The sequence below is a fragment of the Salmonella bongori NCTC 12419 genome (assembly GCF_000252995.1).
In the GTDB taxonomy this organism is placed as follows: domain Bacteria; phylum Pseudomonadota; class Gammaproteobacteria; order Enterobacterales; family Enterobacteriaceae; genus Salmonella; species Salmonella bongori.
In genome coordinates, this window is the sequence record NC_015761.1 from 4,319,343 (window position 1) to 4,377,013 (window position 57,671).

Below are 57,671 nucleotides of genomic sequence, written 5' to 3' on the forward strand. Positions count from 1 at the left end.
GCCTTGTCGTTGTAGCAATTGTAGTCGATAAATACAATATATTGGGTCGGCGTGCATTTTAAGTTCTATATGTAGTGATTTGCATCAAGGATGTTTGCGTTTTTATTGATGTAGCGCAAAGTAAAAATCAGAGCGTACAGATGACGGGCACTGTAGCGTTTGTAAAGGTTTACGGGAAAATTCTGATTAAATATTCAACAGAAACAGTCACTAAGTTAAGCCAACGCCGTCAGCGCCACCAGGGCTGCGGCGTTGAGCCGTATAGGGGCGTCGCGCTAGCGCTGTAACCACCAGATGGTTTCAAATGGACGAAGTGTCATTGTGGCTGGCTGGCTGGCCGCCTCGCCATAATTGTGCATTAGCGCCTGCCACTGTCCTTTGGTATGCGGCGGATGCCACTCCTGACATGTTTTGCTCAGGTTTGCCACCACCAGCAGGGTTTGACCCTGCCATTGGCGGCGATAGCACCACAGATACGGGCTCTCCGGGAGAAAATCATGATAATCGCCCCAGATCAGTACGGGGTACGTTTTACGCAGCGCGATCAGCTTTTGATAGGTGTAAAACACGGAGTTTTTATCGCTTAATGCCGCTTCAACGTTTACCTCCGCATAGTTGTCGCACAGGTTTATCCACGGCACGCCGTGGGTGAACCCCGCGTTGTCACTGCTGTCCCACTGCATCGGCGTGCGGCTGTTATCGCGAGATTTACTGGCCAGAATGGCCAATAGCTCGTCGGCTTCGCGTCCGGCGGTGCGTAGTGCGGCAAACATATTATGGCTTTCCACGTCGCGGTAATCGGTAATGCGGCGAAAATGCGGATTAGTCATGCCGATCTCTTCACCCTGATAGATATAAGGCGTGCCCTGCATACCATGTAGCACCATCGCCAGCATTTTGGCCGCCAGCACCCGATATTGCCCCTCGTCGCCAAAACGCGAGACGATGCGTGGCTGATCGTGGTTACACCAGAACAGCGCATTCCAGGCGACGTTATGCATCCCCTGTTGCCAGTGGCGGAACAGCGCTTTCAGCGCCACATAATCAGGTTTTGCCAGCGTCCACTTTTCACCGCCGGGGTAATCTACTTTCAGGTGATGAAAGTTGAAGGTCATCGATAGCTCGTCGCCGTTAAGCGCAGCATATTGCTGGCAGTTTTCCAGCGTGGTAGAGGACATTTCACCTACCGTCATCAGATTACGCGGTGTGAAAACGTCACGGTTCATTTCGCGCAAAAATTCATGCGCGCGCGGTCCGTCAGTATAAAAGCGGCGTCCGTCGCCCAGCGGATCGTCAGGAAAATCCTGTTGTTTGGAGATCAGATTCACTACGTCCAGACGCAGGCCATCTACGCCACGATCCGCCCAGAATTCGCAGACCTTTTTCAATTCTGCGCGCACCGCGGGATTTTCCCAGTTCAGATCGGCCTGCTCAGGCGCGAAAAGGTGTAAATAGTACTGTTCGCTCTGGCTATGCCAGCGCCAGGCGCTACCGCCAAATTTGGATTGCCAGTTATTTGGGCAGACATTCGGGGTACCATCGCGCCAGATGTAAAACTGGCGGTATGGGCTCTCTTTATTCAGCGCGTCGCGAAACCAGGCGTGCTGGGTGGAAGTATGGTTAAACACCATATCCAGAATAATGCGAATACCACGCGCTTTCGCCTGTGTGACCAGTTCGTCAAAATCATCCAGCGTGCCATAGGTTGGGTCGATAGCCGTATAGTTTGCGACGTCATAACCGTTATCCACTTGCGGCGAGATATAAAACGGCGTGAGCCAGATGGCATCTACGCCGAGTCGCTGTAGATAGTCAAGGCGCTGTGTGACGCCACGTAAATCGCCAGTGCCGCTACCCGTCGTGTCCTGAAAACTTTTTGGGTAAATCTGATAAATAACGCCGTTTTGCCACCAGTGGGGAATATTCATACCTGTTTCCTGCAAGCGCGTTGGGGCGCAACTGCGCCCCGAAGAAGAATTAGACAATTTGTAATGTGCCCTGACGATGCTTACGCTGATAGATAAAGGTCGTCAGGATCAGGGGGATAACGATCGCGATAGCCATCGCCATGCCGTACACCTGCCAGTAGCGCGGCGGTATCGACAGGATGCCAGGCAGACCGCCCACGCCGATACCGTTGGCGATGACGCCGTTCAGACCACAGAGCAACCCTGCCAACCCGGAGCCGATCATCGCGCAGAGCATCGGGAAACGATATTTCAGGTTGATACCGTACATCGCTGGTTCGGTGACGCCCAGATAAGCGGAAATGGCGGCAGGAACGGAGATCTCGCGTTCATTGTGTTTACGGCTGGAGATGATGATGCCCACCACGGCGGAGGCCTGCGCGATATTCGATAGCGCAATCAGCGGCCAGACTGGCGTCCCCCCCATGCTCTGGACCATCTGCATATCGATAGCAAGCGTTGTCTGGTGTACGCCAGTAATGACCAGCGGGGCATAGAGGAAGCCGAACAGCGCCGCGCCTATCGGGGCGAAACTGCCGGTCATCAGATAACGTACCGCAAAGGCCACGCCGTCGCCGATCATACGACCAAAAGGGCCGATAAAGGCGTGAGCGAGAAAGACGGCCAGAATCAACGAACAGACCGGAACGACCACCAGGTAGAGATAATCCGGCACGATGCGCTTTAACCGCGTCTCAATAAACCCAAGCGCCAGTCCCGCCAGTAACGCCGGGATAACCTGTGCCTGGTAGCCTACCTTTTCGATACTAAACAGGCCGAAATTCCAGACATCCGGCGTTTGCTGGCCCAGCAGATAGGCATTCATTAACTGTGGGGATACCAGCGTGATGCCCAGCACGATGCCGAGAATCGGCGTGCCGCCCATTTTTTTCACCGCCGACCAGCAGATCCCCACCGGCAGATAGAAGAAGATCGCCTCACCGATCAACCATAAAAAATCGTAAAGCGTTTTTAGCGCCGGATGCATCTGCGCCAGCGTTTGGCCATTGCTCAGTGGCACATCGCCGATCACGTTGCGAAAGCCTAAGATCAGGCCGCCGCTAATCAACGCCGGCAACAGCGGAAAAAAGATCTCCGCAAAGTGGGAAATTAACTGCTCATGCCATTTCATGTTCTGGCGAGCGGCTTTTTTCGCCTGCTCTTTATCGGCATACGCTTTGCCGGTGGTCTCCAGCAGCGCGTTATAGTAATCGCCGACGTCGGTACCAATTACCACCTGAAACTGACCGGCATTGGTGAAGCAGCCTTTGACCATCGGCAACTGTTCGATCTCTTTTGGCCTGGCGTTCGCGGGCTGGTGGAGGACAAAGCGCAGGCGAGTAATACAGTGGCTCACTGTCGCGATGTTGTCGCGCCCGCCGACCAGGTCGATCAGCCGGTCGATATCGGCTTGTTTTACTTTGCTCATCGTAAAGCCTCATGGCAGAGGAGGTATGTTATTGGTTGGCGCAAGAGTATCTCTTCAACCGTGGTTTAAAAATGGGAACGTTCCCGAAATACAGCAACGATCACAAATTACCTGTGATATTCGGTTTAACCAGCCACTCAGGCGAGGGTTGATGGAATGACGATCCGGCGCGGATCGCAGCGGCCATTGATCTGTTCGATCAGCTGCGAAGCTGCCTGCCGTCCGGCTTCAGCATAGCCTGGATCGACAGTAACGATCTCCGGGTGCAGGAATTTCATCAGCGGCGTATTACCTACGCTTGCCAGTTGCAGTGTCTCAATACGCTGCTCCTGCAAATACTTACTGGCGCCCAGCGCCAGCGTATCGGTGGCGCAGACTAACGCCGTGGTATCCGGCATGATAACGCTCGCCGTGTGCTCATAACCCTGCTTCATGGCCAGGCCGGGCAGGGAGGCGACGGGATGAAGTTTGTGTTTTTTACAAAACGCCAGGTATGCGTCATGCCGACGTTTGCCGGTCGTGACGTCGCTATGGGGAACCCCCAGGAAACTAATGTTGCGGTGGCCCTGCTCATACAGTCGCTGCATAAGGAGATGAATCGCGCCCTCGTCGTCGTAACAGACGGAGGCAAAACCTGCCGAATCCCTTGCCAGCAGTACCAACGAAGCTTGCCAGGGGGCGATCAGCTCTTCTGTGATGCCGGTAAAGCCAAACAGCACCACGCCATCGATGTTGCGTCGCTTGAGCATTCCCAGATGCTCGGCGACCAGCGTCGGTGAGAACTGACTTTCCATCATAATAGGGTCGTAGCCCTGCTCATAAAACGCAGGCAGCATGGTCTGAACCGCGAGGTTTTCAGACAACGAATCAAGGCGAGTGACGATAATAGCAACGACTTTATCGCTTTGTCCCCGCATCGCGCGGGCGGAGCGGGAAGGGGAGAAACCATGTTGATTCATCACCGCTTCGACACGTTCGCGGGTACGCTCGCTGACGCCGCTTTCATTATTCAGTACGCGGGAAACCGTTGATTTTCCTACGCCGCTCAGGCGGGCGATGTCTTTAATAGTGAGCCGATTTTGCATCCTGTATTCCCGTGGCGCGAAGCTGGTGATGACAAAAAGAGTAACTTTACTCAAGCGAAGGGCAATGGGCAAAGTCTGGTTTATCGTTGGTTTAGTTATGTAACAGTATGATACCGCCATAATTGCCACAAAACTTATGGATTTATGCGTATAATCCGCGGCGCAAATTATTCACTTACCGGAGGCGATATGGACCCTGAACCCACCCCTCTCCCGTGTTGGAGAATGTTCCTTTTCCGGTAAGCCTGCCTTTGCTGTCTTACCGGGAGTAAGACAGTGACACGTAACGTCCCTGTTTTTATCTAGAAATTGTTCATTGGGCAAGGCGTTGCCGTGCCTGAAGAATTTTCTGCGCCAGATGTCGGCGCGGAGGGATTACCTATGCTAAAAACCATTACCCGCCAGCTTTTTATCCGGCTCAATCGTCATCTGCCTTACCGCCTGGTTCATCGCGATCCGCTGCCCGGCGCACAGACGGCGGCAAACGCTGCTATCCCGCCTTCGCTGAGCGAACGTTGCCTGAACGTCGCCACAATGGAACAGGAGACGCTCTGGCGCGTTTTTGATTCGCATCCGGAGGGATTAAACGCCGCCGGGGTGATGCGCGCGCGTGAACAGTATGGTGAAAATCGCCTTCCCGCCCAGAAACCGTCGCCGTGGTGGGTGCATCTGTGGGTATGCTATCGCAATCCGTTCAACATTTTATTGACGATCCTTGGCGGCATTTCTTATGCCACAGAGGATCTGTTTGCTGCAGGCGTTATCGCCCTGATGGTCTGTATTTCAACGCTATTGAACTTTGTGCAGGAAGCGCGTTCGACAAAAGCGGCGGATGCGCTAAAAGCAATGGTCAGTAATACCGCCACCGTATTGCGGGTCATTAATGAAAATGGCGAAAACGGCTGGCTGGAATTGCCCATCGATCAACTGGTGCCTGGCGATATTATTAAGCTGGCGGCAGGAGATATGATCCCGGCGGATTTACGGATTATCCAGGCGCGCGATCTGTTTGTCGCCCAGGCGTCGCTGACCGGGGAATCTTTGCCGGTCGAGAAAGTAGCGACGACCCGCGAGCCGCGGCAAAATAACCCGCTTGAGTGTGACACATTGTGCTTTATGGGAACGAATGTGGTCAGCGGGACGGCACAGGCAATGGTGATGGCGACGGGTGCCGACACCTGGTTTGGTCAATTAGCAGGACGTGTCTCGGAACAAGATAACGAGCAGAACGCTTTCCAGAAAGGAATTAGCCGCGTCAGTATGTTGCTGATCCGCTTTATGCTGGTCATGGCGCCGGTAGTTCTGATTATTAATGGTTATACCAAAGGTGACTGGTGGGAAGCGGCGCTATTTGCGCTCTCGGTCGCGGTAGGGCTCACCCCGGAAATGCTGCCGATGATTGTTACCTCCACGCTGGCACGCGGCGCGGTGAAGCTGTCAAAACAGAAGGTTATTGTTAAACATCTTGACGCGATTCAGAACTTCGGCGCGATGGATATTCTGTGTACCGACAAAACCGGCACGCTGACACAGGATAAAATTGTGCTGGAGAATCATACAGATATCTCTGGTAAACCCAGCGAACATGTACTGCATTGCGCCTGGCTGAACAGCCACTATCAGACTGGCCTAAAAAATTTGCTGGATACGGCGGTCCTGGAGGGAGTAGACGAAACCGCCGCGCGCCAGCTCTCCGGGCGCTGGCAGAAAATCGATGAGATCCCTTTTGATTTTGAGCGTCGCCGGATGTCGGTGGTGGTGGCCGAAGATTCGAACGTGCATCAACTGGTCTGTAAAGGCGCGTTACAGGAGATCCTGAACGTGTGTACTCAGGTGCGCCACAACGGCGATATTGTGCCGCTGGACGACAATATGCTGCGTCGGGTAAAACGCGTGACCGATACGCTGAACCGCCAGGGGCTACGTGTGGTCGCCGTTGCCACCAAATATCTGCCTGCGCGTGAGGGCGATTACCAGCGTATTGATGAGTCCGACCTGATCCTGGAAGGGTATATCGCTTTTCTTGATCCGCCGAAAGAGACCACCGCGCCGGCGTTGAAAGCGCTGAAGGCGAGCGGGATTACGGTGAAAATTCTCACCGGCGACAGCGAGCTGGTAGCGGCGAAAGTCTGTCATGAAGTCGGGCTGGATGCGGGCGACGTCGTCATCGGCAGTGATATTGAAGGGTTAAGCGATGACGCGCTGGCGGCGCTGGCCGCGCGTACCACGTTGTTTGCGCGTCTGACGCCAATGCATAAAGAGCGCATCGTTACCCTGCTCAAACGTGAGGGTCATGTGGTCGGTTTTATGGGCGACGGGATTAACGATGCCCCGGCATTGCGGGCGGCGGATATTGGTATCTCGGTAGATGGCGCGGTGGACATTGCCCGTGAAGCTGCCGATATTATCCTGCTGGAAAAGAGCCTGATGGTGCTGGAAGAAGGTGTTATTGAAGGTCGTCGTACTTTTTCTAATATGTTGAAATATATCAAGATGACCGCCAGCTCAAACTTCGGTAACGTGTTTAGCGTGCTGGTGGCGAGCGCCTTTTTGCCGTTCCTGCCGATGCTGCCGCTGCATTTGCTGATTCAAAACCTGCTGTACGATGTATCCCAGGTGGCGATTCCGTTTGATAATGTCGACGAAGAACAAATTCAAAAGCCGCAGCGCTGGAATCCGGCGGATTTGGGACGCTTTATGATCTTCTTCGGTCCGATCAGCTCGATTTTCGACATTCTGACGTTTTGTCTGATGTGGTGGGTCTTTCATGCGAATACGCCAGAAGCGCAAACCTTGTTCCAGTCCGGCTGGTTTGTGGTGGGATTACTGTCGCAAACGCTGGTTGTGCATATGATCCGTACCCGTCGCCTGCCGTTTATTCAAAGTCGTGCCGCCTGGCCGCTGATGGCGATGACGCTGTTGGTGATGGTGGTAGGGATTTCGTTGCCATTCTCGCCGCTGGCGTCTTACCTGCAATTGCAGGCGCTGCCGCTGAGCTATTTCCCGTGGCTGATTGCGATTCTGGCAGGCTATATGACGTTAACCCAACTGGTGAAAGGCTTTTATAGCCGGCGTTATGGCTGGCAGTAACCTCGATTGTAGGCCTGATAAGCGAAGCGCCATCAGGCAGAATGGCGCAGGTTGCCGGATGGCGGCTTCGCCTTATCCGGCCTACAGGGGGGATGTTGAAAACGCCACAGCCAAACAAAAAAGGCAGCCACTGGCTGCCTTTCTTCATACTGCATCGAAATTAGCGACGAACCGCGATCGCTTCGATCTCAATTTTGACATCTTTTGGCAGACGTGCGACTTCCACGCAGGAACGCGCCGGGAAGGTGGCGTTGTGCTCGGTAAAGAAGGCTTCGTAGGTGGCGTTAACAGTCGCAAAGTCGTTCAGATCTTTTACGAATACGGTCGTTTTCACGATGTCGCCTACTTTCAGGCCGGCAGCTTCCACAATAGCTTTAACGTTATCCAGCGACTGACGCGCCTGAGCGGACACGTCTTCCGGTACGCTGCCGGTTTTCGGATCAACCGGGATCTGACCGGAAGTGATGATCATGCTGCCCAGATCTACGCCCTGAACGTATGGACCGATAGCTGCGGGTGCATTTTCCGTCGCGATAGTTTTGCTCATGATTTCTCCTGAATTACAGCGGTAAGTATGGCTGCATCATGTGATTAAGGGACGCAGCCTGATGTCCCGTCATTATAGGGAGCCAGAAATTGTTAACCAACCCCAATTAGTTGGCCAGCACCACATTATGCGAAAACTCTTTTTCACAGTATTTGCATTTGAGTGCGATATCATTGGCGCGCTTTTTCACTGTAAAGCTGGAGGAGACCGGTTCTGCGTGGCTGATGCAGTTGCTGTTCGGGCAAACCAGCACATTATTGATGCGTTCCGGCAGGCTGGGGCGCGATTTGCCCACCACGTCATAGTTGTCGATGCGGTTAACGGTGGCCTGCGGCGCGTATAGAGCAAGTTGATTAACCTGCTCATCGGTGAGAAAGGTGTTTTCTATTTTGATTAAGTCTTTACGCCCCATCTCGCCAGACGGTAGATTCAGGCCGATAGTGATTCGCTGATCGGTCTCGGTCAGCTTAAACAGACTCAGTAATTTAAAGCCTACCTGCGCAGGGATATGGTCAATTACGGTGCCGCATTTAATGGCTTCTACCTGCAGTTTATTATCGTGTGTCATCTTTTTCCCCTTACAGACTCAGTTCGCGATTCAGTACCAGCGCCAGTAACGCCTGACGCGCGAAAATACCGTTGCCCGCCTGCTGGAAGTACCAGGCATGTGGCGTTTTATCCACATCTGTAGCAATTTCATCAATACGCGGCAGTGGATGCAGTACTTTCATATTTTCACGCGCGCCGTTCAGGTCGCTGGCGCGCAGAACAAACTGCGCCTTCACATTGGCGTATTCTGACGGATCGAGACGCTCTTTTTGTACGCGGGTCATATAGAGGATGTCGACCTCGGCCATCACCTCTTCAATGGAACCATGCAGGCTCCAGGCCATTCCTTTGTCATCAAGCATATCCAGAATGTACTGCGGCATCGCCAGCGCGTCCGGTGCGATAAAATAAAAACGGTTGCCGCTAAATTTCGCCAGCGCCTGGGTTAGCGAATGCACGGTGCGACCATATTTCAGATCACCAACCATGGCGATATGCAGATTGTCCAGACGCCCTTGCGTTTCCTGGATGGTAAACAGGTCCAGCAGCGTTTGCGTTGGATGCTGATTTGAACCGTCGCCAGCATTGAGTACCGGCACCTTGCCCGAGAACTCGGTCGCCAGACGTGCAGCGCCTTCTTGTGGATGACGCATCACAATGGCATCCACGTAAGTGCTAATCACTGAGATTGTGTCGGCCAGCGTTTCTCCTTTTTTTCCCAGCGACGTGTTGGCGCTGTCGGAAAACCCCACTACGCTGGCGCCCAGGCGATGCATCGACGTTTCAAACGACAGGCGAGTGCGCGTAGAGGCTTCGAAAAAGCAACTGGCGATCACTTTATGTTTCAATAACTCCGGCTGAGGGTTGGCTTTTAATTTCGCCGCCGTCGCCAGCACCAGATTAAGATCGTCGCGGCTGAGGTCGTTTATGGAAATGATATGTTTTTGATAGAGCGGGTTAGCCATGTTTATCTCCTGACGCCTGGGCAAAAAAAAGCCCCTCAATTGAGGGGCTTGATATCGACTTTCAACGGAAAGAAAAACGGCAGGCCTGCGTCCTTTTTCAGACGCGGTAAGACAGAATGTCGTACACACTGAACCATGTTTCCTCCCGGCAAATTGTCCGCGATTATACTCAGCTCCGTTTTGGGATCAAGCGATTAATGCATGTTTTATCCATCGCAAACGGTTCTTATGAATGTAAATTCATTTTAAGTAAATAATTAATTTGTTTGTGCACCAGCGCCGTCCGTTGCACAACACGCGGTGCAACCCAGACAATACTGCTACCGGCAACGACACCGAGAATTTCCGGCAACGCGTGGTAATCCAGAATCCTTGCGACGGCGCGGCCATAGCCTGCTGCCGTATGGATAAGGATAAATTCGCTATTATGTTCGACGCTGACCACCATTTCGGCTATCGAACGTCCGGCATCCGGCGACGGACGCCGCTGAGGATTTACGGAATAAATCTTTTGTCCCTTCGTATTTCTTATTTTTATTGCGCCAAGCAGCTTCAGCAGACGCGAAACCGTCGACTGGCTAATACCTTCAAAACCCTCATTGTGCAGATCGCGGCGTATTTCCTCCTGGGACAGGTAGCTTTTTTCGCTAATCAGGCGCTGACAAACCGCCAGTTGCTGTTGTTCTTTGGCGGAGTAATCATCGTATTCCTTCATAAATGCACCTTAACTTTATTATTGATATCAATCGACTGGCGAAATTCATCACATTTGTCATATGGATTACGGATCAATCGGGCGGTTTTGCAGGAAACTGAGAAGTCGATCAAAAAAGGTAATGACGTTCCTGAGGGCGCTGCGCTTATCAGCCCTGGCGAGAAGCCATGATCCGGATAAAGCGCGTCGCCATCCGGCAGGCGTTACATCATTGCCCCGATGCTCAGTACCGCCATATTCAGTACCGTCAGAATCAATAACAGCGGCGCGACCCATTTCAGATACCGGACATAGGGAACACGCGCGATTGCCAGGCCGCCCATCACCACAGCTGAGGTGGGAGTAATCAGGTTTACAATTCCGGAGGCCGACTGATACGCCGTTACGACTAAATCTCGCTGTACGTGGGCAAAATCCGCCAATGGCGCCATAATCGGCATCGTCAATACCGCAAGTCCGGAAGACGAAGGCACCAGGAAGGAGAGCAAGACTTCCAGCCAGTAGGTCACGTTAATGAAAATGGTGGTGGAGAGGCCGGAAACCAGATTTTCCGCGCTGTGCAAAATGGTATGGGTAATCATCCCGTTATCCATCACCACCACAATGCCGCGAGCGATACCAATAATCAGCGCCACGCCGAGCAAATCCCGGGCGCCGTCGATAAAAGTTCTGGTGAACGCCTCCTCACCCATCCTTGTCATCACGCCGACAATGATTGCTGCTGCCAGAAAGACGCCGGAGATCTCTGCCATCCACCAGCCGAGCACCGCTACACCGTAAATCATCACCGCGAAAGAGGCCGCGAAGATCAGCAGTACCCATTTTCGGGTTGCCGTGAATTCCAGTAGCGTACTGGAGCGGTTACCGAGAAAATGGGCGCGGTTCTCCTCCATTTTATCCGCCACGATGGACAACTCAGGATGAGCGCGTACTTTACGCGCATAGCGCATCACCCAAACGACGCACAGCACGTAGCCTATGATGAGTAACAAAACGCGCATCAGCATTCCCTGGGTGAAAGGGATGCCAGCGGCGTTGGCGGCAATCACCGTGGCGAAAGGGTTGATGGTCGAACCGAGCGTACCTATCCCCGCGCCGAGCAGTACGGTCGCCGCCGCCACCAGTGGATCAAAGCGGGCCGCCATCATCACCGGCACCAGCAGCGTATAAAAGGGTAGCGACTCCTCCGCCATCCCATAAATAGTGCCGCCTGCGGCGAACAGCGCCATTAGAATAGGGATCATCCACTCCTCTTTGCCGTTGAGCCTGACCGTTACCCGCTCAATACCGGCATCAATCGCTCCTGTTTTATTCACCACGCCCAGAAAGCCACCGATAATTAAGACGAACAGCGCGACATCAATGGCGCCGGCGGTATAGGTTTCGTGGTTATACAGACCGTCAATTGGCGCCAGCAACACGGCAGTAATCCCCTGCGGGTGCGCGGTAACGGGCGCATAGGTTCCCGCCACCGGGACCTCTTTTCCCAGCGTGGCGTTCATCGCCATTTGGTATTTTCCCGCTGGCACAATCCAGGTCATCACCGCGACCAGGGCAATAAGAATAAACAGGATGGTATAAGCGGTGGGAAATTTAAATTTACCCATGATGTTTTCTCCTGATATCACGGATAAGCGCCGCGAGGGCGCCTATCCTGTGGGATTAGTCGCCGAGCGTCGCCACCATGACCGCTTTGATGGTGTGCATCCGGTTTTCCGCTTCATCGAAGACTACCGAGCCTGCGGACTCGAACACCTCTTCCGTGACTTCCAGCCCTTTCAGGCCGTAAGCCATTTCGATTTCGCGTCCCACTTTGGTGTGTTCGTTATGGAAGGCGGGCAGGCAATGCATAAACTTCACGTCAGGATTACCGGTAGCCTCTACTACCTGCTGGTTAACCTGGTATGGCGTCATCAGACTGACGCGATCCGCCCAGGCTTCTTTGGGCTCTCCCATTGAGACCCAGACGTCGGTATAGAGAAAATCCACGCCGTGAACGCCGTCTTCTACGCTCTCCGTTAAGGTGATGCGAGCCCCGGTAACGCTGGCGATTTCTCTGCACTGCGCCACCAGTGAGGCGTCTGGCCAAAAGGACTTCGGCGCGATCAGGCGAATATCCATGCCCATCTTCGCCGCGCCTACCATCAGCGAATTGCCCATGTTATTGCGTGCATCGCCCAGATAGGCGAAGCTTATCTCGGGCAGTGTTTTACCCGACGCATGCTCTAACATGGTCATTAAATCTGCCAGAATTTGCGTCGGGTGAAATTCATCCGTCAGGCCGTTCCACACAGGCACGCCAGCGTATTGCCCCAGTTCTTCTACAATCTGCTGACCGAAGCCCCGGTATTCGATACCGTCATACATGCGTCCCAGTACGCGCGCGGTGTCTTTCATGGATTCCTTATGGCCAATTTGCGATCCGCCTGGTCCGAGATAGGTCACCTGTGCCCCCTGGTCGAAGGCGGCGACTTCAAACGCGCAGCGGGTGCGGGTAGATGTTTTTTCAAAAATCAGCGCGATGTTTTTGCCAGTCAGTGTTTGTTTTTCACGTCCCGCTTTTTTAGCGGCTTTTAGCTCGATCGCCAGATCGATCAGGTACTGGATTTCCGCTGGGGTGTAGTCAAGAAGCTTCAGAAAGTTGCGATTTTTTAAGTTAACAGTCATGAGAATGTCCTTTATGTAGGCCGGATAAGGCGAAGCCGCCATCCGGCAAAAAAAGCCCTAAGCGTTAGCGTCGGCGGTTTCGGGGCGGATGAGGGTGCCTTTCTCACCGGCAAGGATGGCCTGGCCATCTGCCAGCGAGCCGATGCCGGCAATGCCACGACAGTGGCTGACAAACCCGGCGCAGGCGGTCACTTTCGGGCCCATTGATCCGGCGTCGAATTGCATTTCACGAAGAAGTTCCGGCGTAACCTGCGCCAGCGGGCGCTGGGTAGGTTTGCCCCAGTCGAGATACACCGCGTCGGCATCGGTCAGAATGAGCAGCGCGTCGGCGTGAATTTGGCTGGCAAGCAGGGCGGCAGAAAGGTCTTTGTCGATCACCGCTTCGATACCGTGGTAGCCATCGGCCTTTTCCACGACCGGTACGCCGCCGCCGCCGTTGCAGATCACCAGATGATCGCGGCTAATCAGCGTGCGGATCGCATCGTTTTCCACAATACGTTTAGGCTGTGGGGACGGCACAACGCGGCGCAAAGCATTACCATCAGCCTTAAATTCCCAGCCTTTTTCCGCCTGTAGCACGCGAGCCTGCGGTTCGTCGTAAATCGGTCCGATGTATTTGGTGGGATTCCGGAATGCCGGGTCGTTGGCATCAACTTCGACCTGGGTGAGCAGGACGCTGATTTCACGTTCCGGCAACTGATTTTTCAGCGCCTGTTGCAGCATATAGCCAATCATTCCCTGGCTTTCCGCGCCGAGGATATCGAGCGGATAGGGCATCACACTGGCGTAGGCGCTGTTTTGTAGCGCCAGCAGTCCCACCTGCGGGCCGTTACCGTGTACTAACACCACGCGCCATTGCTGGGTCAGTTGGGCGATAGTTTTCGCCGCCAGTTCGATATTTTTACGCTGGATATCCGCTTCCAACGGCTCGCCGCGTTTAAGTAGCGCATTGCCGCCCAGGGCGACGACCAGTGTGCGTTTGTTTTCCATAACGTCTCCTTTAAATACCATCGCGTTCCAGTGGGCAGCTCATGCAGCGTGCGCCCCCGCGCCCGCGGCCCAGTTCATCGCCGGGAATGGGAAGGACGGTAATGCCGGCTTTATCGTATTTTTCGTTGGTCCAGATGTTGCGCTCGTAACCCACGACCACGCCGGGACGCAGGGTGAGCACGTTGTTGGCGTCGTTCCACTGTTCACGCTCGGCTTCAAACGCGTCACCGCCCGTCGTGATTAAGCGCACTTGATCGATGCCGAGCGCTTTTTCAATGGCGTGAACCAGAGTGCTTTCCTGAGTTCGCTTCAAACCGCCGCGTCCGTCCGGCGTCAGGGTCCAGCACTGAACGTCCGGGCGAACCACTTCCGGGTAGACGGAGAAGGTGTCGATATCGATGTGGGTCATCACGGTGTCGAGGTGCATACAGGAGCGATGTTTTGGCAGTTCAACGGCAATCACCCGTTCCGCCTGACGATGTTTAAATAATGCTTGCGCAAGAAATTCGATGCCCTGCGGCGTCGTGCGTTCAGACATGCCAATCAGTACCGCGCCACGACCAATGACCAGCACATCACCGCCCTCTAAGGTGGCGTGGTCGTAATTAATGTTTTCGTCACCAAAATATTTAATAAAATCACCGTCCGAGAATTGTGGATGCCAGCGATAAATAGCGCGTAAATTATTGGTCTCACGCTGGCGAGCAGGTTTTGCCATTGGGTTAATTGAGACGCCGTTATATATCCAGCAGGATGTGTCGCGGGTAAACAGGTGGTTCGGTAATGGCTTCATAATAAAGTCATTAATATCGTGAGTATCGACTACCATATTTTTTATGGAAGCGGGTATTTCGCCATAGGTCAAACCGCCGCTTAAATGACGAGCCAGTTCACGGTGCGGCATATCGGCCAGCCAGGCGCGAATATCTGCGGCGAATGTCGGCCCAAGACGGTAATCGGAAATTTGCGTATCCAGCAGCCAGGTTTTGGCGTCAGCCACATCCAGCGTTTGGGTGAGCAGGTCGGTTAACAGCAACACTTCAACACCTTGCTGGCGCAGCGTGTTGGCAAAAATATCATGCTCTTCGCCGGCGCGCTCTACGGATAATACATCGTCAAAAAGCAATTCCTGACAATTTGAAGGGGTAAGCCTTTTCAGGCTGAGATTGGGACGATGCAGCATTACGCTGCGTAATTGACCGATTTCAGAACCGACAAAATGCTTTTCCATCATTATACCTTTTACATAATTTCAAGAATAAAGAAGGAGTGGCTGCAAATATTTAGCGTGCTTGCAGTCGCGGCGTTTCAGTTAATTTCGGGAGCAATCATTGAATTTTATTTGAACTGTTAATGTGATGAGATTCACATCAATTAAGGGATGTTATTTTTGTTATTTAATATATGAGTTAGCTCAGAGAAATTGAAAAAATAATAAAGTATTAAATGAATCACTACGCAACAATACGTTTTGTTATTTTTTATTGTTAATTATTTGTTTATTTTATAAAATATCATATTAATCCTAAACTATTGAAAAATAATAAATAATTTTCAAGAAATGCATAGCTATGCGTGAGAGCGCTTTTATTATCCGAAACGTGTCGAGTATTTAAAAATAACTATGGAAATAAAAGCGAATTATGCAGGGATCATGAATTGTGATCAATAAAACGTTTTTATGTTAAATGTTTTAATATCAAGAGGTTATTAGCAATGGTAATCCGGAGTCGCCCAACTTTATGCATAGGTGCTGCATAAAATTGGGTAGACTATTAACAAAATATAAACACTGCTGGCGATAAACATGCGCTGACGCAAAGTCGATGAGAGTAAGGATAGTATGGCAGCCATTTTTCTCGTATAAATAGAAAACTAAAACGGTGTTTTAACTAAGGGGAAAGGATGATTGTTGGTAATATTGAATACCTGGGGTACGGGCTGCCGGCGGTGCTGCGCCAGGCCATTGAGCATATCAAAACGCATGTCGTGGCAACGACCGCGCCAGGTAAGTATGAGATTGACGGTGACCGGCTGTTTTATATGATTTCTGAAAATATGACGGAACCGGGCGAATCGCGTAGCGCAGAGTACCACGCTCGTTATCTTGATATTCAGATCGTACTACAGGGTCAGGAAGGGATGACATTCAGTACCCAGCCTGCCGGGACGCCGCATACCGACTGGCTGGCGGACAAAGATATCGCGTTTTTACCCGCGAGCATTGGGGAGAAAACCGTCATTCTGAACAAAGGCGACTTCGTCGTGTTTTACCCCGGTGAAGTGCATAAGCCGCTATGCGCGGTGGGAGAACCGGCGCGGGTGCGTAAAGCCGTCGTGAAAATGCTGATGGCGTAATTTTGTGTGCGGGATGGGGGTTGGTCTGCGCGTTGCTATTTTGTAAGCCGGATAAGACGCACAAGTGTCATCATCCGGCATCATAAGGTTATTATTCTTTAGACAATGTCGCGACCATCACCGCTTTGATGGTATGCATTCGGTTTTCCGCTTCATCAAACACAATACTGGCCGCAGACTCAAAGACTTCATCGGTCACCTCCATCCCGCCGTGTAAACCATACTCTTCGGCCATTTTTTTGCCGAGCGTGGTTTCGTCATCATGGAATGCAGGCAGGCAATGCAGGAACTTAACCTGCGGATTGCCGGTTAGCGCCATCATCTGGCTGTTTACCTGATAGTCACGCAGCAGGGCAATACGCTCCGCCCATTTCTCTTTGGGTTCGCCCATTGAAACCCACACATCAGTGTAGATAAAATCCGCACCTTTTACGCCTGCCGCGATGTTTTCAGTCAACGTGACGGCGCCGCCGTTTTTTTCCGCCATGGCACGGCATTCCGCAACTAAAGCGGCATCTGGCCAACAGGCTTTCGGCGCGACCAGACGGAGATCCAGCCCGGTTAACGCGGCGGCTTCCAGCATGGAGTTACCCATGTTATTGCGCGCATCACCGGCGTAAACCAGCGTCATTTCATTAAAGGCTTTACCCGGCAAATGTTCCTGCATCGTGAGCAGGTCTGCCAGTAACTGCGTCGGATGAAACTCATCGGTTAAACCATTCCACACCGGCACGCCGGAATATTCCGCCAACGTTTCAACGATCTCCTGGCCATACCCACGATACTGAATACCGTCAAACATGCGGCCCAGGACGCGGGCGGTATCTTTGATAGACTCTTTATGGCCGATTTGGCTGCCGCTGGAACCCAGATAGGTCACGCGCGCACCCTGATCGTAGGCGGCAACTTCGAAAGAGCATCGTGTCCGGGTAGAGTCTTTTTCGAAGATGAGCGCAATATTTTTGCCAGTCAGTTTTTGTTCTTCTTGACCGTTTTTTTTATCAGCTTTCAGTTTAGCGGCGAGTTGCAGCAGCGTGGTGAGTTCGCTGGCGGTAAAGTCCAGTAATTTTAAGAAAGGTTTCTGATAGAGCGTAGACATACTTCCCTCACATGGCTTAGGCCTCTTGTTGAATTAAAATTCACTTTATATGGATGATTATTCATTTGCAACTCTGTTTGATAAAACTTTTCCACAAAGGTGGAGGCAACGTCGGCGGTGTGTGACAATAAGAGTATCGGCAGGACATCTATGAGGAATGAGCTATGGCAAACCCGGAATTACTGGAAGAGCAGCGTGAAGAAACGCGGTTAATTATTGAGGAGTTACTCGAGGACGGCAGCGATCCGGACGCACTGTACACTATCGAGCATCACCTTTCCGCCGACGATTTCGAAACGCTGGAAAAAGCAGCGGTAGAGGCCTTTAAACTCGGCTATGAAGTGACGGAGCCGGAAGAGCTGGAAGTGGAGGAGGGCGATACGGTTATTTGTTGCGACATTCTCAGCGAGTGCGCGTTGAACGCCGAACTCATCGACGCTCAGGTTGAGCAACTGATGAACCTGGCGGAAAAATATGAGGTGGAATACGACGGCTGGGGAACCTATTTCGAAGACCCTAACGGCGAAGAGGGCGATGACGACGACTATGTCGATGAAGACGACGACGGCGTGCGCCACTAAAGCCATGTAGTATTACGGTACGGCAGCATTTGCTGTCGTATTTTTTCAACAGGTTACGTATGGATTACCCGCAAATACTTTCCCCGGTGCTTAACTTCCTGCACTGCCAAACGCCGCAGGCGTGGATCGTGCAAGCCCGCGATCCGCAAAATCTCCCGCTGCTGCTTACCGATCATTTAATCTGCGAGCTGAAAGCTGCGCAAACCGCGCTGCTGTTAGTGCGTAAATATGTCGCCGATAAACCGGGCGCCGATGCGCTGCTCGCCTGGCTGAAACCTTACGAAGCGTTTGCCTTTTGTCAGGGGCCGGAGCCGGATTTTGTTACATTGCATAAGCAGATCGGCAAAAGCGTAATGCCGCAAACTGACGATCCCTGGGGACGCCAGCTCGTCGACCGCATGGTGTTACTGATTAAAGAAGAGCTGCACCATTTCTGGCAGGTTCGCGAGGTGATGCAGGCCAGAAATATTCCTTATGTGAAAATCACCGCCAGCCGTTACGCGAAAGGTATGCTGAAAGCGGTACGGACGCATGAACCGTTCACGTTAATTGATAAACTGATTTGCGGGGCGTATATCGAAGCTCGCTCCTGCGAACGTTTTGCCGCGCTGGCGCCCTGGCTGGATGACGATTTACAGACATTTTATCTCTCGCTCCTGCGCTCTGAAGCGCGCCACTACCAGGACTATCTGGCGCTGGCGCAACAGGTTTCCAGCGAGGATATTTCCGCTCGCGTGCGCTATTTTGGCGACGTGGAGGCTGATCTTATCACGTCGACAGACCGTGAGTTCCGTTTTCATAGCGGCGTGCCGATTTAAGATTTCTTGTTCGGCATAAAAATAAATATACTATCCATCTATCAAGATATTTATTGATGGATGGTATTTGTTTGGCTGGAATTATAAATTAAGTGAATTTCATAATGTTAATAAACAGAAAATCAGGATGGTTAGTTTGTGCGGTTATTTTTATTGGCGCTATAGTGTGGCTAAATGAACAGGATACGCCTGAAAACCATGTGTCAGGTGAATTAAAAAGCATGAAGACGATGGCGCTAATGAAAAAGTATGATCCTCAGAGTTGGCAAAAGATTTATGACGAACTCCTTTTGATTGAAAAAAATAATAAAGATCCTCATAAAGTAGCCGCTTTGCTTATTCCTGTCACAGAAAACTTTGTTTTGGCTCGTTTGCCATTTTCCGCAGACAAGGACGTTATTGCTTATGGGAAAAGCAGCGTCGAACGTTTAACGATTATTGCGAAAAATAGCAAAGAGGATTGCTTGCGAGCAATAGATCCCTCTATTGATGGGCCCGTTAACGGCGCTACCCTACTTAAAATCTTCCCCTGGGAAATGCGTGAACGCTTTGATAAAGCGAGTTCTGATATGATCATTTCTTCTTATAGCCCTGACAAACATCAGGTGAGTGAAAGCGAAACGCAGCAGGCGACTAACGATATCGGAGCCATAATAAAAAATCTGCGAGAGCGCTTTGGTTCAGACTTTGATTATTGGCAGGAATCTACAGCAGACCTCAGTAAAAGCAGCGTGGTCTGTGATATCGAATTGGCCTTTTGGCAACAGGTCTTATCTACGCCGGCCCCAAGAGCGGCAGCGATAATTCGCAAACTTAATATGAAAGCGGAGTAGCAATTCCACTCCGCTGTTTATCACAGTGATTTTAACATCCGCACTTCGCAATCGACATGCCCGGTGCAACCGAGTGATTCACTAATATGTTCAAACCCTAAACGTTCGTATAGCGCGATCGCCTCGCGTAAAAAAGCCGTTGTTTCCAGATAGCAGCGTTTAAAACCCTGTTCACGGGCGTGTTCCAGTGCCATCAGCGCCAGCTTTTTCGCCAGGCCCTGGCCACGAATCACCGGTAAAAAATACATTTTTTGTAGTTCGCAAATGTCCGGTTCGCTACAGGATAACGGCGCAACGCCGCCGCCGCCCACCACGCGACCGTCTTGCTCTACCACCCAGTAGGCCGCGCCCGGTTGACTATAAACCTGATACAGTTCATCCAGATTAGGGTCGGCAACGGTATATCCTTTATCGGCAGTCAGTCCGTATTCTGCGGACACCTGGCGGATCACGCGGGCAATGGCGGCATCGTCGGCAGGCGTGATTCGGCGTACCGTGAGCGTTGGCGAGATGACATTATTCATAACATGTCTCAATTTCAAAAATTTATATATAGATTACTTTAATACCACCGTCTTCAGTTATACGCAAGAAGATCCTGAATCAGACAAAATAAAGGGCGGAAAAATTAATCAGAAATAGTATTGTAGTCAAACCAGTAACAACTTACTGGTTTTTATTATTTATATTAATAAACTGTAAGTCAGGGATATGATTCATGAATAACGTTATCAGTAGTAAAGATAACCATAATCACGCGTTGGTGTTTACAGGCAAGGGCGGGAAATATTTTATTATTTGTCTCGTGAATTTCTTGTTGACGTGTATTACGTTGGGGATTTATGCCCCGTGGGCAATGGTGAAATGTCGTCGTTATATTTATACGAATATGACACTAAATAATCAGGCTTTTGCTTACAAAGCCACGGGCAGCGCATTATTTTTTAGTATGTTGTTAGTTTTTATTGTCTATGGTATTAGCATCTCTTTTATCGAACATGGTAATGCCGGTCTCGGCTTTACGCTATTTGGTTTGCTCCTTGCTATTATTCCTTTTATGGCGATGAAAGGGTTGCAGTATCAGGCGAGGATGACGTCGCTTAATGGCGTACGTTTCGGATTCCAGTGTTCTATGCTGCGTGCCTGGTGGTACATGTTCGCTGTGCCGGTACTGCTGATGGCGGCGCTTTATATCGTCCTGTCTCTTATCTCTGTCATCACTACAGCCGTCGGCGGTTTAGTATTTAATATCGTCGTGCTTGGTTTGCTGGCTATTATTGGGATCGGCGTCATTAACGGTGTTACCTGTAGCAAATGGATGACGTTGTTTGGCAATGGCGCAAACTTTGGCACTCATCGTTTCTCGATTCAGGTTGATATTAAAACGTGTATCAGAGGATGTGTGCTGGCGATGCTGACCCTTTTCCCTTTTGCCATCGTGATGGGTTATCTGATCGCGCCAGTGTTCACCGATCTTATTTTTTTGAGTATGACCGGGAATGCGATGGGCAGGGAGGCGATTTTTCTGCAATATTATAGCCAGCTAATGGCGTGCTATTTCCTTTATTTCCTCGCTATTCTGGTGGTAACCAGCTACCTGTATGTGACGTTACGCAACCTGTTTTTAAACAATTTGTCACTGGCGAATGATTCGATTCGTTTTCATTCCTCTGTCACTTCACACGGTATGCTGTGGCGGTTACTGACGATGGTTGTCCTCTCCGGCGTGACACTAGGGCTGGCTTACCCGTGGTTGAAAATGTGGATGGTGGGCTGGCTGGCACAGAATACACAGGTCCTGGGCGATTTGGATTCACTGGCATTAACTGATGATGAGCAGCCGCTGGAAAACGGTCCGCTGATGTGGATTTCCCGCGGCATCATGCCTTACTTCCCATTTATCTGATGTAAAAAGGCCGGCGTAAACGCCGGCCAAAATGTATTTTGCTGAATGGCGAATGATTACAGAGCGCTAATCACCGCTTGTTGCTCAATCAGCTTCGCTTTCGCTTCCGCATAGCCCTCCAGCTTCTCACGCTCTTTGGCGATCACCGCTTCCGGTGCGCGGGCAACAAAGCCTTCGTTAGCAAGCTTACCTTCAATACGGGCAATCTCACCTTCGATTTTTGCCACTTCTTTCGCCAGACGCGCCAGCTCATCCTCTTTGTTGATAAGACCAGCCATCGGGATCAGCAGCTCGGCACCGTCGATGATTTTAGCGACCGATACCGGGCCTTTGTCATCGGCAGGTAGCACGGTGATGCTTTCCAGACGCGCCAGAGTTTGCAGGAAGTTACGGTTGTCATTGACGCGACGAACGGCTTCTTCACTACAGCCGCGCAGCAGCAGTTCCAGCGGTTTGCCCGGCGCGATGTTCATTTCCGCACGGATATTACGTACGGCGATGATTGCCTGCTTCAGCCATTCGGTATCCGCGAGCGCCACTTCATCTACCTGAGAGGCATCGTACTGCGGGAACGGCTGTAGCATGATAGTGTCAGCGGTGATACCGCAAATCACTTTCACGCGCTGCCAGATGGTTTCGGTAATGAACGGGATGATCGGATGCGCCAGGCGCAGCAGACCTTCCAGTACTGTCACCAGCGTGTGTCGCGTGCCGCGCAGTTCAGATTCGGAACCGCCGGTCATCACCGGCTTAGTCAGCTCCAGATACCAGTCGCAGAACTGGTTCCAGGTGAATTCATACAGAATGCCCGCGGCGATATCAAAACGGAAGCTATCCAGCGCATCGCGGTATGCTTTGATGGTCTGGTTGAATTCCGCCAGGATCCAGCGATCCGCCAGCGACAGCGTCATGTCGCCACCGTTGAAGCCGCAGTCCTGATCTTCGGTGTTCATCAACACAAAGCGGCTGGCGTTCCACAGCTTGTTACAGAAGTTACGATAGCCTTCCAGACGTTTCATATCCCAGTTGATGTCGCGACCAGTCGACGCCAGCGCTGCCAGAGTGAAACGCAGGGCATCGGTACCGTGCGGCTCAATGCCATTCGGGAACTGCTTCTCGGTACGTTTGCGGATTTTCTCCGCCATCTGCGGCTGCATCATGTTGCCGGTGCGTTTTTCCAGCAGTTCCGGCAGGGAGATACCATCAACCATATCCAGCGGGTCAATCACGTTGCCCTTAGATTTGGACATCTTCTGACCTTCGTCATCACGAATCAGACCTGTCATGTAGACGGTGTGGAACGGTACCTGCGGCTTGCCGTTTTCATCTTTGATGAAGTGCATGGTCATCATGATCATGCGGGCAATCCAGAAGAAGATGATGTCAAAGCCGGAAACCATCACGCTGGTGGGGTGGAACTGACGCAGGGCGTCGGTGTTTTCCGGCCAGCCGAGGGTAGAGAAGGTCCACAGTGCGGAGGAGAACCACGTATCCAGCACGTCGTCGTCCTGACGCAGCGCAACCTCCGCACCGAGGTTGTTTTCCTTGCGCACTTCGTCTTCGCTACGACCAACATACACGTTGCCGTCGTTGTCATACCAGGCCGGGATACGATGCCCCCACCACAGCTGGCGAGAAATACACCAGTCCTGGATATCGCGCATCCAGGAGAAGTACATGTTTTCGTACTGCTTCGGCACGAACTGAATGTCGCCGTTCTCAACGGCTTCAACCGCCGGTTTTGCCAGTACGTCGGCGCGTACATACCACTGGTCAGTCAGCATGGGTTCGATAACTACGCCGCCACGGTCACCGTATGGCACGGTGAGATCATGCGGTTTAATCTCTTCCAGCAGACCAAGCGCATCGACGGCGGCGACCACCGCTTTACGGGCGGCAAAGCGTTCCAGCTTCTGGAACTCCGCCGGGATCTCGCTGGAGTAGATGTCAGACTCTTCGCCTTTAGTATCAAACACTTCTGCGCTTTCACGGATATCGCCGTCAAAAGTCAGAATATTGATCATCGGCAGCTGATGACGGCGACCGACTTCATAGTCGTTAAAGTCGTGCGCCGGGGTGATTTTCACGCAGCCGGTGCCTTTTTCCATATCGGCGTGTTCATCGCCAACGATGGGAATACGGCGATTCACCAGCGGCAGCACCACGAATTTGCCAATCAGATCTTTGTAACGCGGGTCTTCCGGATTTACCGCCACGCCGGTATCGCCCAGCAGGGTTTCCGGACGGGTAGTGGCAACGACCAGGTAATCTTTACCGTCAGCGGTTTTCGCGCCGTCGGCGAGCGGATAGCGGATATGCCACATCGAGCCTTTGGACTCGCGGTTTTCCACTTCCAGATCGGAGATGGCGGTACGCAGTTTCGGGTCCCAGTTGACCAGGCGCTTACCACGGTAAATCAGATCTTCTTTATACAGGCGAACGAAAACTTCTTTCACGGCATTGGAAAGGCCTTCGTCCATGGTGAAGCGCTCGCGCTCCCAGTCTACGGAGTTGCCAAGACGGCGCATCTGACGGGTAATCGTACCGCCAGATTCCGCTTTCCACTGCCAGATTTTATCAATAAAGGCGTCGCGGCCGTAATCGTGACGGGTTTTACCTTCTTCAGCGGCAATCTTGCGCTCAACCACCATCTGGGTGGCGATCCCGGCGTGATCGGTACCGACCTGCCACAGGGTATTTTTCCCCTGCATACGCTGATAGCGGATCATGGTATCCATGATGGTTTGCTGGAAAGCATGACCCATATGCAAACTGCCGGTAACGTTCGGCGGCGGGATCATGATGCAGAAACTCTCCTGGCTTTCATCGCCATTCGGTTTGAAATAGCCCTGCTTTTCCCAGTGCTCGTAAAGCGGCTGTTCGATATCTTGGGGGTTATATGTCTTTTCCATTATTTCCAGGTTGCCGTATTCAGGTTAAAACCAGCCACGCGGTAGGCTTTGTAGCGTTCGCGCGCCAGTTGTTTCAAATTTTCTTCGTAAGGGACGAAGTCTATCACTTCTGTGAAAGCGGTGGCAAAATCTGCAAAGCCGACGCGCAGGCTGATTAGTAAATCGCGTGGGCTGCTGTTGCGTTTTTGCGGCCAGGCGATTTCCACCGGCGCGCCGCCGCGTGGGCCTTCGCCTGCCAGATTGTGCGGGACAAAACTTTCCGCCGGTCTCGCCCACAGCGCTTCATCCAGTCGAATGGCCTGCTGCTCGTCTTCGCAGGCGATCAACACGCGCTTGCCTGTGCGCCACCGTTCTGCGGTAATTTCACATACCAATTGCTCGACGGCGCTTAAGTCCTCGACGGTAGTGTCATTGTCCAGAAGATAGAACGTTGCATTCTTCATATATGTCTGGGGCTTCTTGTGGTGGATTTAAATGCGTTGCCATGATGCCTCCCGTAGGCCGGATAAGCGCAGCGCCATCCGGCAAAACGCCTGATGGCGGCGCTAATGCGCCTTATCAGGCCTACGGGGTAACCTCAAACTTACTCTTCGCCGTTAAAACCAGCACGATTGAGCAGGAACTGCGCCAGTAGCGCTACCGGACGACCTGTTGCGCCTTTCGCTTTTCCGGAGCGCCAGGCAGTACCGGCAATGTCCAGGTGCGCCCAGTTGTACTTACGGGTAAAGCGCGACAGGAAGCAACCTGCGGTAATCGCGCCGCCAGGACGTCCGCCGATGTTGGCCATATCGGCAAAATTGGATTCCAGCTGCTCCTGGTACTCATCGCCTAATGGCAGCCGCCACGCGCGGTCACCCGCCTGCTCGGAGGCGCCGATCAGCTCATGCGCCAGCGGGTTGTGGTTCGACATCAGGCCAGTGATGTGATGGCCCAGCGCAATCACGCAGGCGCCAGTCAGCGTGGCGACGTCAATGACCGCTTCCGGCTCGAAACGCTCGACGTAGGTTAACACATCGCACAAGACCAGACGGCCTTCGGCGTCAGTGTTCAGCACTTCAACGGTCTGTCCGGACATCGTGGTCAGCACGTCACCTGGACGATACGCGCGGCCACCCGGCATGTTTTCACAGCCCGCCAGTACGCCAATGACGTTAATCGGCAGTTGCAGCTCTGCGACCATCCGCATTACGCCATAGACTGCCGCTGCGCCACACATGTCGTACTTCATCTCGTCCATCCCCTCAGATGGCTTGATTGAGATGCCGCCGGAGTCGAAGGTCAGGCCTTTACCGACCAGCACGATCGGGCGCGCCTCCTCAGACGAGTTGCCTTTGTACTCGATAACCGACATCAGCGACTCGTTCTGCGAACCGTGGCCCACCGCCAGATAAGCATTCATTCCCAGTTCACGCATCTGCTGTTCGCCAATCACGCGGGTAATGACATTTGTGCTGTAGCTGTCGGCTAACTGACGCGCCTGCGACGCCAGGTAGGCGGCGTTACAGATATTGGGCGGCATGTTGCCGAGATCTTTCGCCGCTTTAATACCGGCGGCAATCGCCAGACCGTGCTGAATAGCGCGTTCGCCGCTGGTGAGCTCACGGCGGGTCGGCACGTTAAAGACCATCTTACGCAGCGGGCGGCGAGGCTCGCTTTTGTTGGTCTTGAGTTGATCAAAACTATATAGCGTCTCTTTGGCCGTTTCGACGGCCTGTCGCACTTTCCAGTAGTTGTTGCGGCCTTTGACGTGTAGTTCGGTCAGGAAACAGACCGCTTCCATTGAGCCAGTATCATTCAGAGTATTTATCGTTTTCTGAATAACCTGCTTATACTGACGTTCATCAAGCTCGCGCTCTTTGCCGCAACCAATGAGGAGGATTCGCTCGGACAGAACGTTAGGAACATGGTGCAGCAACAGAGTCTGCCCCGGTTTTCCTTCCAGTTCGCCGCGACGCAGCAATGCGCTGATGTATCCGTCGCTAATTTTGTCGAGCTGTTCTGCAATCGGAGAAAGGCGACGCGGTTCAAAGACGCCCACGACAATGCAGGCACTCCGCTGTTTCTCCGGGCTACCGCTTTTTACACTGAACTCCATGCACTATGCTCCTGAATCTTAAAGACAACAGTGGTGGCTACAGCTATACTCGTCGTCTTTCAAGTTGCAGATGCGTTGGCTGCGCCTGCTCACCCCTGTCACTTACCTGATGTAAGCTCCGGGGCTTCACAGTCTTGCCGCCTGCCTGCAACTCGAAATCCATAGAGTATAGAAATTGAAAGCTTTCGTAACTCATGTCCGCTGTTGCGGTGACTTCGTGTTAATCTTAACGTTATTACGGCATTGGCACGTCAGAACAAGTTCTGAGAGGTGAATCCGCTGAGTATAATGATCTTAGCGATGATTTCGACGACTCAAGAGAATAAATGACGTTTAAGCCATGAAACAAGCTAAATTCCAGCAAAAAATGGGTTTTTACGGGCGTATTTAAAGTGATAATCATAAGATATCTGGTGCGGGAGACGCTCAAAAGCCAGCTGGCGATACTTTTCATCTTACTTTTGATCTTCTTTTGTCAAAAGTTAGTGAGGATCCTCGGCGCGGCGGTTGACGGCGATATTCCCGCAAATCTGGTGCTCTCGCTTCTGGGGCTGGGCGTACCCGAAATGGCGCAGCTCATCCTGCCATTAAGTCTGTTCCTCGGGCTTCTGATGACGCTGGGTAAACTTTATACCGAAAGTGAAATTACGGTCATGCACGCCTGCGGGTTGAGTAAAGCCGTACTGGTAAAGGCTGCCATGGTGCTGGCGTTATTTACCGGTATCCTTGCAGCGGTAAACGTGATGTGGGCTGGCCCGTGGTCGTCAAAACATCAGGATGAAGTGCTGGCGGAGGCAAAAGCGAACCCAGGTATGGCGGCGCTGGCGCAGGGGCAATTCCAGCAAGCGACCAACGGCAGTTCGGTACTGTTTATTGAAAGCGTTGACGGCAGTGATTTTCACGATGTTTTTCTGGCGCAAATTCGCCCGAAAGGTAATGCTCGTCCTTCGGTCGTGGTGGCCGATTCCGGACATTTGACCCAATTGCGGGATGGTTCTCAGGTTGTCACGTTAAACAAAGGGACGCGCTTTGAGGGGACCGCGTTGCTGCGCGATTTTCGTATCACTGACTTCCAGAACTACCAGGCGATTATTGGCCATCAGGCCGTGGCGCTGGATCCGAACGATACTGACCAGATGGACATGCGCACGTTGTGGAATACCGACAACGATCGCGCCCGCGCCGAACTGCACTGGCGGATCACGTTAGTATTCACTGTGTTTATGATGGCGCTCATGGTCGTGCCGCTCAGCGTGGTGAACCCACGTCAGGGGCGAGTCTTGTCTATGCTGCCAGCCATGCTGCTTTATCTGCTGTTCTTCCTGATTCAGACGTCCATTAAATCAAATGGTGGTAAAGGGAAACTGGATCCGGTTATCTGGATGTGGGCGGTAAACCTGATCTATCTGGCATTGGCGATTGGTTTGAACCTGTGGGATACGGTGCCAGTCCGCCGCCTGCGTGCCCGTTTTCTGCGTAAAGGAGCGGTATAATGCAGCCATTTGGTGTACTTGACCGCTATATCGGTAAAACCATTTTTACCACCATCATGATGACGTTGTTCATGCTGGTGTCGCTCTCCGGCATTATCAAGTTTGTCGATCAGCTGAAAAAAGCGGGGCAGGGTAACTACGACGCGCTGGGCGCGGGTATGTACACCCTGCTCAGCGTACCTAAGGATATCCAGATCTTCTTTCCTATGGCGGCGCTGCTTGGTGCGCTGCTGGGACTGGGGATGCTGGCGCAGCGTAGCGAACTGGTGGTGATGCAGGCATCGGGTTTCACCCGTATGCAGGTGGCGCTGTCGGTGATGAAAACGGCTATCCCTCTGGTGCTGTTAACCATGGCGATAGGCGAATGGGTCGCCCCGCAGGGCGAGCAGATGGCGCGTAACTATCGTGCGCAGGCGATGTACGGGGGATCGCTGCTTTCCACCCAACAAGGTCTGTGGGCCAAAGACGGGAATAACTTTGTCTACATTGAGCGGGTGAAGGGCGACGAAGAGCTGGCCGGTATTAGTATTTACGCGTTTAACGATCAGCGTCGTTTACAGTCGGTACGTTACGCCGCTTCGGCAAAATTCGATCCGGAGCATAAGGTCTGGCGTTTGTCGCAGGTGGATGAGTCCGATCTGCAAAACCCGAAACAGATCACCGGTTCGCAGACGGTGAGCGGCACCTGGAAAACGAACCTGACGCCGGATAAGTTAGGCGTGGTAGCGCTGGACCCGGATGCGCTTTCCATCAGCGGTCTGCATAACTATGTTAAATATCTGAAATCGAGCGGTCAGGACGCCGGACGTTATCAGCTCAATATGTGGAGTAAAATCTTCCAGCCGCTCTCCGTGGCGGTGATGATGCTGATGGCGCTGTCGTTTATCTTTGGACCGCTACGCAGCGTACCGATGGGCGTGCGTGTGGTGACGGGGATTAGCTTTGGCTTCGTCTTCTACGTCCTCGACCAGATTTTTGGCCCGTTGACGCTGGTTTACGGCATTCCGCCTATTGTTGGCGCGCTGTTGCCGAGCGCGTCTTTCTTCCTGATTAGCCTATGGCTAATGCTACGTAAGTCGTAATCACAGGCCGCCATCCGGCAATGTAGTAAAGCGCAGTGCCTGATGGCGCTGCGCTTATCCGGCCTACCAGGACCCGTAGGTCTGATAAGTCCTTTACGCCGCCATCCGGCAGACAGCCTGGTATTCCTCGAATGATGTAGCGCGTAACCTGACGCGTGGCGCTTTTGGCTACGCGTTAAGCTCAGGTAAGCTGCGGGAAGAGAATAAGTGCAGTAGTTCAAAAAATTTATAATGTGTTGCCGTGATAAATCTGATAACCCAAATCAATCGTATTATGGTTGAGATCGTTATTTTTAATTTTGTTGAGCAACATCTGCGCTGCTCTGCGACCGATCTCAAAACGAGGGGTAATTACGCTGGCGAGGCTCGGTATCATTTGCCTGCCCATCTCCAGACCGTGGAAGCCGGCGATGGAGATCTGCTCCGGTACGGCCAGTTGACGCTCGCGGCACCACAGTAGAGCGCCCATTGCGATATCGTCGTTAGTACAAAAGACGCCATCTACGTCCGGGTGTGCAGTAAGCGCATCACGCATTAGCTGTATCCCCAGATGGATAGAGGAGATAGCGCGGGGATTGATGCGCAACGGCGCCAGCCCCCGGCGCGTCATCGCATCGCAGTAGCCATGATAACGCTGCTCATCACGGATATCGTCTTTTGAACCCAGATAGAGGATTTTCCGCCGCTGGCGTTTATCCAGCATGGTGCTGACCATATCAAAGGCGGCCTGACGGTTATCAAACCCCACCTCCATATCTAAGCGATCGCCCTGGATATCCATGAGTTCTACAATCGGAAGGGTAGCTGAGCGCAGGAATTTGACGGTTCTGAGCGTATGATATTTTTCTGAAAGAATAATGCCGTCGATATTGTAAGACAGTAAATTGATAACGGACTCTTCTTCCGAATCGCGATTGTAATTGTAATTCGCAATGAGAGTTTGGTAGTTATGACCCGACGTTACGGATTCAATCCCGGCAAGAATGTCGGCAAACAACTGGTTCTGGAAAGAGGGGATCAGCACGCCCAGAGTGTAACTTTGCGCGTTTAACAGCATAGCAGGCGCGCGATTTGGTATGTAGTTAATTTCCTCCATGATCTGCGCAATACGCTCGCCGGTTTCCCTGGCGACTTTTTTCGGCGAGCGGATGTAACGGCTCACCGTCATTTTTGTCACGCCTGCAAGCGTAGCGATATCCTGCAAAGAAATTCTGTGATTCCTCATGTTTTCTCCAGTACCGGGGGCGGGAAAGTCGCCCCCATGGTTAATTGTGCTGCGGATGATGAATTAATGCAGAACCGCATTCAGCGCCAGTACGCCCAGCAACCCCATGACAGAAATCAATGTTTCCATGACGGTCCAGGTGCGTAGGGTTTCCCCGACGCTAAGATTAAAATATCCTTTAAACAGCCAAAAACCGGGATCGTTAACATGTGATGCAATAACGCTTCCCGCGCCTGTCGCCAGTACCATTAACGCTGGATCGGCGTGGGTTACGTTAATAATCGGCAATACGACGCCCGCTGTGGTTATCGCGGCCACGGTCGCGGAACCTAATGCAATACGAAGCACGGCGGCTACCGTCCAGCACATTAATAACGGAGATAGCGATGTGCCAGTCATTAATTGCGAGATATATTGGCCCACGCCGCTATCCACCAGCACTTGTTTAAACGCGCCGCCGCCCGCGATGATAAAAACAATCATCGCAATAGCGCCAATGGACTCGCCGACAATATCCATCACCTGCTCAACCGTACGTCCATTGCGTCGGCCCAGCGTAAAAATGGCGATGATAATGGCAATAAACAACGCCACTGCTGGATTACCGATAAATTCGAAGAAAACCCGAACGGCATCCGTTTTTGGCAGCGTGATTTCACATACCGCTGCGATGGCCATCAGAATGACCGGGATCACAGCGGCAAAAATACTGTTCCAAAATGATGGCATCTCTTCTTCACTGAATAGATGAGGATTAAATAATCCTTCAGGCGGCGCTTTCTCAAAGCGCGCCAGCAATTTTGAAAACAGAGGGCCAGCAACAATCACGGTCGGTATGGTAATGATTAACCCATACAGCAGAGTCGTACCGAGATTTGCCTCAAAAATTGTCGCAATAGCGGTAGGGCCGGGATGCGGTGGCAGGAAGCAGTGTGTAACGGATAAGGCGGCGACCATTGGAACCCCGACATACAGCAATGGCAGTCCTGATGAGGCTACAATTGTAAAAACAAGCGGTAACAGCAGTACGAATCCGACTTCAAAAAACATTGCCAGGCCGACGATAAGCCCGGTGATCACCAGCGCCCATTGCACGCGTTTTTTGCCGAACGTATTAATGAGCGTCGTCGCAATGCGCTGCGCGGCGCCGGTATCGGAAATTAATCTTCCCAGCATCGCGCCAAAACCGAGGATCATGGCGAGTCCGCCCAGAGTACCGCCAATTCCGTTTTGTATGGAGTGCAGGACGTCTTGTGCGCCCATCCCTTCGGCAAATCCCACAACGGCGGCAACCAGAACAAGGGCGATAAAGCCGTTAACTTTAAAGCCAATCATTAAGACCAACAGCAGCGCAACGCCTGCCGCAATAATTATTAATGGCATATTCGTCTCTCTTATTAGCGCCAAAATAGCAGCGCTTACGCGCTGCGTTGTATTTCCCTGGTCAGACGGCAACCAGCATACCGCCATCGACAAACAGCAGATGTCCGTTAACAAAGTCGGAGGCTTTTGACGAGAGAAACACCGCAGCGCCAATAAGCTCCTGGGGATCGCCCCAGCGTGCGGCAGGCGTACGTTTGCATAGCCAGGAGGTGAAGGCTTCATCTTCAACCAGCGCTTTGGTCATCTCCGTTTTGAAGTATCCCGGCGCAATACCGTTGACCTGGATATTATGACGCGCCAGCTCCACGCACATGCCGCGAGTCAGCATCTTCACGGCACCCTTCGATGCGGCGTATGGCGTAATCGTGTCGCGTCCCAGCTCGCTTTGCATCGAACAGATGTTGATCACTTTTCCTGCCTGCCGCGCCACCATACGGCGTGTAACGGCCTGAGAGACGAGAAAAACCGCGGTCTGATTTACAGCGATGACGTCATTCCACTCCTGCTCGGGAAACTCAGTAAACGGATGACGGCGCTGGATACCAGCGTTATTTATCAGGACGTCAATGACGCCGATATCTTTTTCGATATGTTCAACCGCAGCTTCAATATCCTGTTTATGGGTGACATTAAAGGGAGCGGCAATAGCCTTTATCCCTTCCTGCTGAAGTTTCGTCACGGCTGTTTCGGCGCGCTCCGGGGTAATATCGTTAACAATAATGCGTGCGCCATAGCGACCAAGACCGGTCGCCAGCAAATAACCAATTCCCTGAGCGGCTCCAGTGATAAGGATATTTTTACCTGCCAGTGAAAAAAGATCGTTCATGATAGTGTTCCTTATTTTACTTTCTCAGAAAACGAGCTGAACTTTTGCCGCCTGTGTTTTGTCTCCGGCAAAGATCAGCGCCGCTTCCAGGTCGGTAAATGGATATTCCGCGCTCAGTAACGGCAGCGGATTGATAACGCGGTTGGCAAGCCAGGAAACCGCAGTATTAAATTCAGTAGTAAAGCGGAAAGAGCCTTTCAGGGAGATCTCTTTGCTTATTACCATCATCATCGGGAAGTTGGGTACTGCGCCGCCCATGCCAACCTGCACCATCACGCCTTTTGCCCGTGTTACTTCCAGACACGTTGAGATTGAGGAAGGATGCCCAGAGACTTCAAAACTGATATCGAAATACCCTTTTTCTGCTTTCCAGCCATCGAAAGAATCATGCTGTGGGTTCACCAGCGTATCCGCGCCCATTTGCCGGGCCAGCGAGAGAGAGCGGGCGCTGATATCGGCACATATCACTTCCGCCGCGCCCAGAGTTTTTACCGCGCTAACAATCAGGCAGCCGATAGGGCCAACGCCGGAGATAAAGACGCGTTTGCCCTGCAGATCGCCTGCCTCATGAGCCGCATGAATGGCAACCGCCAGCGGCTCGGCAAAGGCCATGGCTTTTTCGTCCGCCTGTTCCGGCCAGGGAATGCACTGAGCGGTATCGACAGCTTTAAATCGGGTAAAACCGCCATCGACATGCGGAAAATACATGGCGCTGCCAAAGAAGCGCATTTCAGTACAATGGTTTTCTTCATGCTGCAGACAGTATTTGCAATGACCGCAAGGCTTTGATGGATTAATCGCTACTGGTTGTCCTTCACGTAATAAATCTGAGTCGCTATGAACGATTTTGCCAATCACTTCATGACCTAAAATCATTGGCGCTTTTACTGTAAAATTGCCGACTTTGCCTTCCTGATAATAATGTAAGTCAGACCCACAAATGCCACCACGGGTAATTTGTACGAGTGTTCCTTTATTATTCCATTCAATATTTTGTTCCGTAACGGCAACAGCACGCTTACCCGCAACAACGCAGGATTGAGTTTTTACTTCCATAAATTCCTCACTGGTCAGGTAGTTACCCTGAACGCATTTAAGCGGTTTTATTTGTCACTATTTGTGACTTATGTCACGCTGGAAAATTGTTACACTACAATGTTACGCATAACGTGATGTGCCTTAGAGTTCTTCTTTATAGAAATTAAAAAACGTGAAATTGTCGAACGTAGAGGCGTAATATTGTGTTGTGGAATATGACTCAGAGGTATTTAAATGGCCGGGGAAAGCTATATTTTAATGGGTGTTTCAGGTAGTGGTAAGTCTTTAATAGGCAGCAAAATTGCAACATTATTTTCTGCGAAGTTTATTGACGGCGATGATCTCCATCCGGCGAAAAACATTGATAAAATGTCTCAGGGAATACCGTTAACTGATGAAGACCGCTTACCCTGGCTGGAACGATTAAATGACGCTTCATACAGTCTTTATAAAAAAAATGAGACGGGGTTTATTGTCTGCTCGTCATTAAAAAAACAGTACCGCGATATTTTACGTAAGAGTAGCCCTAACGTACATTTCCTGTGGCTGGACGGCGATTACGCTACCATTCTGCAGCGAATGCAGTGTCGTGCCGGGCATTTTATGCCGCCAGACCTGCTGCAAAGTCAGTTTGATGCGCTGGAACGACCCTGTGCCGATGAACATGATATTGCGCGAATCGATGTTAATCATGACATCGAGCACGTGACGGAGCAGTGCCGACAGGCTGTACAGGCTTTTCGTCAGGCACTCAGCGCTTCCTGATGATTGTCAAAGCGCTGAGCCTGGCGGTCAGAAGTCAGCTTTTAGCACTACACGATAGCGGGCTTTGCCGTCGCGAACGTGCTGAATAGCCTCGTTGATTTGTGACATCGCGAACAGTTCCGTGGTGGGCGCGATTTTGCTGCGTCCGGCAAATTTCATCAGCTTACGGAGCTCATGTGGCGTTCCGGTGGCCGAGCCTGAGATACTGCGATCGCCAGCAATTAACGTAAACGCTGGTACGGGTAGCGGCTTTAATACCGCCCCGACAGTATGGAAGTTACCGCCATACGTCAGCGCTTCGAAGTAAGGCTGCCAGTCGAGATCGACATTGACGGTATTAATGATGAGGTCAAACTGGCCTGCCAGCGCTTTCAGTGCCTCAGGATCGCGGCTATTCACCACGTTATTGGCCCCCATCGCCAGCACTTCCTGTTCTTTCGATGGACTGGAGCTAAAGGCGGTGATTTCGCAGCCCATCGCGTGCAACAGTTTGATTGCGATGTGTCCGAGCCCTCCAATACCGATTACGCCAACGCGGCTGGTGGCGGTAATGTGATGCATCAATAGTGGCTTGAAGACCGTAATACCGCCACATAACAGCGGGCCTGCAGACGCCATATCGATATTCTCTGGCAGTGGGATTACCCACTGCCAGTCAGCGCGAAGCTTCTCGGCAAAACCTCCTCGATTGAGGATAGTCGGCACTGCGCCTTCCTGACAGTTAATCTGATTACCGCTGATACAAGCATCGCAGTGTCCGCAGCTACGCGCCGTCCAGCCGATGCCTACCTTCTGGCCGACTTTCAACCCCTTATCTTGTGCTGCGCTGCCGAGTGCGGCTACCCGGCCAATAACCTCATGCCCGGCGACCAGCGGATACTGAGAAAACCCCCATTCATTATCGATCATCGACAGATCGGAATGGCAGATCCCGCAGTAGTCGACCCGTACCTCGACATCTTCCGGTTGGAGTTCTCCCGCGTCATATTCATAGAGTTCGAGCTCGCCGCCCGCCTCTTTGGCGGCATAGCTTTTTATTATCGTCATTATGTTTCCCTTAATGTGGTGTTGAACTCAAAAGTGTAGAGCATGGCAGCAAGGGGTGCCTGGCATAAAGCCGATGAGCAAGGGAGAGAAATAACGTGATAATTCGATTTAATACTCAGTGGTGCTGAAATTTTCAACACTTAGCGAGGCAGGTGTATGCTCGCGCTTGCATGACGGCGTATGACAGGTATAATCCACAACGTTTTCCGCATACCTCTTCAGTGCCGAAGTGGCGAAATCGGTAGACGCAGTTGATTCAAAATCAACCGTAGAAATACGTGCCGGTTCGAGTCCGGCCTTCGGCACCAAGTGATGCAATAATTAGCTACCTAAGGGTGGCTTTTTTTGTGTCCATTTCCGTCCAAATTCGTCCATATCCGTCTGTAATTAAAAGATAATTTATTTTCAGTGATAACCATTTTTGTTTTGTGGTCTTTCCGTATTGGTCGTTTTTCATCCATTGACATCCACACGATTTGGGGGCAAAAAAGGGGGCAAACCCGGTTCGATAGAGGAGTGACCCCCAAATGGCGCTTACAGATCTCGCAATCCGGCATGCCAGGCCGCTTGGCAAGGCATACAGGCTCTCTGACTGTCACGGTCTTTACATTCAGGTGCACCCCAGCGGATCTAAGCTGTGGTATCTGAAATTTCGCTTTGGAAACAAAGAGAACCGTATGGCATTAGGCCCTTACCCGCTCATTTCTCTCGCACTGGCAACGGAGAAGCAAGCGGATAACAGAGCATTGCTGGGCCATGAATGGCTAAGAATGCTAATAGCGCCGGGTGGCTCCCTCGGGGGCGCAAGGCCAAAGGCTAGCGTTGCGGATGACAACGGACATCTCTATATCGCCAAATTTCCGAGTACAAGAGATGAATTCGATGTCGGTGGTTGGGAAGAATGGTAGTTAATGCTCTGGCTGTCGGTTGTGGCCTTAATGTGGCTGCTACACAAGCGCGAAAATTCGCCAGCGATCATCATTGTTTTATGGTCCGTCGTTTTGACCGAACCGATGCTGGTCAGCGCCTTCATTTTGCATCTGCCATGACGTTAACTCGACACCAGGATGGGGACGATTACTCAACAGGAGTCAGCTATCTGGAACTTGCTGAAGTTCTCATCAGAAATGGCGCCCAGACGAAGGCGGACCTTCAGGAGCTCTGGTCACGCATTGTTTTTAATATTCTGGTCTTTAACTCTGATGATCATTTGCGAAACCACGGGTTTATTCTGGTTCCAGGTAAGGGATGGCGACTTTCTGAAGCCTACGATATAAATCCGGTTCCCAGAGCTGATGGCTTGAAGCTCAATATAACTGAGGCAGATAACGCGCTGGATATGGAATTAGCCAGGGAAGTTGCTGAATATTTTCGCCTGAAACTGACCGACGCTGATGAGATTATTGCCAGCTTCCGTGGGATAGTCAGCCAGTGGAGAACTATTGCGGACAGCCTTACTCTTCCTTACCGGGAGCAGGAGCAAATGGCGGAGGCGTTCAGATGTGCAATGTGAGTAGTAAGCTACAAATCATATTCGGAGCACTTTCTTTTACCGCTAGCCGGAATAGCACTTCAGATGGCACTCCGTTGAAGTTCTAGGAAGAAAGGTCATTTTGACTGGCGATAAATCCTACCTGTAAATCCATATATTTAAAAAAACGTGTTTTATCGACATATCACCGCAACATGTCGATGCCATAAACATGTTTTGTCTATATGTTTAAAAAAATGCTTTTTATCGACATATCCTCAGAAGCCTGGCACAGACTATCACTACCAGGGCGGTATCAACCTTTGAGTGGGGTCTATAGCCAGTAAACTTAGGCAGCCTTTTGAAGCGATTGAGAGGTCTCTCGACAACGCTTGCAAACGTGAAAAATGCCCCTATTTCATGGCTAATTAACCGCGAAATTATAGCCATGGAGGAAACTACCGATGTTACCCCGGACACACCGCCAGCTCGTGAGCGTTGAAGTGATGTGGCCTGCTCAGACGCTACCGCTTCCCCTGCAACAGGTAGTCGAAGCATTAAATCAGGGCGAAACGCCTGATCAGATTATTATCCGCATGAACCAACAGGGTCTGCTGGCGTGGCGTGAGGATGCATCCGCGCAGGATACACACGATATCTTTCAGGTACGTCTGGACAATCAGCATGAGGCGCGGTTTCTCTGCCGCTACGTTATGCTGCCGCTGCACTAATGCTTTCAAATCTCCTTGAGAGATAAGTGCTTTGAAAAGCAAACAGCCTCATCTTTACCCACATACGGGCCATAGTTAGCGATGCGTTGATAGTTATGCTTTACATAAAAACCAACTGCGCGGGTATTAACTTTACGGGTTTCTAAATAGCTGCGCGGAATAGTAGATCACTTTGAGGGAACTCAGCACGGATTGTGCGATCTGATCAATCGCCAAATCAAAACAAATCACCAACCGGACTGAGCAATGCCGATCATAGCACCAATTCCCCGTGACGAACGACGCCTGATGCAGAAAACAATCCATAAAACGCACGATAAAAATTATGCCCGCAGGCTGAAGGCCATGCTGATGCTACATCGGGGCGACCGTATCAGAGATGTTGCCAGAACGCTCTGCTGTGCCCGTTCCTCCGTCGGACGCTGGATTAACTGGTTCACGCTGTCGGGTGTTGCAGGACTGAAATCATTACCTGCCGGACGAACCCGTCGCTGGCCTTTTGAGCATATCTGCACGTTATTACGTGAGCTGATAAAACATACTCCCGGCGATTTTGGCTACCAGCGCTCACGCTGGAGTACAGAATTGCTGGCAATAAAAATCAATGAGATAACCGGGTGCCAGTTACATGCCGGAACCGTTCGCCGCTGGTTGCCGTCTGCGGGGCTTGTGTGGCGAAGGGCCGAGCCAACTCTGCGTATCCGTGACCCGCATAAGGATCAAAAGATGGCAGCAATCCATAAAGCACTGGACGAATGCAGCGCAGAGCATCCGGTCTTTTATGAAGATGAAGTGGATATTCATCTTAATCCCAAAATCGGTGCGGACTGGCAGCTGCGCGGACAACAAAAACGCGTAGTGACGCCGGGGCAGAATGAAAAATATTATCTGGCCGGAGCGTTGCACAGTGGGACAGGTAAAGTCAGCTATGTGGGCGGCAACAGCAAAAGTTCGGCGCTGTTCATCAGCCTGCTGAAGCGGCTTAAAGCGACGTACCGTCGGGCGAAAACCATCACGCTGATCGTGGACAGCTACATTATCCACAAAAGCCGGGAAACACAGATCTGGCCGAAGTTCAGGGTGATTTATCAGCCGGTTTACTCGCCATGGGTGAATCATGTGGTACGGCTATGGCAGGCACTTCACGACACAATAACGCGCAATCATTAGTGCAGATCAATGTGGCAACTGTTGAAAAAAGTTCGCCATTTTATAGAAACCGTCAGCCCATTCCCCGGAGGCAGACATGGGCTGGCAAAAGTGTAGCGGTATTAGGCGCAGCTATTTAGTTAACTGAGGGCGTCATGGCGAACCTCCCGCAGCCGCCGCTGGCGGCAAAGGCTGATAAGCTGCATCAGTTGCTGGATCTGAGCGTTGTCGTAGTCCGGTGACAGCAACAATTCGAGGGCGGGCATCGGCGTACTGGTGTCGCCTATTCAGGGCGGCCAGCACCTGGTAACAGCGCTGTGCCGCTGGATGACCGATCAGGCACTGGACTTCGCCTTGCTGCGGTGACAGCGTTTCCGGCCACAGTCTGAACGACCAGCAGACTCGGTAGTAAGTTCCAGCAAAAGCTCCCGCAGCGATTTGCGGCAACAGAGTTGGTAGTAGCTGTCGTGCTCATCACAGACCACGATGCCAATCTGGTTGCAGCAGTGGGTATCTTTGGGGCAAGGACGATTCAACGTTTTCGCCAGTTGCTGGTGGAGCAGCAGGCGCTCAAGGCCGATTAACGGCAAATTCCACAGATGGCTGGTGGTCAGTTGCAGAGTCGGGTCGCGTCTGCATGGTGGAGAGTTCGCCATCACTTTGCGGTTGCCGGGTTTGTTGCACTGCGAAGGCGGAAAGGGCGGCTTGCTGAATCGGCAGGCAAAGCGACAAGGGGGATTGAGTGGTCTCAGAAGTACGGGCGAGGGGAAGTAGACCGAGAGTGGCAGATCGCCGTGCAGGGCATGGCGGATCAGGTCGGCGGGCAGCAATGTGATGTTGTGCTGCCGGATGACTTCTGCGGCCTCATCCAGCGTCAGCCACTCCTGGCGGATTTTGTGTGGGGGCATGGGGCGTTCCTTTTTGTGTTGTAGGTTGCGTGTAGTGCTTGTTGATGGTGAAAACCGGTGTGAGATGTTTTTGCTAAAACAACTAACCTGATCAGTTTAGTTAACGATCTTTTCAGACATAATCTGGTGATGATTTACGCTGGAAAAACAGGACGTAACATTGAATAGTTCGGAAGACGATTTGCTTGAAGTGGCGTGCTATTTGTCGAAGTACGGTAAATCTCAACCACCCGTGGGACTGGGTGTTCAGAAATGGAAAGAGGCTTTTGCCTTGTTTTATCCTCGTTTTGGAGCAGGTAAAACCGCCAGCGAGTTTCACAATAGTCTGAAAAATAGTCGTGACCGTTTTGATTCCTGGCTTAGTGATGTGCGTGTTGGCTGGCGTGACGAGCAGGGCGCTCCTGCTGCGCTTTCTCATTCAGCGCAGCATGTGCATCAGCGACTGAGTGTGCTTTCAGAGAGTGTGATTGAGCAGCGCGTTCTTTCGTTAATATCTTCTGATGGAGATGAACAGGCGCAACGTGACTGTCTTATTATTCAGCAGGATAAAAGTATTGAAGATACCGTACGCGAGCAACTCATTGCGGCACGGCTGGGGCAGGGTACCTTTCGGAAAAATTGTCTCATGCTGTATCCGGCATGCCCTGTTACGGGAACGACGTTTGCACCGTTACTCCGTGCCAGCCATGTAAAACCGTGGGCTGCCTGCGAGAATGGGAATGAACGTCTTGATCCTTATAATGGAATTATATTGGCTGCACACATTGATATCCTATTCGATCAGGGATGGATTTCGTTTGAGAACGATGGGCGTTTATTAATTAGTAATGAGCTGGATATTAGTGTTAAAGAGCAATTTTTATTGCCAGAGAAAATAAAGACGTTTTCTGTTGAATCGTATTGTTATCTGGAATGGCATCGGGAGAATTTACTGAGATAGTTAAGCTATAAACTATCTTCGATAGAGCTATTTTCTGATCTTACAAGTTCCAATATTACATTGAGCGCTGTCCAATGGTGGCTCATGGGCTTCTGGAGCGTGCTACGCAACCGGTAATCCTCTGCTGGTTCAGTTAGAAAGCTTTTATGTGCCATGCAGCATGATATGGTCGTTTTCTGAACTCCGTATAACCGGAGTATTTGTATCGAAGCGTGAACAAAACATTGCAGCCAGCCTTGCAACGTGGACAATAGTTATCCATACGGTGATTTTATATTCGATAAATCAATGGATTTCATTGAGCCATAGGACTGGTAATGGATGAAAATGCTTTAGGGTTTGCCTCATACTGGCGCAACTCGCTGGCAGATGCTGAGTCAGGAAAGGGCAGTTTTGAACGCAAAGACGCCAAAAATTTCGCTCACTGGCATGGGATAGCGGCGGGACGTCTTGACGAAGCGATCGTCGATAAATTTTTTGAAGGAGAAAAAGACGACGTCGAAACAGTCGATGTCATCTTGCGGCCAAAGGTTTATTTCCGGTTACTGCAGCATGGAAAGGACCGTTCCGCTGGTGCGCCTGATATTGTTACCCCGATAGTGACGCCAGCCCTGTTGAGCCGTGAAGGTTTTTTATATCCGACGCCAGCGACCTCCATTCCCAGAGACCTGCTTGAACCTTTGCCAAAAGGGGCATTTTCGATTGGTGAGATTGAGCAGTATGACAAATACAAAACGACACATACCTCATTCTCTATCAACTTTGATGACAGCGTTGATAAGACCGCCGAAACAGATGAAGAACGAGAAGCACGATATGCCGCCTTACAGCAGGAGTGGCGTCAATATCTGGATGATTCAGAGAGGCTACTGAAGAATGTTGTCGGCGACTGGATTAAAAATCCCGAGCAATATGAACTCGCTGAGCATGGTTATATTGTTAAAACGGCGCAATCTGGCGGCGCCAGTTTCCATATTCTTTCGCTTTATGACCACCTGCTTGTTTGCAAAAAGGATGTGCCGCTTTTCAATCGTTTTGCCTCTCGGGAGGTTCATGCGGCAGAGTCTTTGCTTACTCCCGAAGCAAAATTCAGCGACAGGCTTGGACACTCCGGGGATAAGTTCCCGCTGGCACAGGCTCAGCGCGATGCCTTAAGCCATTTTCTTGATGCGAGGCATGGCGATATCCTTGCCGTTAACGGCCCTCCCGGAACCGGGAAAACCACGCTGGTGCTTTCTATCATCGCCACGCAGTGGGCCAGAGCGGCTCTCGAAAAAGCAGAACCTCCGGTTATTATCGCGACTTCAACGAATAACCAGGCTGTAACGAACATTATCGAGGCGTTCGGGAAAGATTTTTCCCAAGGCACTGGTGCAATGGCCGGACGATGGTTGCCTGAGCTGAAAAGCTTCGGCGCTTATTTCCCCTCAAGCACTCGTAAAGCCGAGGCAGCCAAAAAATACCAAACTGAAGATTTCTTCAACCAGGTTGAGTCAAAAGAGTATGTAGAGAATGCACTGCTGTTTTATCTGGAGAAAGCTAAGGCAGCCTTCCCTGAAAAAGATTGTTCAACCCCTGAAAAGGTCATTGAACTCCTGCATGGTCAGTTGGCAGCAAAATACGAACAACTGGTAAGACTAAACGCAGCATGGCAAACGTTAAGCCAGGTTCGGGCTGCACGTGAGCTTATTGCTAACGACATTGAGCAATATCTCGATAATTTAAATAAATTACTCTCCGGGCAAGAACAAAAAGTCACTCAACTAAAGAGTGCTAAAGCGGAATGGAAAAAATATCGCGCCGGTGAATCACTGATCTATTCATTATTTTCCTGGCTCCCGGCGGTTCGCAGTAAACGGCAGTACCAAATACAGCTGTTCCTCGAAGATAAATTAGGTGCGCTGATTGCGGGAAATCAGTGGTTTGATCCTGAAACCATCGAACGTAATATAGATGGACTGCTCAACTCCGCTGAGCGCGAGCAAACAACCTACCGACAGCAGATTGACTCCGCGCATGAAATCGTTCTTAAAGAACAGCAGGCGGCTCAGGAATGGCAGAGGCTGGCACTTGATTTAGGACATGAGAGCGACGAGGAACTGAGCTTCTCACAGGCAGATGAACTGGCTGATACGCAGATTCGCTTCCCTGCATTCTTACTGACGACCCACTACTGGGAAGGTCGTTGGCTAATGGATATGGCGAAGATCGATGATCTGCAAAAAGAGAAGGGCAAGAAAGGAGCTAAAGGGGTAACCGTCCGCTGGCAACGCCGAATGAAACTCACACCATGTGTGGTCATGACCTGCTATATGCTGCCCGGCAATATGCAGATAAGTGAACACAAAGGGCAGCGTAAATTCGAGAAAAGCTATTTATATGACTTCGCTGATTTACTCATTGTCGATGAAGCCGGGCAGGTGCTTCCTGAAGTGGCTGCTGCCTCGTTTGCCTTAGCTAAAAAGGCATTAGTGATTGGTGATACGGAACAGATCCCGCCAATATGGAGTATTGCTCCTGCTATTGATATAGGTAACATGCTGGCGGAAAAAATTCTGTCAGGCAGTACGCAAGAAGAGATTACTGAGAAATATGCGGCAATCGCAGAGCTTGGTAAAAGCGCCGCATCTGGTAGCGTCATGAAAATAGCGCAGTGTGCTTCACGCTATCAATATGATCCCGAATTGGCTCGTGGTATGTACTTATATGAGCACCGCCGGTGCTTCGATAATATTATTGGATACTGCAATACGCTCTGCTATCACGGTAAGTTGTTGCCTAAAAGAGGGTGTGAAGAGAACAATTTAATGCCCGCAATGGGTTATCTCCATATTGATGGTAAAGGAGAGCTGGCAAGTAGCGGTAGTCGATATAATTTGCTGGAGGCTGAAACGATAGCGGCCTGGCTGACAGATAACCAGCAAGATATTGAAACGCATTACGGCAAATCGCTTCATGAGGTTGTCGGTATCGTGACGCCTTTTAGCGCGCAGGTATCGACCATCAAACAGGCGCTGGGTAAACAAGGTATCAGCACTGGCGCGAATGAAACGTCGCTCACGGTGGGCACCGTGCATTCTCTTCAGGGGGCGGAAAGAGCGATTGTTTTATTCTCGCCAGTCTATTCAAAGCATGAGGACGGTGGGTTTATTGATAGTGATAACAGCATGCTGAACGTTGCTGTCTCCCGTGCGAAGGACAGTTTCCTGGTCTTCGGCGATATGGACCTGTTTGAGATCCAGCCAGCCTCATCTCCGCGGGGATTACTGGCAAAATATCTCTTTGAGTCAGAGAAGAATGCGCTCACTTTTGATTATAAAGAGCGTAAGGATTTAAAAACTTCCGAGACCAAAATCTACACACTCCATGGTGTGGAGCAGCATGATAATTTCCTGAATCAGACATTTGAAAATACCGGTAAACACATCACGATAGTTTCTCCATGGCTGACCTGGCAAAAACTGGAGCAAACCGGTTTTCTTGATTCTATGATTGCGGCGTGTTCACGTGGTATTAACGTCACGATTGTCACTGACAGAAGCTACAACACTGAACATAATGATTTTGAGAAGCGAAAAGAGAAGCAGCAGAATCTCAAAGCGGCGCTGGATAAACTGAACGCCCTTGGTATTGCGACAAAACTGGTCAATCGTGTTCATAGCAAAATTGTTATTGGGGATGATGGTTTGCTGTGCGTGGGATCGTTCAACTGGTTTAGTGCGACGCGTGAAGCGCGATATGAACGATACGATACATCGATGGTTTATTGCGGTGATAACCTGAAGGGGGAGATTGAGGCAATTTATAATAGCCTTGAAAGGCGTCAGGTTTAGGGTAGGAATTTGATTGGCCATCTTATCGACTGTTTTCCAGCGTAAGATGGCTGAATGGAATGACCATACCGATGTCGCGACTGGTGAAGTATGTCGTGGTTTTATGGATGTAGTATGTGGGCTGGTACAGCGTCTTCCCGAACCCTCAACCATTGAAAAACAGGCTGACAAGAACGCCTTGCAAACCTTGGATATGAGCGATCCGGAGGCTGGGGAAGCGTTTAAAGCCGAACACTATTTAGATATGAAAAATTGGTTGAGTTGCAAACTATACGGCAGCCCACCGATCGTAAGGTTCAGGATTACCGCTTTACCTACAACGACATCTGTGACTGGCAACGTCGTCAAAAACAGTGAAGAGGCTGCTAAATGTTATATATTCACTTCACTCAAAAGAGAGTTTGACCGTGACAATGGTACAACGCTAAAGGATTTTTTACCCAGCATGAGTCCAATAAATTCCAAGTATTTGGCAAAAAAACAAAGTGTTTTCAAAAAAAAGCATCATTTGTTGGAAGGTTGAAAGGTGTAGGCGAAAAAAATTGAACTATGATGTCGTTAATCATAGTTCGGAAAGGTAAGCCCCATGAAGGACTTATCTTTCCAAATTGATGGTCACTGACTTAATAGATTGCTCTGAACGTTTTATAGTATAAAAATCACAGAGCGGGACAGTAATTTTTTAATGATTTTCTTATGAATGTGCTTTTTCTCGTTGAAGTAGGTGCCCTGTGAAGTTACAGAACTCCAGATTTGATTTGTATCCAAAACTCTTTTCCTGCATGATCAATTAAGTTCTTTAAATTTTCTTCTGAGTATTTCGAAATGTTGCTCTCCTATTCTTAGGTATTCACCTAGCATATCATTAATGATATTTTCATTCATAATGAAAATGTATTTATTTTTATCTTTGGCAATGTTTTTTAAATCTTGATGAAGAATATTATTGTCTGCTACGCAGCAGGCGATTAAACAAACTGAAGTTTCAATGTTATCCATATCATGAATTATTTTTTTCAAATATTCTGCATTGAGATTATCACTGGACATAATAACGTTTATTAAAATTTTCTCTGCTTTAATCCCAAAGATTGAGAAATCAAAAAAGAATCCTCCACGCGACTCATTCAGTAGAGTAAAACTATAATTTTCAGTATGACTAATAGAAGTGGTTGGATAGAAAAGAGAGGGGTAGAAAATAGTCAAAAGTAACTTCTTAATGCTATCTTCATACAGCTCTTTGTTACTATTCTTGATAGAGGATTTTAATTTGTTTATGTCATCTGGCAGGTTGTTCTTTATAGCGTTTACTGAGTCGTCAAAACTATTGTGAGGTAGTGGGGATGGTGGTGATAGTAAAAGTTCTTCCTTATACTGTTTTATCGAATTTGGATATTTAACTATTTGTCCTTCAATGAAATCTTTTGATTGCCCAAATTCTTCTATAATTTTTTTAGCTGTCACGGTTGGTTTTCCTTTTAAAAGGGAAACTAGTGCCGAACCAGATGCGAGATGCTCATTTCTTATCTCCGGTATGATATATTTTCTATAAAATGAGGTGTGAGAGTAAGCAATTTTTTCGCGTGCCATTATTTTAGGTATTAGTATTATCTCCTCACCATTATGAATAGGAAGTTTGACCGTTTTTTTTACCCACCTTCCACTAATAGGATCCCATAACCTAATTCCAGAGACTTCTGACATACTTACGCCATAGAAATCACATATCGTCTGAGTGTATTCTATGAATGGTAGTTTTAGTATATTACAAACAGAATCTGATATCCTATCTGATGCAATACCATCTATTGTTAATGCAGTGTCTTCAAGATCAGTTAATAAACCTGATTGTGCTGCTTTACTATTTATCAATGAGTCTAAAATAAGTTGAGCAGTTTTTTCTCCCAATGCTTTTCCTGAGGATTTTTTTGCTGAATAGCCCAAATGAAATGCATTTGACTCTCTTAATGATGAAAGCAAGATGCCTGCACGTTTAAGATCGCCATTCTTGATACTTGCCATGATATCTGAAAAGTAATTTTTAATTAACTTCTCCAGATTATTTCCCCATGTGGTTTTTAGTGCTTTTATAGCGGTTGGATCTATAAAAAATTGTAAATCAGTATCTAGTGGGATATTAATAAAATCTAAACTTGCTTGTTGGTGTTCATTGAGAAACACATCTGCAAACTTCATATGGCACTCCTTTAACTCAAAAATATAGTACCCCATTTGTATTACATAAGAACAAAGTTCACAAGCGGAAGATCTTAAATTTGTAGAACCAGAACGGAAAATTATTTGATAAATATCAAATAATGAAGAGATAAATTTTGTTGTTTTTATGAGCAGTAATGGAGAAACTATAGATGATAGTGGTTTCGTTAAAAGATAAATTATCTGGTAAATATATGAACAGTCGAATGGTCTAGCCCATATGATATGAAAATTTAACATCTGGCATAGTAAACATCACAATAGGTGTTGTTTTATATATTTGATGGTGAAGAGTTACATAGACATCTTTTATTAAGATGCACACTCTCTCGCAAGTAACACTCTGAAGCTGCAAGACCTTTGATTTAGTCAGGATGATTTTTTTAAGGTCAACTAATAATTAATTCGACATTGAGTAACTATTTAATGTTCTCAGAAAGAGTGGTAATGACTTCTATCATGTATCTTACACTATCACTAATCGTTGTAACATTATGTCGTTGTGCCAGCCCATAGATATAGCTTGCAGCACTGGTGTGAGTCTTTTGGGACATGAAGCATCCACTTTTGGTTAAAAGTACAAGATGATGGCTTTCCATTGACAGGTTAGCTCTTCGATTTTTGATGATAAAATTGTCGATATCTACAGGCAATGGAGAGATGCTCTTTTAGAAAATAAACACACTACTTTGTGATCTTCCACGCAGTATTCAATTTTTTATCCCATTCTGGGGGCAATTCCCCAAAACAAAGCCTCACAACCCATTAATTTTCAATGAATTAAACGAAAAGGCGAGTCCGGCCTTCGATAAATACTTCAAATCAATAGTTTTTACATCCAGTATCGGCTATGGTACAGGGCGTTAAGGCTCCTTAGCGTTAATGAAAAATATATTCCCCACATGTAGCGCAACGCCATGTTACTGGAGACCTATAATTTACTTATGCTTAAACAGTTACAGGATCGATTTGTTTACGGATTAGAATGACCTCAGTAAACAACATAAATTTAATGAATATGTCTGAAGGGCGCTATCGCCTTTTTAGCTATAGCGCCTGATTCATGCTATCGCGCGATTAAAGCAAATACGCCCCAGCCAAGGTATTCCCGCGTCCATGTAACGTGCCGTTTGGGCGCTGCCGTCAGTTCTGCACGCACCTCTTGCGCGGCGTCGTCGTCAGGGTTGTTATCCAGCCAGCGACGCATAGTCATCCACTTTGCTGATTCATACCTGTCCCAGCCCTCCTTGTCCGCCAGTACCATTTCTACCACGTCATAACCAAGTTGGTCGAAAGAGGCGACAAGGTCGGGCAGGGTGAGAAAATCGGTAGCGGATGAAACGCCGCAGGCCTGGGCGATTTCTTCAGTTACCATAACCTGGCGCCAGTACGGTTCACCGATGAGAATGATCCCGCCAGGCCTGAGGCTTTTCGCCAATAACGCCACCGTTCCGACGACGCCCCCTGCAATCCATGTAGCGCCTACGCAGGCCGCCACATCGCATTTTGCTTCATCGGTGTAATCGGTCGCATCGTCATGAATAAAATGCACGCGTTCGCTAACGCCGAGTTCTTCCGCGCGTCGTTTTGCCTGCGTAGTGAAGAGCGGGCTCATATCGATGCCAGTACCAGTAATACCGTAATCGCGAGCCCAGGTGCAGAGCATTTCGCCTGAACCGCTGCCGAGATCGAGAATCCGCGTCCCTGGCTTCATGCGTAACACCTGGCCCAGCGTAGCGTACTTTTCTGGTGTAAATGGGTTATGAATACGGTGTTCGCTTTCACTAATGGAAAAAATACGTGGGATATCCATTGGTTATTCCTTTTTACTGGCTTGCTTCGTTAGAGGCGGTGACTTTTTCAGCCAGCAGTGCAAACAGTTTTCCCGCAAAAGTCTCGCTGACTGGCCATGCTTTACTGTCCGGACGCTGTAACACGGTAAAGCCCGCGTCACCGAGCAGGCTGATATACGCATCATCACGCCATGCCTTCATTTGACTGCCAAAACGGGTAGTGCAGCCGTTTTCCTCTATTGCCCAGAACTGCGTTGAACTGGTTTGGGTCTCTTCATCCCAGCTATTTTCCGTTAACAGCAGATGAGGCTCGGCAAGGAACAGTCCGTGCGGACAACGCTGCCAGCTTGCCTGCGCGAGACCCTGACGTTTGACCTCATCGAACGTATGAACTTCAACAAGCAACTTGCCGCCCGGTTCCAGCCACTGTGCGCAATGACTGATAAGACCGTGTGCATCAGCCGCACTGAAGACGTTCAGTTCTCCAAATGTCATCATGATGAAATCGAAAGACTCCCCGGGGTGATAAGCGCGAATATCTTGCTGAATATAGTTAATATCCAGACCTGCGTTCTGCGCCTGCTGGCGAGCCCAGTCAATGGATGCCGGTGAGAAATCTACCCCTGTGCAGCGAAACCCGCGCTCCGCTAACCGTTGGATATAAAAACCGGGACCGCAACCAAGATCCAGTATGCGGGCGCCAGCAGGTATCTGACGGGCAATCCACATTACCTGTTGTTCAATCACGGTGAGCCTGCGGCTGGCCCAGTCATGCTCCTGTGACAAATGATTTGCCAGCATACGTTGGCTGAAGGCCGATTCATCCCAGGGAATTTTGTCTTCATTGGGCAAGAGTGAAATGCGATCAGTTGCAAAAATAATGGCACTGATATCCATCATTATCTCCTTAGCGGTTGTCGAACTGGGCGCGGACGTTGTTCAGCCCGGTGGTGTTAATCCGATAGGGCTGACCGTTGACGGATTTGATCAGTCTTTTCTTTTTGAGTTTCTTGAAGACAGCGAGCGTGCAATCGGCAAGCAACAGCCCTTCGCGGCTATAGCATTCAACGGCAGTGACGCGACCTGAAGCATCGCGGACGTGCGCAATACGTCCGCCTTTAGCGAGAACGTGTAAGGTACGTTGTTCCTGACGCGATAAATTCATACTGAAGAACCTGTTTAATCATCATGTGCAAAATGTGCAAACACATCGCGTGTTCACATTCGATTTCAGCGCATTGATAACCAGTCCGGCCTGAAAAGTCGGGATACTGATTATCGGATGATGACATTCTCCAGCATCAAAACCTCGGGTTGAGTTGAAAGGTATTTACGAAGTGAATGATAACACCTGTTTTTTATAAGGGAATAACCAGGAGTGAAAAATGTGATCCCGACAGGGTCTGTCACTGCTTGTTATCTATGGTTATGGCATTTTATCGGGCAAATATACAGAGCTTATGTACGTCGATGAGGGGACAGGTAAATAGATCCTGCCGATATCATAATGAATATTGATTGACCTCATATACCTCATGATGGCCGCTTTGATACTCTCAGGTATCTCTTCGGAAGTTGACAGGATAGTAGTGTTGGAAATCTTTTTTTAACCCACTGAAAAATATAACTTAAATATTTTTCATACATAAACATTCATGGTCCGCTAAGCACGGATCCGGTTTTGTATGGGTTAAAAAAGGTATGTTATGAAAGTCATATGGACTGTCACTCCTGTGGGGTATCAGCGTATTGCGAAACGCTGTCCTTCATGCAACGTCAAACGAGACTTCACGCCTTCAGGAGCGTTTCGGGTTAATTCACAAAAGAAGATGCTCGATGTCTGGAATATCTATAAATGTACACATTGCGATTATACCTGGAATATCTCTCTGATTACGCGCCGACATGTCAGTAAAATTGACCGGAATCTTTATCATCGGCTGATGACGAATGATACTGCCACGATTCAATACTTTGCCTTTGACAACGCGATTTTGAAGCGAAACAACGCTGAGTTATCAGGGCGGCCTGATTTCCGCATTCAGGAGCGGTGGTTGGTTAGCATGGCCACTCGTGAGCGGGTCAGTGTTAGCATCGTAATTTCCCATTCTTTTCAGATCAGCCTGCTGCCGATTTTGAAGAAGCAACTTATGCTAAGCGCAGCCGAAATCAAGAGACTGGTTGAGTCAGGGCAAATAAGTGGCGTCACGATGAAAATGCTGAAATCGCGAAAGCTGAAGAGCGCCACGTATGAGTTTCAGCTCGCCACAGAAACGTTGTATGCCCGGCGCAGGATCGCTCTGATCCGTCGATAAAATAACAAGCTCACCTTGACGTTATGTACGCTGGTATCGTAGCGGCGCCACGGAAGACCAGAAAGGCTAATGGATAGGTGAGCTTTAAATGAATAACTTATGTCCTGGGCATAAAGTAAAGTTGGTCTTACCATAGACAAGTCGATCATTTAAGGCTGTGGATAATGCTTCGGTTCAGATCGGGTATAAGAGTTTGTTTATCCGTGTGCTGACAGTAGCCTTTATCCCACCGATGTAGGCAGAATGACAAAGCGTGATAAGTGACCATTATCCGTAGAGTAAATAAAAGGAATATAACGTGGCGCTATACAATATCTCTGAGAAAAAACTGATTACACTTGAAAAAACATCTTTCACCATTGAAAGACTGCAAGAACGCTATGATCTTCAGGAGGCTATCAAGAAGAATGTTGATATTGTTGCGCCAGGTTGTCTTGTCATATCCGAAGAGTTCTCGGACTGGGAGGATAGCCGGCGGAGGATTGATTTACTGGCGATTGATAAACAGGCTAACCTTGTTGTCATTGAACTGAAGCGTGACGAAATCGGCGCACATATGGAACTACAGGCATTACGATATGCGGCAATGATTTCTACGATGAGTTTTGCAAAAGCATGTGAATGCTATCAGGCGTATCTTGGAATGCAAGGTAATGATGCCAATGCAAAAGAGAGGCTACTTGATTTTGTAGAACTGGAAGAAAACGAACTTGCGGATTTTGGTAAGGATATTCGGATTGTCCTCGCATCAGCAGATTTTGGTAAAGAGTTAACGACAACCGCAATATGGCTAAGAGATAAAGGCGTCGATATTCGTTGTGTCCGCTTAACACCTTATAATTTTAAAGGAGAGGTTCTGATTAATGCTGAACAAATAATACCTGTACCAGAGCTGGAGGAATATCAGGTAAGGTTCAGAGAAAAACGAACGGAACAAATCATCAGTAGTCAAAAATCTGAGAAAGATTATTCTTTATATAAATATAAAGGTAAATCTTTCAACAAGAGAAAACTTGCGCTTGAAGTTTTTACGGACTGGATTAATAAGCATAGTCCTGACAATTTAGATGAGCTCAGAAGTAAGTTAAGTGAGGATCTACAAAAAAGAGCGGTAGCGCTGGTTGATCAGATCCCTGAAAAAAGCAAAAACAGATATCATATGCAGGAGGATGCGTTGATCGAGTTGCCGTCAGGTGAACGCATTGCTATCTCTAATCAATGGGGATTAGGGAATATAGAGCTGCTTATTGATTTTGTCCGTCGGGATAATTTTGTGGTTGAAAAAATGGGGTAACGGATAGAATAACCTGAAAGGTCCCATTAATGAATGGGATCTAACGTCTCATCAGATGTGAAAGCTGCGCCTTTAGCATCATTGGTGCCATCATCACGCCATACTCTTTGCTGTGGTTATTATTTACATTGAATGTAAATACTCATTCAACGTCGTTAAGAAAACCAGAAAAAGTCATCAGAGGTTGAGCTAATATTACTATCTGAAATGTTGAATTTTAATTAATGTAAACTATCCATCGCCTAAGCGTTAAAGTGATAGTGGCCTTGAGTTCTGTTACGATTACAGGGGGAGCAATGCATACCTTTAGACCATATTCACTAAGGCATAGCGACCTGTTATATGAAGATATTCTCCCAGAAATACGCGAGCAAATAATAGAATTAATTATCAATACATTAGGAAGCTGTTCCTCTTTTTATGATATGGCTCTATATTGTTACCATAATAGTCATTCTGACGAAGTTTACCGAAGAATATGTAAAACCCTGCGCAAAGAATATGGTTTATTTAGTTTATATGCTCACTCTACGTCATATCTGGATGAGATAAGTAATCTGTTGTTAAAAACAGATGATAAAAGAAAACATATTGATATTATTGAGCTTGCTTTTAAATATATAGATACTTACCTGCGGAACTATGACGTTACGCCTGGACTGGAGCCGGATAAAGCAATTAGTGAATTAAATAATATATTTCAGGAAAATAACTTAAAGTATCGATTCGAAAATGGCCGGATTGTAAGGTTACGCAGAATAAAACGGCTTAAAAACATACGTTATTATTTGTATTCTCCGGGGGAGTATGGTTTTGTTGAATACGACCTTATGGAGGCATATAATCGCCTGATATTTAATGATTTTACCTGCGTTGTCAGTGAATGTTATTCTGTTTTTAAAAGCGTTCTTATCAAAATTCATGAGAAAAAGAATATCATCTATCAGGAGACAGATAATTTAAGTGCATTAATAGCCAATCTGGTGACCAGCGGTGTGATTTCTGCTGAGGATGAACATAAATTTAGTTTTTTAAGTAACGTGCTTGAGTCGGAGGTATTCTCACCGACGGCAAAAGAAAAACCGCATCATCACCATGTCATGATGCTCCGTATCTCTGAAGAGCTGGCTTGTAGTATATATTATCTTACTGAGCGCACTATTTTCTTTCTTACCCAACGGGCGGAGGAAAATGATGATAGACCATAATCACCATCCTGCAGCTGCTAAGGTGATATATATCACATCTCTTTAATTTTGTTCATTCGTCCGGTTATCTTATCCCACCGTCTGATTTTTAGATGGTGAGCTGCTCAATATCATAATAAAAGGTAGAGTGTTATACCTTGTGGCTAGCCTGAATATTATCGGTATCGCGTTAACTAACAGGACAGGGAGAGAACAGAATGAGCACGATTTTAAAGCCTTTTTTACTGGCGATAATGTTGATGTTAACCGTAATAATGCCTGGATTTGCAACGGAGGACGGAGCAATAACAATGGTTAAAACATACAGCGCTTATGACTATCCGCAGACCCGGTCGCGCTTGATGCAAGCTGTCGCTGACAACGGTCTGGTATTCTTTGGTGAGTTTGATCATGCCAGGGCGGCACAAAATGTTAAGCTGAAGATGCCGCCGACAACGGTTCTGATATTTGGCAATCCTGCTGGCGGTACACCTTTAATGTTGGCGCATCCCGAACTGGCGCTGGACTTACCGTTTCGGGTCCTCATTAGTCAGCAAGCGGATGGCCGTACTCTGGTCAGTTATCACCCGGCCGAAACGCTGCAACGTTATGGTCTTGATGCTGCGGCTATACAGGCTTTGAAAAAGCTGGAGCTGCTTGTGGAAAAAAGTATCCACTAACGCAGAAAAGCAGGCTTCAGTCAGGTTACGCCCTGGCACTGGCGATGTCGCTAATAAAGGCTGCCACCTCGTCCCTTGCCTGATGAGATAAGACGGCATCAAACGTTGCGCTGTCAGCATCACAGAACCCATGCCATGCCTCGTACATTTTACATTCTACCCCGGGATGTTTTTCCAGTATCTGGTGTAGGACAAGGGGATCAAACGCCGGTTCATAACGCGCGATAATAACCAGCGCCGGACAGAGAGGCGCAAGATGGGCATACTGGCGTATACGGGAACCGTAATAGCAAATGACGCCATCGCATAACCCACTGGCTGCACTTAACCATGCGAGCGTCGCGCCGACGCTATATCCCACGACGATCAGCGTTTCGTACTGCGCCCTGAGCTTGTTAAGCAAAGTGATAACGGCGGCGGGATCAAACCCTCTATTTTCTGAAAAGTGGCGGTAAGCTTCTTCCTGCTGTTCATAGCGAAAAGGAGCATGGTGCGGAAAAAGTGGCGGAGTATAGATATCGAATCCACGTGCCAGCCATTCATTGCCTGCACGTCGGATATGCGCGTTAATACCATAAATTTCATGCAGAATAATTGCTGCCCGGCAATTGCGGCCCGACAGGCAGGAGACGTTACAGGAGCGGGATATATCAGGGGCAGACATCATCGTGTTTTTTATCATAGCGCGCCTTGATACAGGGCACGAGCCGGATTTTCGCTATTCACGTTATGCCCGGGGCGTTGGGCTTGTCAATGTTGAGAAGCATTCTGTAGAGTGATTCTTTGGTTGATAAATTTACTATTGGTAAACCAATAATGGCATGCATATTCAGGGACAACGTTGAAGGCATAGTGTCTGTCGTCACGTGGTGGGTTTTTTACCTACACCTGGAGTGGCTATCTGACAGGCCGTCTCCTTGTTCTGCTGGTTGACCAGTTTCGCGTTTTTGGTGTGATAAGCGTGCTATCCCTCTTTACAAATGCTATAGTTTGACACCGGGAAATCGCATCGGACAGGCATGATCAATATGAAATCAAACACTTCTCAGCAAAGACCCTATCAGGAAGTGGGCGCCATGATACGCGATCTGATTATTCAGACGCCGTATCGCCCCGGTGAGCGCTTGCCACCGGAGCGAGAGATCGCTGAGAGGCTCAACGTGACACGTACCGTCGTGCGTGAAGCGTTGATCATGCTGGAGATTAAAGGGCTGGTTGAAGTCCGGCGCGGTGCCGGGATCTATGTGCTTGAAGGCGTGGATGATGGCGAGATCGAGGGGGCTGACGTAAATCACTGTAATGACGCCGGACCGTTTGAACTGTTGCAGGCGCGTCAACTGCTTGAAAGCAATATTGCTGAATTTGCCGCTCTGCAGGCTACCCGCGAAGACATCATTAAAATGCGTCAGGCGTTACAACTGGAAGAACGAGAGTTAGCCTCCAGCGCGCCGGGTGGCTCAGAAAGCGGCGATATGCAATTCCATCTGGCTATCGCGGAAGCGACCCATAACAGTATGCTGGTAGAGCTCTTCCGCCAGTCCTGGCAATGGCGAGAAAATAATCCGATGTGGCTCCAGCTTCACAGCCATCTGGGTGATACGCATTACCGTAAAGAGTGGCTGGTAGATCATAAGCAGATCCTTGCGGCGTTAATTAAGAAGGACGCCCGCGCGGCGAAACTGGCGATGTGGCAGCACCTGGAAAATGTGAAACAGCGTCTGCTGGAGTTTTCCAATGTGGATGACATCTACTTTGATGGCTACCTGTTTGAATCCTGGCCGCTGGACAAAGTAGACGTCTGACAGCGCTTAGAATAGCGTGGGCAGTCCCAGCCCGCGCTTCACTTCCTGTAACGTCTTTTGAGTGACCTCATGCGCCCGTTCGCTGCCTTTTTTCAGTAATTCCATTAACATTCCCTTATCCTGAATAAATGCCGCCCGCCGTTCGCGTATTGGCGCAATCAACTCTTGTAAACAGGTTTCCAGCTCATTTTTACAGATACGATCGCCTAATCCGCCCTGCTGATAGTGTGCTTTCATTGCCGCAATTTTGGCTTTATCCGGATGGAACGCATCCAGCCACGTAAAGACGACGTTACCTTCTATTTTTCCCGGATCGCTAATTTTTAAATGACCTGGATCGGTGTACATCGCGCTAACCGCTCGGTGAATAGTCTCTTCGCTGGCGGAAAGAAGCAGCGTATTGCCGAGTGATTTCGACATCTTGGCGCTACCGTCAATACCAGGCAGGCGGCCAGTATCGCTCAGTAGCGCCTGACAGTGCCGCAGTACAGGCAAGGATAAAAGACTATTCATCTTATGAACGATCTCATTGGTTTGCTCGATCATCGGTAATTGATCGTCGCCAACCGGCACTCGTTCGGCTTTAAAGGCAGTGATATCCGCCGCCTGGCTAATGGGATATACCATAAATCCAACCGGCAGAGAACGCGCAAAGCCTTTCTGGGCAATCTCATTCTTTACCGTAGGGTTACGCTCGACTCTGGCAACAGTAACAATATTCATATAGAGCACCGTTAATTCAGCGAGGGCGGGTAACGCGGATTGCAGACAGATTGTCGTTAGTGTGGGATCGATGCCGACGGCCAGATAATCCGCTAATACTTCCGGAATATTATCGCGAATTTTTTGCGGATTACTGCCGTTATCGGTCAGTCCCTGCAGGTCGGCAATCAGGACATACTGCTGATGGTCATGCTGTAGCGCGACGCGCTGGCGTAGCGACCCCACATAATGGCCCAGGTGCAGCGCGCCGGTTGGGCGATCGCCTGTCAGAATGATGGGAAGGGTGTTCATCAAAGACTCCTTTATGCTTACTGTAAAGCCGAAAGACGTCCCGAAACACAGTAGCCGCCTTTCGGCGGCCACTTAAAGAGAAATACTGATCCGTGCCGCCTTCAGGAAGGCAGCCACCAGCGGTGATAACGTTGCGTAGCGTAGGATCGTGTTGTGTTCATAGAGCTAACGTATCATGGCAGGACGCAGGGGTAAAGCGGCTGACGCCTTGTCCGTGGACGACATTGCACCCTGTCACCGTAGAAGAGATTAATTAATCTGAAACGTGATTTTATCAATGGCCAGCAGAAAGGTCGTGGAGCGGAAGCGCGCATTTTTGATGTAAATCATTTATTATTGTGATAACCCTGAGTGAGATAAAAGCATTAAACATATTCACATGATAAATATATTCTATTGCAATGGTTGTTATGGATATTACAAAAGTCTAAAAAAGGTAGCGATGCAAAAAGGAATAAGAATTGTCTATATTCAGAACCTGTATAATTAAGTAATTTCTCAGGTAAAAATAAAAATGATGTTGATATTTCTTTTTTAATATGCTTCTTATAGCGGCTATGGTTATTCAGAAAGTGATGTTCGAATGCCAGACGTAATAGATTTTACGTCAGTAGCGCTATTGTGAAATGGATTGATTATGGCAGAAGGCATTTAGCAAGAATTCAGTCACATCAGCTCGTTATGCGTTTAGCCTGTTATATAGGGATACCAACGAGATGACTGAAAAATGGAACGTTCTCTCATTGTTGGCGTTCTGTCCTTGTCAGCCTGCTTTGCCGCCTGATAATCACGGAGAGAGGATGGACGCCATCTATTTAAAACTGGACGGTATTGAAGGCGAAAGCCAGACCCAGGGCTTCGAAAAACAAATA

The 57,671-nt window shown here is 49.5% G+C and carries 49 protein-coding genes, 1 tRNA gene and 5 pseudogenes (1 of these 55 only partly in view); 26 read left to right on the plus strand and 29 right to left on the minus strand.

The window, feature by feature from the left end; translation table 11 throughout:
- Positions 1-275: 275 nt before the first annotated feature.
- The 3 genes from treC to treR form a co-directional block, all read right to left on the minus strand.
- Positions 276-1,928: an alpha,alpha-phosphotrehalase gene (gene treC, locus SBG_RS20315; protein WP_001025028.1), complete on the minus strand. Its 1,653-nt coding sequence runs from the start codon at positions 1,926-1,928 to the stop codon at positions 276-278.
- A gap of 49 nt (positions 1,929-1,977) precedes the next feature.
- Entirely contained in the window at positions 1,978-3,396 is a 1,419-nt protein-coding gene (gene treB, locus SBG_RS20320) for a PTS trehalose transporter subunit IIBC (protein WP_000048816.1), read from the minus strand.
- A gap of 137 nt (positions 3,397-3,533) precedes the next feature.
- Positions 3,534-4,481: a trehalose operon repressor TreR gene (gene treR, locus SBG_RS20325; protein WP_001181295.1), complete on the minus strand. Its 948-nt coding sequence runs from the start codon at positions 4,479-4,481 to the stop codon at positions 3,534-3,536.
- A 189-nt stretch (positions 4,482-4,670) separates the two neighbouring features.
- Here treR and mgtL point away from each other — a divergent pair, with 189 nt between their 5' ends.
- Both mgtL and mgtA read left to right on the plus strand, forming a co-directional pair.
- The gene (gene mgtL / locus SBG_RS23530) at positions 4,671-4,724 is read left to right on the plus strand and encodes a mgtA regulatory leader peptide MgtL (protein ID WP_152687197.1); all 54 of its coding nucleotides are present in this window, start codon (positions 4,671-4,673) and stop codon (positions 4,722-4,724) included.
- 138 nt (positions 4,725-4,862) lie between these two features.
- The gene (gene mgtA / locus SBG_RS20330; RefSeq protein WP_015703113.1) at positions 4,863-7,571 is read left to right on the plus strand and encodes a magnesium-translocating P-type ATPase; all 2,709 of its coding nucleotides are present in this window, start codon (positions 4,863-4,865) and stop codon (positions 7,569-7,571) included.
- A gap of 160 nt (positions 7,572-7,731) precedes the next feature.
- Here mgtA and ridA read toward each other — a convergent pair whose 3' ends face one another.
- The 4 genes from ridA to pyrL all read right to left on the minus strand — a co-directional run bounded on the left by ridA (position 7,732) and on the right by pyrL (position 9,769).
- The gene (ridA, locus tag SBG_RS20335) at positions 7,732-8,118 is read right to left on the minus strand and encodes a 2-iminobutanoate/2-iminopropanoate deaminase (protein ID WP_000047540.1); all 387 of its coding nucleotides are present in this window, start codon (positions 8,116-8,118) and stop codon (positions 7,732-7,734) included.
- Between the two features lie 106 nt (positions 8,119-8,224).
- Complete coding sequence (pyrI, locus tag SBG_RS20340) at positions 8,225-8,686, minus strand: aspartate carbamoyltransferase regulatory subunit (RefSeq protein ID WP_000148568.1); 462 nt, start codon at positions 8,684-8,686, stop codon at positions 8,225-8,227.
- A 10-nt stretch (positions 8,687-8,696) separates the two neighbouring features.
- Entirely contained in the window at positions 8,697-9,632 is a 936-nt protein-coding gene (gene pyrB / locus SBG_RS20345) for an aspartate carbamoyltransferase (protein WP_000013035.1), read from the minus strand.
- 35 nt (positions 9,633-9,667) lie between these two features.
- On the minus strand, positions 9,668-9,769 hold the full coding sequence (pyrL, locus tag SBG_RS20350; RefSeq protein WP_024135180.1) for a pyr operon leader peptide: 102 nt from the start codon (positions 9,767-9,769) through the stop codon (positions 9,668-9,670).
- Here pyrL and SBG_RS22370 point away from each other — a divergent pair.
- A complete protein-coding gene (locus SBG_RS22370; protein ID WP_077909635.1) occupies positions 9,749-9,889 on the plus strand; it encodes a hypothetical protein in 141 nt (46 codons plus the stop codon). The two genes, pyrL and SBG_RS22370, sit on opposite strands and share 21 nt — an antisense overlap.
- Here the strand turns inward: SBG_RS22370 and SBG_RS20355 are convergent.
- The 5 genes from SBG_RS20355 to arcA all read right to left on the minus strand — a co-directional run bounded on the left by SBG_RS20355 (position 9,859) and on the right by arcA (position 15,235).
- Positions 9,859-10,347 carry an arginine repressor gene (locus SBG_RS20355; RefSeq protein ID WP_000666046.1) on the minus strand — a complete coding sequence of 163 codons (489 nt, stop codon included), beginning with the start codon at positions 10,345-10,347 and terminating at the stop codon, positions 9,859-9,861. The genes SBG_RS22370 and SBG_RS20355 overlap by 31 nt on opposite strands.
- 203 nt (positions 10,348-10,550) lie before the next feature.
- Positions 10,551-11,954 carry a YfcC family protein gene (locus SBG_RS20360; RefSeq protein ID WP_000514442.1) on the minus strand — a complete coding sequence of 468 codons (1,404 nt, stop codon included), beginning with the start codon at positions 11,952-11,954 and terminating at the stop codon, positions 10,551-10,553.
- A 55-nt stretch (positions 11,955-12,009) separates the two neighbouring features.
- Positions 12,010-13,014, minus strand: a complete 1,005-nt coding sequence (argF, locus tag SBG_RS20365) for an ornithine carbamoyltransferase (RefSeq protein ID WP_000217788.1) — start codon at positions 13,012-13,014, stop codon at positions 12,010-12,012.
- Between the two features lie 57 nt (positions 13,015-13,071).
- Positions 13,072-14,004, minus strand: coding sequence for a carbamate kinase (gene arcC / locus SBG_RS20370; RefSeq protein WP_015703114.1), 933 nt, complete (start codon positions 14,002-14,004; stop codon positions 13,072-13,074).
- A 10-nt stretch (positions 14,005-14,014) separates the two neighbouring features.
- Positions 14,015-15,235, minus strand: coding sequence for an arginine deiminase (gene arcA, locus SBG_RS20375; protein ID WP_000410852.1), 1,221 nt, complete (start codon positions 15,233-15,235; stop codon positions 14,015-14,017).
- 674 nt (positions 15,236-15,909) lie between these two features.
- On the opposite strand from arcA, the gene SBG_RS20380 reads away from it, so the two are divergent.
- Positions 15,910-16,362, plus strand: a complete 453-nt coding sequence (locus tag SBG_RS20380) for a YhcH/YjgK/YiaL family protein (protein WP_000635211.1) — start codon at positions 15,910-15,912, stop codon at positions 16,360-16,362.
- Between the two features lie 91 nt (positions 16,363-16,453).
- Here the strand turns inward: SBG_RS20380 and argF (SBG_RS20385) are convergent, their stop codons facing one another.
- Positions 16,454-17,461 (minus strand): ornithine carbamoyltransferase, encoded by a 1,008-nt coding sequence (gene argF / locus SBG_RS20385; protein ID WP_000105987.1) that lies wholly within the window; start codon positions 17,459-17,461, stop codon positions 16,454-16,456.
- 164 nt (positions 17,462-17,625) lie between these two features.
- Here argF (SBG_RS20385) and rraB point away from each other — a divergent pair, with 164 nt between their 5' ends.
- From rraB to SBG_RS20400, 3 genes are all read left to right on the plus strand, one after another.
- Entirely contained in the window at positions 17,626-18,042 is a 417-nt protein-coding gene (gene rraB / locus SBG_RS20390) for a ribonuclease E inhibitor RraB (RefSeq protein WP_000002941.1), read from the plus strand.
- An 11-nt stretch (positions 18,043-18,053) separates the two neighbouring features.
- Entirely contained in the window at positions 18,054-18,860 is an 807-nt protein-coding gene (gene miaE / locus SBG_RS20395) for a tRNA isopentenyl-2-thiomethyl-A-37 hydroxylase MiaE (RefSeq protein WP_162007802.1), read from the plus strand.
- A gap of 104 nt (positions 18,861-18,964) precedes the next feature.
- Positions 18,965-19,693, plus strand: a complete 729-nt coding sequence (locus SBG_RS20400) for a hypothetical protein (protein WP_000906795.1) — start codon at positions 18,965-18,967, stop codon at positions 19,691-19,693.
- Between the two features lie 20 nt (positions 19,694-19,713).
- On the opposite strand, the gene SBG_RS20405 is transcribed toward SBG_RS20400, so the two are convergent.
- Positions 19,714-20,217 carry a GNAT family N-acetyltransferase gene (locus SBG_RS20405; protein WP_024135181.1) on the minus strand — a complete coding sequence of 168 codons (504 nt, stop codon included), beginning with the start codon at positions 20,215-20,217 and terminating at the stop codon, positions 19,714-19,716.
- 194 nt (positions 20,218-20,411) lie between these two features.
- On the opposite strand from SBG_RS20405, the gene SBG_RS20410 reads away from it, so the two are divergent.
- On the plus strand, positions 20,412-21,599 hold the full coding sequence (locus tag SBG_RS20410) for a YjgN family protein (protein WP_001066965.1): 1,188 nt from the start codon (positions 20,412-20,414) through the stop codon (positions 21,597-21,599).
- 56 nt (positions 21,600-21,655) lie between these two features.
- Here SBG_RS20410 and SBG_RS20415 read toward each other — a convergent pair whose 3' ends face one another.
- The 3 genes from SBG_RS20415 to pepA all read right to left on the minus strand — a co-directional run bounded on the left by SBG_RS20415 (position 21,656) and on the right by pepA (position 26,606).
- Complete coding sequence (locus SBG_RS20415; RefSeq protein WP_000416355.1) at positions 21,656-24,511, minus strand: valine--tRNA ligase; 2,856 nt, start codon at positions 24,509-24,511, stop codon at positions 21,656-21,658.
- Positions 24,511-24,954, minus strand: coding sequence for a DNA polymerase III subunit chi (gene holC, locus SBG_RS20420; protein ID WP_000786404.1), 444 nt, complete (start codon positions 24,952-24,954; stop codon positions 24,511-24,513). The genes SBG_RS20415 and holC overlap by 1 nt, the downstream gene beginning before the upstream one ends.
- A gap of 140 nt (positions 24,955-25,094) precedes the next feature.
- Positions 25,095-26,606 carry a leucyl aminopeptidase gene (gene pepA / locus SBG_RS20425; protein WP_000397160.1) on the minus strand — a complete coding sequence of 504 codons (1,512 nt, stop codon included), beginning with the start codon at positions 26,604-26,606 and terminating at the stop codon, positions 25,095-25,097.
- Positions 26,607-26,885: 279 nt separating this feature from the next.
- Between pepA and SBG_RS23310 the strand changes: the two genes are divergently transcribed.
- From SBG_RS23310 to lptG, 3 genes are all read left to right on the plus strand, one after another.
- Entirely contained in the window at positions 26,886-26,936 is a 51-nt protein-coding gene (locus tag SBG_RS23310; RefSeq protein WP_212724070.1) for a hypothetical protein, read from the plus strand.
- Between the two features lie 62 nt (positions 26,937-26,998).
- Entirely contained in the window at positions 26,999-28,099 is a 1,101-nt protein-coding gene (gene lptF, locus SBG_RS20435) for an LPS export ABC transporter permease LptF (protein ID WP_000584132.1), read from the plus strand.
- Positions 28,099-29,181 carry an LPS export ABC transporter permease LptG gene (lptG, locus tag SBG_RS20440; RefSeq protein ID WP_001182242.1) on the plus strand — a complete coding sequence of 361 codons (1,083 nt, stop codon included), beginning with the start codon at positions 28,099-28,101 and terminating at the stop codon, positions 29,179-29,181. Before lptF ends, lptG begins: the two co-directional genes overlap by 1 nt.
- A 226-nt stretch (positions 29,182-29,407) precedes the next feature.
- On the opposite strand, the gene idnR is transcribed toward lptG, so the two are convergent.
- The 4 genes from idnR to idnD form a co-directional block, all read right to left on the minus strand.
- Positions 29,408-30,406 (minus strand): DNA-binding transcriptional regulator IdnR, encoded by a 999-nt coding sequence (gene idnR / locus SBG_RS20445; protein ID WP_001244064.1) that lies wholly within the window; start codon positions 30,404-30,406, stop codon positions 29,408-29,410.
- 63 nt (positions 30,407-30,469) lie between these two features.
- On the minus strand, positions 30,470-31,789 hold the full coding sequence (gene idnT / locus SBG_RS20450) for a gnt-II system L-idonate transporter (RefSeq protein WP_001128354.1): 1,320 nt from the start codon (positions 31,787-31,789) through the stop codon (positions 30,470-30,472).
- A gap of 61 nt (positions 31,790-31,850) precedes the next feature.
- Entirely contained in the window at positions 31,851-32,615 is a 765-nt protein-coding gene (idnO, locus tag SBG_RS20455) for a gluconate 5-dehydrogenase (protein ID WP_000998688.1), read from the minus strand.
- A gap of 24 nt (positions 32,616-32,639) precedes the next feature.
- The gene (idnD, locus tag SBG_RS20460; RefSeq protein ID WP_000453346.1) at positions 32,640-33,671 is read right to left on the minus strand and encodes an L-idonate 5-dehydrogenase; all 1,032 of its coding nucleotides are present in this window, start codon (positions 33,669-33,671) and stop codon (positions 32,640-32,642) included.
- A 216-nt stretch (positions 33,672-33,887) separates the two neighbouring features.
- On the opposite strand from idnD, the gene idnK reads away from it, so the two are divergent.
- Positions 33,888-34,418 (plus strand): gluconokinase, encoded by a 531-nt coding sequence (gene idnK, locus SBG_RS20465; RefSeq protein ID WP_000896755.1) that lies wholly within the window; start codon positions 33,888-33,890, stop codon positions 34,416-34,418.
- 27 nt (positions 34,419-34,445) lie between these two features.
- Here the strand turns inward: idnK and ahr are convergent, their stop codons facing one another.
- Complete coding sequence (gene ahr, locus SBG_RS20470; RefSeq protein WP_000152554.1) at positions 34,446-35,465, minus strand: NADPH-dependent aldehyde reductase Ahr; 1,020 nt, start codon at positions 35,463-35,465, stop codon at positions 34,446-34,448.
- Between the two features lie 223 nt (positions 35,466-35,688).
- Between ahr and SBG_RS20475 the strand changes: the two genes are divergently transcribed.
- The 4 genes and pseudogenes from SBG_RS20475 (at position 35,689) to SBG_RS20490 (ending at position 37,667) form a co-directional block, all read left to right on the plus strand.
- Positions 35,689-35,773: transfer RNA gene (locus tag SBG_RS20475), tRNA-Leu, on the plus strand.
- 219 nt (positions 35,774-35,992) lie between these two features.
- A pseudogene (locus SBG_RS22380) lies at positions 35,993-36,217 on the plus strand (Arm DNA-binding domain-containing protein); the annotation flags it as partial.
- Positions 36,218-36,366: 149 nt separating this feature from the next.
- Positions 36,367-36,978, plus strand: a complete 612-nt coding sequence (locus tag SBG_RS20485) for a type II toxin-antitoxin system HipA family toxin (protein WP_015703117.1) — start codon at positions 36,367-36,369, stop codon at positions 36,976-36,978.
- A gap of 422 nt (positions 36,979-37,400) precedes the next feature.
- Complete coding sequence (locus tag SBG_RS20490) at positions 37,401-37,667, plus strand: hypothetical protein (RefSeq protein ID WP_000937714.1); 267 nt, start codon at positions 37,401-37,403, stop codon at positions 37,665-37,667.
- A gap of 5 nt (positions 37,668-37,672) precedes the next feature.
- On the opposite strand, the pseudogene SBG_RS23315 reads toward SBG_RS20490, so the two are convergent.
- Positions 37,673-37,813 (minus strand): annotated as a pseudogene (locus SBG_RS23315) (GNAT family N-acetyltransferase); the annotation flags it as partial.
- Between the two features lie 100 nt (positions 37,814-37,913).
- On the opposite strand from SBG_RS23315, the pseudogene SBG_RS20495 reads away from it, so the two are divergent.
- Positions 37,914-38,933: pseudogene (locus SBG_RS20495) on the plus strand (IS630 family transposase).
- Between the two features lie 218 nt (positions 38,934-39,151).
- Here SBG_RS20495 and SBG_RS22395 read toward each other — a convergent pair.
- Entirely contained in the window at positions 39,152-39,724 is a 573-nt protein-coding gene (locus SBG_RS22395; protein ID WP_024135183.1) for a hypothetical protein, read from the minus strand.
- 160 nt (positions 39,725-39,884) lie between these two features.
- On the opposite strand from SBG_RS22395, the gene SBG_RS20505 reads away from it, so the two are divergent.
- The 3 genes and pseudogenes from SBG_RS20505 to SBG_RS22760 all read left to right on the plus strand — a co-directional run.
- Positions 39,885-40,664, plus strand: coding sequence for an HNH endonuclease (locus tag SBG_RS20505; protein ID WP_001088802.1), 780 nt, complete (start codon positions 39,885-39,887; stop codon positions 40,662-40,664).
- A 317-nt stretch (positions 40,665-40,981) separates the two neighbouring features.
- Positions 40,982-44,497, plus strand: a complete 3,516-nt coding sequence (locus tag SBG_RS20510; protein ID WP_000344087.1) for an AAA domain-containing protein — start codon at positions 40,982-40,984, stop codon at positions 44,495-44,497.
- 94 nt (positions 44,498-44,591) lie between these two features.
- Positions 44,592-45,043 (plus strand): annotated as a pseudogene (locus SBG_RS22760) (hypothetical protein); the annotation flags it as partial.
- A 240-nt stretch (positions 45,044-45,283) separates the two neighbouring features.
- On the opposite strand, the gene SBG_RS20520 reads toward SBG_RS22760, so the two are convergent.
- The 3 genes and pseudogenes from SBG_RS20520 to SBG_RS20535 all read right to left on the minus strand — a co-directional run bounded on the left by SBG_RS20520 (position 45,284) and on the right by SBG_RS20535 (position 49,672).
- The gene (locus tag SBG_RS20520; protein ID WP_000666523.1) at positions 45,284-46,693 is read right to left on the minus strand and encodes a hypothetical protein; all 1,410 of its coding nucleotides are present in this window, start codon (positions 46,691-46,693) and stop codon (positions 45,284-45,286) included.
- A gap of 1,087 nt (positions 46,694-47,780) precedes the next feature.
- Positions 47,781-49,410 (minus strand): annotated as a pseudogene (locus SBG_RS23320) (methyltransferase domain-containing protein).
- A gap of 4 nt (positions 49,411-49,414) precedes the next feature.
- Positions 49,415-49,672: a YjhX family toxin gene (locus SBG_RS20535; RefSeq protein WP_001054378.1), complete on the minus strand. Its 258-nt coding sequence runs from the start codon at positions 49,670-49,672 to the stop codon at positions 49,415-49,417.
- Between the two features lie 541 nt (positions 49,673-50,213).
- Here SBG_RS20535 and SBG_RS20540 point away from each other — a divergent pair.
- The 4 genes from SBG_RS20540 (at position 50,214) to SBG_RS20555 (ending at position 53,983) form a co-directional block, all read left to right on the plus strand.
- On the plus strand, positions 50,214-50,822 hold the full coding sequence (locus SBG_RS20540; protein WP_000864851.1) for a DUF1062 domain-containing protein: 609 nt from the start codon (positions 50,214-50,216) through the stop codon (positions 50,820-50,822).
- A 298-nt stretch (positions 50,823-51,120) separates the two neighbouring features.
- Positions 51,121-52,116, plus strand: a complete 996-nt coding sequence (locus tag SBG_RS20545) for a PDDEXK family nuclease (protein ID WP_001240362.1) — start codon at positions 51,121-51,123, stop codon at positions 52,114-52,116.
- Positions 52,117-52,412: 296 nt separating this feature from the next.
- Positions 52,413-53,324 (plus strand): STM4504/CBY_0614 family protein, encoded by a 912-nt coding sequence (locus tag SBG_RS20550; RefSeq protein ID WP_000556764.1) that lies wholly within the window; start codon positions 52,413-52,415, stop codon positions 53,322-53,324.
- 197 nt (positions 53,325-53,521) lie between these two features.
- Positions 53,522-53,983, plus strand: coding sequence for a DUF302 domain-containing protein (locus SBG_RS20555; RefSeq protein ID WP_015703121.1), 462 nt, complete (start codon positions 53,522-53,524; stop codon positions 53,981-53,983).
- A 25-nt stretch (positions 53,984-54,008) separates the two neighbouring features.
- On the opposite strand, the gene SBG_RS20560 is transcribed toward SBG_RS20555, so the two are convergent.
- Complete coding sequence (locus SBG_RS20560; RefSeq protein ID WP_000594818.1) at positions 54,009-54,665, minus strand: dienelactone hydrolase family protein; 657 nt, start codon at positions 54,663-54,665, stop codon at positions 54,009-54,011.
- A gap of 346 nt (positions 54,666-55,011) precedes the next feature.
- Here SBG_RS20560 and uxuR point away from each other — a divergent pair, with 346 nt between their 5' ends.
- Complete coding sequence (gene uxuR, locus SBG_RS20565) at positions 55,012-55,785, plus strand: Uxu operon transcriptional regulator (RefSeq protein WP_000841649.1); 774 nt, start codon at positions 55,012-55,014, stop codon at positions 55,783-55,785.
- Between the two features lie 6 nt (positions 55,786-55,791).
- On the opposite strand, the gene trpS is transcribed toward uxuR, so the two are convergent.
- Complete coding sequence (gene trpS, locus SBG_RS20570; protein WP_001094603.1) at positions 55,792-56,799, minus strand: tryptophan--tRNA ligase; 1,008 nt, start codon at positions 56,797-56,799, stop codon at positions 55,792-55,794.
- 716 nt (positions 56,800-57,515) lie between these two features.
- Here trpS and SBG_RS20580 point away from each other — a divergent pair.
- Positions 57,516-57,671: the 5' portion of an Hcp family type VI secretion system effector gene (locus SBG_RS20580; protein WP_015703122.1), read on the plus strand. 375 nt of this gene lie beyond the right edge of the window; 156 of the gene's 531 nt are visible here — the first part of the coding sequence; the start codon lies at positions 57,516-57,518; its stop codon lies beyond the right edge, outside the window.

Excerpts from the sequence above, each read along its gene's own strand:
- mgtA (WP_015703113.1), top strand. The coding sequence starts at position 4,863 with ATGCTAAAAACCATTACCCGCCAGCTTTTTATCCGGCTCAATCGTCAT.
- treC (WP_001025028.1), bottom strand. The coding sequence starts at position 1,928 with ATGAATATTCCCCACTGGTGGCAAAACGGCGTTATTTATCAGATTTAC.
- SBG_RS20485 (WP_015703117.1), top strand. The coding sequence starts at position 36,367 with ATGGTAGTTAATGCTCTGGCTGTCGGTTGTGGCCTTAATGTGGCTGCT.
- arcA (WP_000410852.1), bottom strand. The coding sequence starts at position 15,235 with ATGGAAAAGCATTTTGTCGGTTCTGAAATCGGTCAATTACGCAGCGTA.
- SBG_RS20405 (WP_024135181.1), bottom strand. The coding sequence starts at position 20,217 with ATGAATAATGTCATCTCGCCAACGCTCACGGTACGCCGAATCACGCCT.
- SBG_RS20560 (WP_000594818.1), bottom strand. The coding sequence starts at position 54,665 with ATGATAAAAAACACGATGATGTCTGCCCCTGATATATCCCGCTCCTGT.
- uxuR (WP_000841649.1), top strand. The coding sequence starts at position 55,012 with ATGAAATCAAACACTTCTCAGCAAAGACCCTATCAGGAAGTGGGCGCC.
- idnK (WP_000896755.1), top strand. The coding sequence starts at position 33,888 with ATGGCCGGGGAAAGCTATATTTTAATGGGTGTTTCAGGTAGTGGTAAG.
- arcC (WP_015703114.1), bottom strand. The coding sequence starts at position 14,004 with ATGGAAAACAAACGCACACTGGTCGTCGCCCTGGGCGGCAATGCGCTA.
- pyrI (WP_000148568.1), bottom strand. The coding sequence starts at position 8,686 with ATGACACACGATAATAAACTGCAGGTAGAAGCCATTAAATGCGGCACC.
- SBG_RS20555 (WP_015703121.1), top strand. The coding sequence starts at position 53,522 with ATGAGCACGATTTTAAAGCCTTTTTTACTGGCGATAATGTTGATGTTA.
- lptG (WP_001182242.1), top strand. The coding sequence starts at position 28,099 with ATGCAGCCATTTGGTGTACTTGACCGCTATATCGGTAAAACCATTTTT.
- idnR (WP_001244064.1), bottom strand. The coding sequence starts at position 30,406 with ATGAGGAATCACAGAATTTCTTTGCAGGATATCGCTACGCTTGCAGGC.
- holC (WP_000786404.1), bottom strand. The coding sequence starts at position 24,954 with ATGAAGAATGCAACGTTCTATCTTCTGGACAATGACACTACCGTCGAG.
- treR (WP_001181295.1), bottom strand. The coding sequence starts at position 4,481 with ATGCAAAATCGGCTCACTATTAAAGACATCGCCCGCCTGAGCGGCGTA.
- trpS (WP_001094603.1), bottom strand. The coding sequence starts at position 56,799 with ATGAACACCCTTCCCATCATTCTGACAGGCGATCGCCCAACCGGCGCG.
- SBG_RS22370 (WP_077909635.1), top strand. The coding sequence starts at position 9,749 with ATGTCGTACACACTGAACCATGTTTCCTCCCGGCAAATTGTCCGCGAT.
- SBG_RS20355 (WP_000666046.1), bottom strand. The coding sequence starts at position 10,347 with ATGAAGGAATACGATGATTACTCCGCCAAAGAACAACAGCAACTGGCG.
- ridA (WP_000047540.1), bottom strand. The coding sequence starts at position 8,118 with ATGAGCAAAACTATCGCGACGGAAAATGCACCCGCAGCTATCGGTCCA.
- SBG_RS20510 (WP_000344087.1), top strand. The coding sequence starts at position 40,982 with ATGGATGAAAATGCTTTAGGGTTTGCCTCATACTGGCGCAACTCGCTG.
- SBG_RS20540 (WP_000864851.1), top strand. The coding sequence starts at position 50,214 with ATGAAAGTCATATGGACTGTCACTCCTGTGGGGTATCAGCGTATTGCG.
- SBG_RS20520 (WP_000666523.1), bottom strand. The coding sequence starts at position 46,693 with ATGAAGTTTGCAGATGTGTTTCTCAATGAACACCAACAAGCAAGTTTA.
- treB (WP_000048816.1), bottom strand. The coding sequence starts at position 3,396 with ATGAGCAAAGTAAAACAAGCCGATATCGACCGGCTGATCGACCTGGTC.
- SBG_RS22395 (WP_024135183.1), bottom strand. The coding sequence starts at position 39,724 with ATGCCCCCACACAAAATCCGCCAGGAGTGGCTGACGCTGGATGAGGCC.
- argF (WP_000217788.1), bottom strand. The coding sequence starts at position 13,014 with ATGACTGTTAACTTAAAAAATCGCAACTTTCTGAAGCTTCTTGACTAC.
- pepA (WP_000397160.1), bottom strand. The coding sequence starts at position 26,606 with ATGGAGTTCAGTGTAAAAAGCGGTAGCCCGGAGAAACAGCGGAGTGCC.
- SBG_RS20410 (WP_001066965.1), top strand. The coding sequence starts at position 20,412 with ATGAATAACGTTATCAGTAGTAAAGATAACCATAATCACGCGTTGGTG.
- argF (WP_000105987.1), bottom strand. The coding sequence starts at position 17,461 with ATGTCTACGCTCTATCAGAAACCTTTCTTAAAATTACTGGACTTTACC.
- SBG_RS20490 (WP_000937714.1), top strand. The coding sequence starts at position 37,401 with ATGTTACCCCGGACACACCGCCAGCTCGTGAGCGTTGAAGTGATGTGG.
- ahr (WP_000152554.1), bottom strand. The coding sequence starts at position 35,465 with ATGACGATAATAAAAAGCTATGCCGCCAAAGAGGCGGGCGGCGAGCTC.
- SBG_RS20550 (WP_000556764.1), top strand. The coding sequence starts at position 52,413 with ATGCATACCTTTAGACCATATTCACTAAGGCATAGCGACCTGTTATAT.
- SBG_RS20380 (WP_000635211.1), top strand. The coding sequence starts at position 15,910 with ATGATTGTTGGTAATATTGAATACCTGGGGTACGGGCTGCCGGCGGTG.
- SBG_RS20400 (WP_000906795.1), top strand. The coding sequence starts at position 18,965 with ATGTTAATAAACAGAAAATCAGGATGGTTAGTTTGTGCGGTTATTTTT.
- pyrB (WP_000013035.1), bottom strand. The coding sequence starts at position 9,632 with ATGGCTAACCCGCTCTATCAAAAACATATCATTTCCATAAACGACCTC.
- SBG_RS20415 (WP_000416355.1), bottom strand. The coding sequence starts at position 24,511 with ATGGAAAAGACATATAACCCCCAAGATATCGAACAGCCGCTTTACGAG.
- pyrL (WP_024135180.1), bottom strand. The coding sequence starts at position 9,769 with ATGGTTCAGTGTGTACGACATTCTGTCTTACCGCGTCTGAAAAAGGAC.
- SBG_RS20360 (WP_000514442.1), bottom strand. The coding sequence starts at position 11,954 with ATGGGTAAATTTAAATTTCCCACCGCTTATACCATCCTGTTTATTCTT.
- rraB (WP_000002941.1), top strand. The coding sequence starts at position 17,626 with ATGGCAAACCCGGAATTACTGGAAGAGCAGCGTGAAGAAACGCGGTTA.
- SBG_RS20535 (WP_001054378.1), bottom strand. The coding sequence starts at position 49,672 with ATGAATTTATCGCGTCAGGAACAACGTACCTTACACGTTCTCGCTAAA.
- idnT (WP_001128354.1), bottom strand. The coding sequence starts at position 31,789 with ATGCCATTAATAATTATTGCGGCAGGCGTTGCGCTGCTGTTGGTCTTA.
- idnO (WP_000998688.1), bottom strand. The coding sequence starts at position 32,615 with ATGAACGATCTTTTTTCACTGGCAGGTAAAAATATCCTTATCACTGGA.
- idnD (WP_000453346.1), bottom strand. The coding sequence starts at position 33,671 with ATGGAAGTAAAAACTCAATCCTGCGTTGTTGCGGGTAAGCGTGCTGTT.